Origin of the sequence: Latilactobacillus graminis DSM 20719, from assembly GCF_001436415.1 — a bacterium.
GTDB classification, from domain to species: Bacteria; Bacillota; Bacilli; order Lactobacillales; family Lactobacillaceae; genus Latilactobacillus; species Latilactobacillus graminis.
Genome location: NZ_AYZB01000066.1, coordinates 1 through 57,671 on the forward strand (window position 1 = coordinate 1; position 57,671 = coordinate 57,671).

52 protein-coding genes, 4 tRNA genes, 1 pseudogene and 1 riboswitch (1 of these 58 running past the window's edge) are annotated in these 57,671 nt (G+C 40.6%); of the genes and pseudogenes, 51 read left to right on the plus strand and 6 right to left on the minus strand.

The features are described 5' to 3' along the window. Positions 1-63 precede the first annotated feature (63 nt). From FC90_RS08535 to FC90_RS08550, 4 genes are all read left to right on the plus strand, one after another. Positions 64-153: transfer RNA gene (locus FC90_RS08535), tRNA-Ser, on the plus strand. Positions 154-171: 18 nt separating this feature from the next. Then, positions 172-243: transfer RNA gene (locus tag FC90_RS08540), tRNA-Glu, on the plus strand. Positions 244-247: 4 nt separating this feature from the next. Then, a tRNA-Val gene (locus tag FC90_RS08545) sits at positions 248-320 on the plus strand. Between the two features lie 3 nt (positions 321-323). Continuing rightward, positions 324-397 (plus strand) — tRNA-Asp (locus tag FC90_RS08550). Positions 398-454: 57 nt separating this feature from the next. Here the strand turns inward: FC90_RS08550 and FC90_RS08555 are convergent. Next, positions 455-1,165 (minus strand): hypothetical protein, encoded by a 711-nt coding sequence (locus FC90_RS08555; RefSeq protein ID WP_057908822.1) that lies wholly within the window; start codon positions 1,163-1,165, stop codon positions 455-457. 99 nt (positions 1,166-1,264) lie between these two features. Continuing rightward, positions 1,265-1,349, plus strand: a riboswitch (SMK box riboswitch). On the opposite strand from FC90_RS08555, the gene metK reads away from it, so the two are divergent. Together metK and FC90_RS08565 are read left to right on the plus strand one after the other, a co-directional pair. Then, a complete protein-coding gene (metK, locus tag FC90_RS08560; RefSeq protein ID WP_057908823.1) occupies positions 1,347-2,546 on the plus strand; it encodes a methionine adenosyltransferase in 1,200 nt (399 codons plus the stop codon). It overlaps the preceding riboswitch by 3 nt. 96 nt (positions 2,547-2,642) lie before the next feature. After that, positions 2,643-4,118 carry an MDR family MFS transporter gene (locus FC90_RS08565; RefSeq protein ID WP_057908824.1) on the plus strand — a complete coding sequence of 492 codons (1,476 nt, stop codon included), beginning with the start codon at positions 2,643-2,645 and terminating at the stop codon, positions 4,116-4,118. A gap of 21 nt (positions 4,119-4,139) precedes the next feature. Here FC90_RS08565 and FC90_RS08570 read toward each other — a convergent pair whose 3' ends face one another. Further along, complete coding sequence (locus tag FC90_RS08570; protein WP_057908825.1) at positions 4,140-5,165, minus strand: lactonase family protein; 1,026 nt, start codon at positions 5,163-5,165, stop codon at positions 4,140-4,142. 144 nt (positions 5,166-5,309) lie between these two features. Here FC90_RS08570 and FC90_RS08575 point away from each other — a divergent pair, with 144 nt between their 5' ends. Continuing rightward, positions 5,310-5,723, plus strand: a complete 414-nt coding sequence (locus tag FC90_RS08575) for a PTS glucitol/sorbitol transporter subunit IIA (RefSeq protein ID WP_226789460.1) — start codon at positions 5,310-5,312, stop codon at positions 5,721-5,723. Then, positions 5,720-6,865: an AI-2E family transporter gene (locus tag FC90_RS08580; protein ID WP_057908827.1), complete on the plus strand. Its 1,146-nt coding sequence runs from the start codon at positions 5,720-5,722 to the stop codon at positions 6,863-6,865. The genes FC90_RS08575 and FC90_RS08580 overlap by 4 nt, the downstream gene beginning before the upstream one ends. A gap of 449 nt (positions 6,866-7,314) precedes the next feature. On the opposite strand, the gene FC90_RS08585 is transcribed toward FC90_RS08580, so the two are convergent. The 3 genes and pseudogenes from FC90_RS08585 to FC90_RS08595 all read right to left on the minus strand — a co-directional run bounded on the left by FC90_RS08585 (position 7,315) and on the right by FC90_RS08595 (position 9,977). Beyond that, positions 7,315-7,746: a GNAT family N-acetyltransferase gene (locus tag FC90_RS08585; protein ID WP_057908828.1), complete on the minus strand. Its 432-nt coding sequence runs from the start codon at positions 7,744-7,746 to the stop codon at positions 7,315-7,317. A gap of 165 nt (positions 7,747-7,911) precedes the next feature. Further along, a pseudogene (locus FC90_RS08590) lies at positions 7,912-8,888 on the minus strand (GMP reductase). Positions 8,889-9,020: 132 nt separating this feature from the next. Further along, positions 9,021-9,977, minus strand: coding sequence for a magnesium transporter CorA family protein (locus FC90_RS08595; RefSeq protein ID WP_057908829.1), 957 nt, complete (start codon positions 9,975-9,977; stop codon positions 9,021-9,023). An 85-nt stretch (positions 9,978-10,062) separates the two neighbouring features. On the opposite strand from FC90_RS08595, the gene FC90_RS08600 reads away from it, so the two are divergent. The 13 genes from FC90_RS08600 to FC90_RS08660 all read left to right on the plus strand — a co-directional run bounded on the left by FC90_RS08600 (position 10,063) and on the right by FC90_RS08660 (position 24,920). After that, positions 10,063-10,896 (plus strand): methyltransferase domain-containing protein, encoded by an 834-nt coding sequence (locus FC90_RS08600; protein WP_057908830.1) that lies wholly within the window; start codon positions 10,063-10,065, stop codon positions 10,894-10,896. Between the two features lie 253 nt (positions 10,897-11,149). After that, complete coding sequence (trmL, locus tag FC90_RS08605; RefSeq protein WP_057908831.1) at positions 11,150-11,659, plus strand: tRNA (uridine(34)/cytosine(34)/5-carboxymethylaminomethyluridine(34)-2'-O)-methyltransferase TrmL; 510 nt, start codon at positions 11,150-11,152, stop codon at positions 11,657-11,659. A 12-nt stretch (positions 11,660-11,671) separates the two neighbouring features. After that, complete coding sequence (locus tag FC90_RS08610) at positions 11,672-12,073, plus strand: DUF1149 family protein (protein ID WP_057908832.1); 402 nt, start codon at positions 11,672-11,674, stop codon at positions 12,071-12,073. Between the two features lie 141 nt (positions 12,074-12,214). Next, entirely contained in the window at positions 12,215-14,551 is a 2,337-nt protein-coding gene (locus tag FC90_RS08615) for an FtsK/SpoIIIE family DNA translocase (protein ID WP_057908833.1), read from the plus strand. 148 nt (positions 14,552-14,699) lie between these two features. Continuing rightward, a complete protein-coding gene (yfmF, locus tag FC90_RS08620) occupies positions 14,700-15,971 on the plus strand; it encodes an EF-P 5-aminopentanol modification-associated protein YfmF (RefSeq protein WP_057908834.1) in 1,272 nt (423 codons plus the stop codon). Beyond that, positions 15,961-17,271: an EF-P 5-aminopentanol modification-associated protein YfmH gene (gene yfmH / locus FC90_RS08625; protein ID WP_057908835.1), complete on the plus strand. Its 1,311-nt coding sequence runs from the start codon at positions 15,961-15,963 to the stop codon at positions 17,269-17,271. The genes yfmF and yfmH overlap by 11 nt, the downstream gene beginning before the upstream one ends. Continuing rightward, positions 17,264-17,992: an elongation factor P 5-aminopentanone reductase gene (ymfI, locus tag FC90_RS08630; protein ID WP_057908836.1), complete on the plus strand. Its 729-nt coding sequence runs from the start codon at positions 17,264-17,266 to the stop codon at positions 17,990-17,992. The genes yfmH and ymfI overlap by 8 nt, the downstream gene beginning before the upstream one ends. An 82-nt stretch (positions 17,993-18,074) precedes the next feature. Beyond that, positions 18,075-18,998: a helix-turn-helix domain-containing protein gene (locus FC90_RS08635; RefSeq protein WP_057908837.1), complete on the plus strand. Its 924-nt coding sequence runs from the start codon at positions 18,075-18,077 to the stop codon at positions 18,996-18,998. A gap of 21 nt (positions 18,999-19,019) precedes the next feature. Next, positions 19,020-19,604 (plus strand): CDP-diacylglycerol--glycerol-3-phosphate 3-phosphatidyltransferase, encoded by a 585-nt coding sequence (gene pgsA, locus FC90_RS08640; RefSeq protein ID WP_057908838.1) that lies wholly within the window; start codon positions 19,020-19,022, stop codon positions 19,602-19,604. A 179-nt stretch (positions 19,605-19,783) separates the two neighbouring features. After that, a complete protein-coding gene (gene recA / locus FC90_RS08645; protein ID WP_057908839.1) occupies positions 19,784-20,842 on the plus strand; it encodes a recombinase RecA in 1,059 nt (352 codons plus the stop codon). Positions 20,843-21,084: 242 nt separating this feature from the next. Then, on the plus strand, positions 21,085-22,647 hold the full coding sequence (gene rny, locus FC90_RS08650; RefSeq protein WP_057908840.1) for a ribonuclease Y: 1,563 nt from the start codon (positions 21,085-21,087) through the stop codon (positions 22,645-22,647). A gap of 123 nt (positions 22,648-22,770) precedes the next feature. Continuing rightward, positions 22,771-23,712: a ferrochelatase gene (gene hemH / locus FC90_RS08655; RefSeq protein WP_057908841.1), complete on the plus strand. Its 942-nt coding sequence runs from the start codon at positions 22,771-22,773 to the stop codon at positions 23,710-23,712. A gap of 119 nt (positions 23,713-23,831) precedes the next feature. After that, positions 23,832-24,920 (plus strand): glycosyltransferase family 4 protein, encoded by a 1,089-nt coding sequence (locus tag FC90_RS08660; protein WP_057908880.1) that lies wholly within the window; start codon positions 23,832-23,834, stop codon positions 24,918-24,920. Between the two features lie 23 nt (positions 24,921-24,943). Here the strand turns inward: FC90_RS08660 and FC90_RS08665 are convergent, their stop codons facing one another. After that, entirely contained in the window at positions 24,944-25,606 is a 663-nt protein-coding gene (locus tag FC90_RS08665; protein WP_057908842.1) for a YigZ family protein, read from the minus strand. Between the two features lie 56 nt (positions 25,607-25,662). Between FC90_RS08665 and FC90_RS08670 the strand changes: the two genes are divergently transcribed. The 30 genes from FC90_RS08670 to uvrA all read left to right on the plus strand — a co-directional run. Beyond that, positions 25,663-27,015 carry an ATP-dependent helicase ComFA gene (locus FC90_RS08670; protein ID WP_057908843.1) on the plus strand — a complete coding sequence of 451 codons (1,353 nt, stop codon included), beginning with the start codon at positions 25,663-25,665 and terminating at the stop codon, positions 27,013-27,015. Positions 27,016-27,140: 125 nt separating this feature from the next. After that, positions 27,141-27,671 carry a ComF family protein gene (locus tag FC90_RS08675; RefSeq protein WP_151886756.1) on the plus strand — a complete coding sequence of 177 codons (531 nt, stop codon included), beginning with the start codon at positions 27,141-27,143 and terminating at the stop codon, positions 27,669-27,671. Positions 27,672-27,796: 125 nt separating this feature from the next. Next, a complete protein-coding gene (hpf, locus tag FC90_RS08680) occupies positions 27,797-28,342 on the plus strand; it encodes a ribosome hibernation-promoting factor, HPF/YfiA family (RefSeq protein WP_057908845.1) in 546 nt (181 codons plus the stop codon). 226 nt (positions 28,343-28,568) lie between these two features. After that, positions 28,569-30,932 (plus strand): preprotein translocase subunit SecA, encoded by a 2,364-nt coding sequence (secA, locus tag FC90_RS08685; RefSeq protein WP_057908846.1) that lies wholly within the window; start codon positions 28,569-28,571, stop codon positions 30,930-30,932. Positions 30,933-31,004: 72 nt separating this feature from the next. Further along, positions 31,005-32,121, plus strand: a protein-coding gene (gene prfB, locus FC90_RS08690; RefSeq protein ID WP_151886755.1) for a peptide chain release factor 2 whose coding sequence is annotated in 2 segments (ribosomal slippage) — positions 31,005-31,076 and positions 31,078-32,121 — 1,116 coding nt in all. Because the reading frame shifts where the segments join, the coding sequence is not laid out codon by codon here. Between the two features lie 138 nt (positions 32,122-32,259). Next, complete coding sequence (gene ftsE, locus FC90_RS08695) at positions 32,260-32,937, plus strand: cell division ATP-binding protein FtsE (RefSeq protein WP_404804637.1); 678 nt, start codon at positions 32,260-32,262, stop codon at positions 32,935-32,937. After that, the gene (gene ftsX, locus FC90_RS08700) at positions 32,927-33,814 is read left to right on the plus strand and encodes a permease-like cell division protein FtsX (protein ID WP_057908849.1); all 888 of its coding nucleotides are present in this window, start codon (positions 32,927-32,929) and stop codon (positions 33,812-33,814) included. Before ftsE ends, ftsX begins: the two co-directional genes overlap by 11 nt. Before the next feature lie 492 nt (positions 33,815-34,306). After that, complete coding sequence (locus FC90_RS08705) at positions 34,307-35,437, plus strand: PDZ domain-containing protein (RefSeq protein WP_226789494.1); 1,131 nt, start codon at positions 34,307-34,309, stop codon at positions 35,435-35,437. 19 nt (positions 35,438-35,456) lie between these two features. Beyond that, positions 35,457-36,170, plus strand: a complete 714-nt coding sequence (locus FC90_RS08710) for a response regulator transcription factor (RefSeq protein WP_057908851.1) — start codon at positions 35,457-35,459, stop codon at positions 36,168-36,170. Continuing rightward, positions 36,157-37,818 (plus strand): two-component system histidine kinase PnpS, encoded by a 1,662-nt coding sequence (pnpS, locus tag FC90_RS08715; RefSeq protein ID WP_057908852.1) that lies wholly within the window; start codon positions 36,157-36,159, stop codon positions 37,816-37,818. The genes FC90_RS08710 and pnpS overlap by 14 nt, the downstream gene beginning before the upstream one ends. Positions 37,819-37,912: 94 nt before the next feature. After that, the gene (locus tag FC90_RS08720) at positions 37,913-38,773 is read left to right on the plus strand and encodes a phosphate ABC transporter substrate-binding protein PstS family protein (RefSeq protein WP_057908853.1); all 861 of its coding nucleotides are present in this window, start codon (positions 37,913-37,915) and stop codon (positions 38,771-38,773) included. Positions 38,774-38,783: 10 nt separating this feature from the next. Beyond that, positions 38,784-39,707 (plus strand): phosphate ABC transporter permease subunit PstC, encoded by a 924-nt coding sequence (gene pstC, locus FC90_RS08725; protein WP_057908854.1) that lies wholly within the window; start codon positions 38,784-38,786, stop codon positions 39,705-39,707. After that, positions 39,707-40,591, plus strand: a complete 885-nt coding sequence (gene pstA / locus FC90_RS08730) for a phosphate ABC transporter permease PstA (protein WP_057908855.1) — start codon at positions 39,707-39,709, stop codon at positions 40,589-40,591. The genes pstC and pstA overlap by 1 nt, the downstream gene beginning before the upstream one ends. A gap of 9 nt (positions 40,592-40,600) precedes the next feature. Further along, positions 40,601-41,410 (plus strand): phosphate ABC transporter ATP-binding protein PstB, encoded by an 810-nt coding sequence (gene pstB / locus FC90_RS08735; RefSeq protein ID WP_057908856.1) that lies wholly within the window; start codon positions 40,601-40,603, stop codon positions 41,408-41,410. Positions 41,411-41,430: 20 nt separating this feature from the next. Then, entirely contained in the window at positions 41,431-42,189 is a 759-nt protein-coding gene (pstB, locus tag FC90_RS08740) for a phosphate ABC transporter ATP-binding protein PstB (RefSeq protein WP_057908857.1), read from the plus strand. Positions 42,190-42,204: 15 nt separating this feature from the next. After that, on the plus strand, positions 42,205-42,882 hold the full coding sequence (phoU, locus tag FC90_RS08745) for a phosphate signaling complex protein PhoU (protein WP_057908858.1): 678 nt from the start codon (positions 42,205-42,207) through the stop codon (positions 42,880-42,882). 64 nt (positions 42,883-42,946) lie between these two features. Continuing rightward, positions 42,947-43,417: a nucleoside 2-deoxyribosyltransferase gene (locus FC90_RS08750; RefSeq protein WP_057908859.1), complete on the plus strand. Its 471-nt coding sequence runs from the start codon at positions 42,947-42,949 to the stop codon at positions 43,415-43,417. A 182-nt stretch (positions 43,418-43,599) separates the two neighbouring features. Continuing rightward, positions 43,600-45,054 carry a daptomycin-sensing surface protein LiaX gene (gene liaX / locus FC90_RS08755; protein WP_057908860.1) on the plus strand — a complete coding sequence of 485 codons (1,455 nt, stop codon included), beginning with the start codon at positions 43,600-43,602 and terminating at the stop codon, positions 45,052-45,054. A gap of 27 nt (positions 45,055-45,081) precedes the next feature. Continuing rightward, the gene (locus FC90_RS08760) at positions 45,082-45,315 is read left to right on the plus strand and encodes a PspC domain-containing protein (protein ID WP_057908861.1); all 234 of its coding nucleotides are present in this window, start codon (positions 45,082-45,084) and stop codon (positions 45,313-45,315) included. Then, positions 45,315-45,581: a hypothetical protein gene (locus FC90_RS08765; protein ID WP_057908862.1), complete on the plus strand. Its 267-nt coding sequence runs from the start codon at positions 45,315-45,317 to the stop codon at positions 45,579-45,581. Before FC90_RS08760 ends, FC90_RS08765 begins: the two co-directional genes overlap by 1 nt. Then, positions 45,581-45,934 carry a phage holin family protein gene (locus FC90_RS08770; RefSeq protein ID WP_057908863.1) on the plus strand — a complete coding sequence of 118 codons (354 nt, stop codon included), beginning with the start codon at positions 45,581-45,583 and terminating at the stop codon, positions 45,932-45,934. Before FC90_RS08765 ends, FC90_RS08770 begins: the two co-directional genes overlap by 1 nt. Before the next feature lie 150 nt (positions 45,935-46,084). Further along, positions 46,085-47,038, plus strand: coding sequence for an HPr(Ser) kinase/phosphatase (gene hprK, locus FC90_RS08775; RefSeq protein WP_057908864.1), 954 nt, complete (start codon positions 46,085-46,087; stop codon positions 47,036-47,038). 105 nt (positions 47,039-47,143) lie between these two features. Then, positions 47,144-47,968, plus strand: coding sequence for a prolipoprotein diacylglyceryl transferase (lgt, locus tag FC90_RS08780; protein ID WP_057908865.1), 825 nt, complete (start codon positions 47,144-47,146; stop codon positions 47,966-47,968). A gap of 53 nt (positions 47,969-48,021) precedes the next feature. Continuing rightward, a complete protein-coding gene (locus tag FC90_RS08785) occupies positions 48,022-49,050 on the plus strand; it encodes an NAD(P)H-dependent glycerol-3-phosphate dehydrogenase (RefSeq protein ID WP_057908866.1) in 1,029 nt (342 codons plus the stop codon). A gap of 110 nt (positions 49,051-49,160) precedes the next feature. Continuing rightward, positions 49,161-49,568: a tetratricopeptide repeat protein gene (locus tag FC90_RS08790; protein WP_235804329.1), complete on the plus strand. Its 408-nt coding sequence runs from the start codon at positions 49,161-49,163 to the stop codon at positions 49,566-49,568. 89 nt (positions 49,569-49,657) lie between these two features. Further along, positions 49,658-50,578, plus strand: a complete 921-nt coding sequence (gene trxB / locus FC90_RS08795; RefSeq protein ID WP_057908867.1) for a thioredoxin-disulfide reductase — start codon at positions 49,658-49,660, stop codon at positions 50,576-50,578. Between the two features lie 226 nt (positions 50,579-50,804). Further along, a complete protein-coding gene (locus FC90_RS08800; protein ID WP_057908868.1) occupies positions 50,805-52,529 on the plus strand; it encodes a phospho-sugar mutase in 1,725 nt (574 codons plus the stop codon). 112 nt (positions 52,530-52,641) lie between these two features. After that, positions 52,642-53,274, plus strand: coding sequence for a YfbR-like 5'-deoxynucleotidase (locus tag FC90_RS08805; protein ID WP_057908869.1), 633 nt, complete (start codon positions 52,642-52,644; stop codon positions 53,272-53,274). A 168-nt stretch (positions 53,275-53,442) separates the two neighbouring features. Next, the gene (gene uvrB / locus FC90_RS08810) at positions 53,443-55,446 is read left to right on the plus strand and encodes an excinuclease ABC subunit UvrB (RefSeq protein ID WP_057908870.1); all 2,004 of its coding nucleotides are present in this window, start codon (positions 53,443-53,445) and stop codon (positions 55,444-55,446) included. A gap of 12 nt (positions 55,447-55,458) precedes the next feature. Next, a protein-coding gene (gene uvrA / locus FC90_RS08815) for an excinuclease ABC subunit UvrA (RefSeq protein WP_057908871.1) crosses the window boundary here: on the plus strand, positions 55,459-57,671 show its 5' portion. 637 nt of this gene lie beyond the right edge of the window; only the first 2,213 of its 2,850 coding nucleotides appear in the window; its start codon is at positions 55,459-55,461; its stop codon lies beyond the right edge, outside the window.

Here is a 57,671-nt window from a genome sequence, read left to right on the forward strand (position 1 = left end):
AGAGCGCATGACTGTTAATCATGATGTCGTCAGTTCGAGCCTGACAACCGGAGTCAATTATTTGGAGAGTTGTCCGAGCGGCCGAAGGAGCATGATTGGAAATCATGTAAATGGGTCTAACCTGTTTCGAGGGTTCGAATCCCTCACTCTCCGTTAAATAATAAATGATATGGCCCGTTGGTCAAGTGGTTAAGACACCGCCCTTTCACGGCGGTATCATGGGTTCAAATCCCGTACGGGTCATTTTGGAGGTTTAGCTCAGTTGGGAGAGCGTCTGCCTTACAAGCAGAGGGTCACAGGTTCGAGCCCTGTAACCTCCATTCGGTCGCATGGTCTAGCTGGTTAGGACGCCTGCCTGTCACGCAGGAGATCACGGGTTCGAGTCCCGTTGTGACCGTTCTAAAAAAGCGTAAGCATTTATTGCTTACGCTTTTTTGCTGTTGAAAAATACATTTTAGCTAAAAATACCAACGATTAGAAGTAGATAACCGACCTCCTGTAAATAGTAGCTGTGGTTAATAAATCCCAGTTGTAAAGTAATTAGTAATAATTGTCCACCTGCAAATAAGATTAAGTGCCCACCATGAATAAAATGTATTAAAATTATTGTAATAACCGTGATCGCCCAGAAACCATAACTGATAATTGTGATAGGCCAATTGCGAGCTGTTAGTTCAAATAAATAAATAATGACTAAGAACACACCGATTTCTACAAGCAAGTTTTCTGGTAGAAATTGAATAGTACTAAAAATCTGAGTGATTAAATAGAAAAAAGAAGTCAGTAACAATTGGAATGAAAGCCGCAAAATTTGATTGTTGAACTGGTTGGGATAGATAAGCGGTACTAAGGCGAAGATACCTGTAATACCTAACAATAAGCCAATTAGTGGTAACTCATGCCAACTGATAATGAGCGCAAGAATGAGGGCAAATAACAAAGTGACGGCTGCAATTAAGCGTTTGGGCTTGTACTGCGGTGATAAAACAAGCAGTACAGTTAATAGACCGCCTAAGAGCGCCGTTAGATAAAAGGAAAGCCCCAAATGTTTTGGAAAACCCCAAGTTGCTAAAAGAACAATTAAGCCAAGATTGAGATAGTTAAAAAAAATAAGTAACTGGGGTTGGATTGAAGTTTTTAGATGCGGTTGAGTGAGATAGAACAATAGTAGTCCTTCTTTCTAGAGAATATGTGTTTTATCTTAACTTTTTTTGAAAAGAAGGTCAACGACTTTTGAAATGAAGTGTTTTTTGTGCTAGTATAGTAAAGTTATAAGAAGTTCCCGATAGGATTCACACAACTGTGAATAGGCCTTGTAACCGACACATAAATAGGGGGAAACATAAATGCAAGAAAGACATTTATTTACTTCAGAATCAGTTTCTGAAGGCCATCCAGATAAGATTGCTGATCAAATTAGTGATGCCATCTTAGATGCGATGTTAGCGCAAGATCCACAAGCACGAGTTGCTTGCGAAACAACTGTAACAACTGGTTTAGTGTTAGTTGTTGGTGAGATATCAACCACTGCTTATGTTGATATTCAAAAAGTAGTCAGAGAGACGATTAAGGGTATCGGCTATCGCGATGGTCAATATGGGTTTGATGGGGATAATTGTGCGGTAATTGTAGCACTTGATGAGCAGTCACCCGATATTGCACAAGGGGTTGATGATTCAATTGAATCTCGTGCTAAAGACGAAGATCCATTGGATAAAATTGGTGCAGGTGATCAAGGCTTGATGTTTGGATTTGCTGTTGACCAAACACCTGATCTAATGCCACTACCAGTTGCTTTATCACACCGGTTGATGCGCAGAGTTGCAGAGTTAAGAAAGAGTGGTCAGCTCGCTTATTTAAGACCCGATGCTAAGGCACAAGTCACTGTTGAATATGACGAAAACGAACAACCGGTAAGGGTAGATACAGTCGTTATTAGTACGCAACATGATGAAGATGTTTCGTTAGAAACGATTCAAAAAGATATCTTTGAACAAGCTATTCAAAATATTATTCCAGCCAAGTATTTAGATGATCAAACGAAGTATTTTATCAATCCGACCGGTCGGTTTGTGATTGGTGGCCCACAAGGCGATTCAGGGTTAACTGGTCGTAAAATTATTGTTGATACTTATGGCGGTTATGCACGGCATGGTGGTGGTGCCTTCTCAGGTAAAGATGCTACTAAAGTTGATCGCTCAGCGAGTTACGCAGCTCGTTACATTGCAAAAAACATTGTTGCTGCTGGGTTAGCCCATAAGTGTGAAGTTCAACTTGCTTATGCAATTGGGGTAGCAAAACCAGTTTCTGTTTCAGTTAATACTTTTGAAACTGGGACAGTTAGTGAAGAAAAAATTCAAACTGCGATTCGTGAAAACTTTGATTTGCGACCAGCCGGAATTATTCAAATGTTAGATTTACAAAGACCTATATATAAGCAAACCGCTGCATATGGGCACTTTGGGCGTACAGATGTCGAATTTCCATGGGAGCGTTTAGATAAGGTAGATGCTTTAAAGGCAAGTCTTACCAAACTAAATGTTTAATGTAAATCTGACGAGTAAAAGAGGCGGCCTTTTCTTAACTTATTTAGGTTAAGAAAGGGCTCTTTTTATGCTCAAGAATAGGAGAGGGAGCTAAGAATGGAACAAAGTAAAGTAAGAAAAACTAATGTATTGCTAGTGACAATTGCGATTTTTGTAGCAACGTTTATGACAGCAATTGAGGGGACTATCGTTTCAACGGCGATGCCAACAATTATCAGTAGTCTTCACGGAATGAGATTAATGAATTGGGTCTTTTCAATTTATTTATTAACGAATGCGATGATGACACCGATTTATGGCAAAATGGCGGATCGAATTGGGCGGAAACCAATCTTTATTTTGGGATTAGCCCTGTTTGTGGTTGGCTCATCATTATGTGGTTTATCGAATCATATGGGGACCTTGATTATTTCCCGGGCAATTCAAGGACTGGGTGCTGGTGCAATCATGCCAGTCTCATTTACGATTATTGCGGATATTTATCCGATTGAGAAGCGAGCGAAAATCTTAGGCTTTAATGGTTCAGCTTGGGGGATTGCATCAATTATTGCGCCCCTTTTAGGTGGTTTTATCGTTGATAAATTAACCTGGCATTGGATTTTCTTTATTAATGTACCAATTGGAATCATCACAATTGGATTAATTTGGTATTTTTTACGCGAAGAGAAGAAGACAAGTAACGAACCTGTCGACTATTGGGGCAGTTTATGGTTGATGGTAGCATTGTTGAGCTTATTATACGGCTTCCAAGTAATGGGGGAGGCACAGCCATCGCTCTTAGTCTTAGGGGCAATGTTGGTGATTGCCGTTGGGACGTTTTATCTCTTTATTCGTGTTGAAAAGCATGCGCAAGATCCCATTATTTCATTGACGTTATTTAAGAATCGAACGTTTGTTGTGCAAAATGCAGTCGCAGCATTAGTTAGCGGCTTCTTAATTGGCTTTGAAGTCTACATGCCGATGTGGATGCAAGGCATATTAGGTCTAAAGGCTTCAATGGGCGGCTTTGTTGTGACACCTAGTTCCGTAATGTGGATTTTTGCATCATTATGGGCTGGTCAATTACTTGTCAAGCACGCGCCTAGATCAATTTTGATGGGTAGTCTATGTATTTTAATTGTGGGTAGCTCAATCTTAGCACTCGTACCACAAGTAACCCCTTTTTGGTTTTTCTTATTAGTGGCAGCTGGTCTGGGTGTTGGTTTTGGGCTAATTATTACAACGACAACTGTGACATCCCAAAGCGTTGCAGGTGCTGATAAAGTCGGAGTTGCAACATCTTTTAATACGTTGAGTCGAACATTGGGGCAAACGTTAATGGTTTCAGTTTATGGGATTATTTTGAATCGACAGTTGGCTAGCGGTATTAAAGGTGATAGTCGGTTAAATCAAAATATGTTGAATGAATTAATTAATCCGGAAACAGCAATTAATTTACCGGAACATTTATTGCCAACATTACGGCATATTCTATATAACGGCTTACATCATATTTATTTTGCTTCAATCGTTCTAATTGCCGTTGCAATGATTATTAATTTAACAGATCATAAAATAAATAAAAAAGATTGACCAGTCATTGGTCAATCTTTTTTAATGGAATAAGACGCAAACCCCTTCGGGAGTTGATAATCCTTTTTGACAAGCGCTCAATAAGCCGGTCACTGCATCACGGCGATAAAGGGTACCATTATCACTATTCTGGTTGACCGCTAATAAGAAGCTGTCATCTGCCGAGAGATTGAAATCTCGAGGAAATTCACCATCTGTTGACATTTGCTGAATTTCCCGTAAACGGCGACGATCTTCACTAATTGCGTAGACTACAATTGAATTATAACCACGATTAGAAGCGTAGAGAAAATTACCATCTTTTGAAACACGAATGGCAGCACCACCATTGGCTTTGTGCCAATCGTTTGGCAACATTGAGTAGGTATTAAGCGCAGTGAAAGAACCATCAGTTGCATGATACTCTAAAACCGTCACTTCACTAGATAATTCGCCTAGGAGGTAAGCTGTTTTATGGTTAGGATGGAAAACTAAATGCCGAGTACCAAAACCAGGCGTACTCTTATAAGTTGCAACTTGCGTTAATTGGCCCGTATCGTCAACTGAATAAGTGGTAAGCTCATCGGTCCCTAAATCACAGACAACTAGGCGTTTATCAGGGGTAAGATCTGTATAATGAACATGTGCACTTGCTTGTTCAGGTCGTGGGCCGTGGCCTTCATGGACAGTAGTACTGGCTAAGGCTAAACGACCATCAGCTTGAATACGGTAAACGAGAATTTCGCCCTTATGGTAATTGGCTGCATAGACCAACTGACGCTCTTCATCAATTGCGACGTAGGCTGGGGGGGCGCCGACCGCCAAAACGGCATTTAAAAAGGTAGGCGAATCTTGCGTTAAATCGTATGCTGCGATACCACCTTGCTCGCCATCTTTAATCACAGTATAGAGAATGTTACGCTTTGAAATAGCTAAATAAGATGCGTTATCCAGTTTGATATATGGTTGGATATCACTTACAGTTGCTGTTGTAGCGTCAAAAATACCGCGATAAATACCTTTACCAACGCGGCGGGTATAACCACCAATTAAAACTTGCTCTGTCATAATCAGACTCCCTTCATCAATACTATTTGAGTATAGCATATTCATCCGAAAACGGTTTAATTAATTGCTAAAAAGGATTGATTAGCTCTAAAAGTAATGGGGGAGTATGCTACAATGGTAACATCTTAAGTAAGAGGAGATCTCATGATGGAAACGCAAGCAGAGGTTATTGCAATTGGGAATGCCGCTATTGATAATCACTCACCAATCGTGATTTTATTTGACGAGCAGGCAACTCCCGCACTTCAAAATGTGGCATTGATTCAACGGTTTACAGATGAACAAGCTAAAGCACGATTAACGTTATCGATGACGTCGCAAGTCATGATTGATCATCAACCATACGCGATAACTTTCATAGGTGCATTAGTAAATACTAATCTTAATAGTATTGGGCATGTCGCCTTAATCTTTGGCCCCGTTCCGCAAACAGATCAATTACAAAGCGGGCTTTACTTAGTCCCAGCTGGCGTCAATATACCTGCGATGCCAGTGTTTAAAGTCGGGACTCAAATTCAGTATCAAGAAATTAGATTGAAAATAGGTGAATTGATGTGACGGAGAACAAAAGGCCACAATCAGAACATTCGTGGTTTTTCAAATGGTTTTTAAATAAAAAACTACCCATTATTTTATTAAATATTTTACTCATATTATTGATTATTTTATTATTAACAAAACTTGCTTGGCTGTTAAAACCAATTCAGTCGTTAATGTTAATTATTGGTCTTCCAATATTGATTGCGGCTGTTTTGTATTATCTAACTAATCCGTTAATTGATTGGCTAGAACGGCGATGGCATTTAAATCGCGTACTTTCGATTACACTCATTTTTATCCTAATTGTTGGTTTACTTGTTTGGGGGATCGTGACGTTAATTCCGATTATTCAATCGCAGACAACTAGTTTGATTGACCAATGGCCGTCATATTGGGCCAACATTCAGACTCAAACAATGAAATGGTTTAATGATCCAGCATTTAAATCGCTTCAAAAACAGTTAAATGATATTAATACCGACCTTTTTAGTAACATATCCGATAAAGTGAATAAGATGTTAACTTCGACCGTTAGCCATATCGGTACGGCTGTTGGAGTTGCGACAAATGTTGTAATCGCAATTGTAACGATGCCATTTATTCTCTTTTTTATGTTAAAAGATGGGCACCGTATGAAGGACTATTTACTACAGTTTTTCCCGGTTAAAATTCGGACGACGACTGGTATTGTTTTGGAAGAAATCAATACGCAAGTTAGTCAATATATTCGTGGGCAGCTGACGGTGGCTTTTTGGGTGGCAGTTATGTTTACAGTTGGTTATTGGATTGTCGGGATGAAATATGGTTTAACTCTCGGAATTTTAGCAGGGATTTTAAACTTAATTCCCTATCTTGGCTCATTTTTAGCCTTGGTCCCGTCAGTCATTATAGCAGCGTTCGTTTCACCATTAATGTTGGTGAAGGTGCTGATTGTGTTTGCCATTGAACAAACTCTTGAAGGACGCTTAATTTCACCGCTAGTTTTAGGCAGCAAGATGGCAATGTATCCCGTTACAACGATTATCGTGTTGCTGGCTTCAGGAAAACTCTTTGGGCTCATTGGAGTCATTCTCGGGATTCCAGGATATGCAATTATTAAGATTTTGATTAGCCATGGCTTTGAATGGTTCAAGTCGGTTTCGGGATTATATGAACATTAAAAAATTACGTATAAAAATAATTTTGTACTAAGCGCTGACTATAAAATGTAATGTGTTGCTAAACGGCCTTATTCCAGTCTTCATTTGGGGTAAGGCTATTTTTGTGTGTTGAATGATAACCATGATTAACAGATTTGGTTCCTACTTAAAACAATTTGATTGCCACTTGCTAGTTTTTGCCGGTGAATAAGGCATCGTCTAACGATACTTAAATTCGTCCCACCGACAATCGGTCGGTGGGGTGTCACTGCCTAGTGGCGACATACTGCTATTATTAATCAAGATAATGACTAAACGTTTTTGACGAGTATTAGTTTTCCAATCTTGAATACTTAGCTCCGGGCATACACAAAAAATCCCCCATGAGCATTGGTTGAAATTAAATAATTTCAGCTAATGTTCATGGGGGATTATTATAATTACATTTTATGTGTGCTTTTTTGGTATTTCTAGAGAGTTAATTTCATATAGTGGTGGGGAATACCGGCTTCCATTTCGCCATCGCTAGTTACAACAAATCCTAATTTTTCGTAGAAACCAATGGCATGGTCTTGGGCAAATAAAATAATGTAAGGCGTTGTAGTTCGTTTAGCGTCTTCAATGATGGCTTCGATTAATTGATATCCGAGACCTTGGCCACGGAAAGCTTTGATGGTCGCCACACGTTGAATTCTAAAACCGCCGTCTTTTAAGACGTGAACACGTGCGGTAACTGCGGGGTCTTGGCTGAGGTAACCTACATAGTGAATTGTGTGATCTTCGTGTGCATCAATTTCTTGTGTTTCCGGCATATTTTGTTCTCGGACAAACACCGTTCTTCTAATGTAAGTTGCATCACGAAAGATAACACTGTTATCTCCAAGTGTATGTTTAATTTCCATTTGTTTCACACCCTTTTCTGCTCAATGTAGACGCTAAATTTAAGCGACAAGGGTAATTATACAGTTGTTTGCAGTGGGATTCAACCATTTCAAAAAGGTTTTTAGGTACCTAACTAAAAATGCGACACCACTAATTAATTGGTAATGTAACACGTTAAATAATTTTTAAAATTGATCGCCGTTGAAAATGGAATGGCGGACAAGGACATAATCGACCTGTTTCAATGATGAGAGACGATTACCGCCAGCATAAGAAATCGATGACTGTAAGTCCTGTTGCATTTCGGCTAACGTCGCACTGATGCTGTCTTTATAAGGGACTAAAATGCGTTTTCCTTCAATGTTTTGATGTGTTCCTTTTTGGAATTCAGAAGCTGAGCCAAAGTAGGCTTTAAATGGCTGTCCATTTTCTTCGATTAGTTGCCCTGGAGATTCAGTATGACCAGCTAATAAAGAACCAATCATGACCATGCTAGCCCCAAAACGAATTGATTTTGCAATATCGCCATTAGTCCTCAGACCGCCGTCAGCAATGATTGGCTTGGTAGCAGCTTTGGCACACCAGCGGAGCGCGGCAAGCTGCCAACCGCCGGTGCCAAAGCCAGTTTTAATTTTAGTAATGCAGACCTTTCCCGGGCCGATACCCACTTTAGTGGCATCAGCGCCAGCTTGCTCTAAATCACGGACTGCCTCGGGAGTACCAACATTACCCGCGATGACAAAGGATTGTGGCAGCATTTTTTTATGTGGTGAATCATATCTATAACAACTTGTGAGTGACCATGAGCGATGTCAATCGTTATATACTCTGGGGTTAAAGCGGCTTGGGTTAATTGCGTGATAAAGTCGAATTCGGTGTCTTTAACACCAACGCTGATTGAGGCAAAGAGTCCGCGCTGGTGCATCATTTTAATGAATGCAGCACGTTTTTCAGGTTGAAAACGATGCATGACGTAAAAATAATGATTTTCAGCAAGCCAAATCGCAAGCGGTTCATCAATAATTGTCTGCATATTCGCGGGCACTACCGGTAGTTTAAATGTTTCGGGGCCAAATTGAATAGCGGTGGTAATTTCACTACGACTTTTAACGATACATTTATTGGGAATCAGTTGAACATCTTCATAATCAAATACGTCCATTAGTAGCTCTCCTTGAACACGAACGATTTATTTGAAATAACCGATTATAGTCCGTGTATAATGCATGTTAATAAATTTACTCAGGAAAGTCAATCAAAAAAACACATTCGAACCCAAATAATGGGGAATGTGTTATTTAATATAACGATTGCGCCAAAAACGGTAAACTAAGACGCCGCCGATTACTAAAGAAATTAATAACGTAATCAACCAACTATTTTTGAAGCCAGATAGCGGTAAAGCAACATTCATTCCGTAAAAACTAAAGACTAGTCCAGGAATCGTGAGAATAATTGAATAGGAGGTTAGAAATTTCATAACGCTATTCATGTTATTATTAATGATTGACGAATAAGTATCGGCCGTTTCGTTGATAATCGTATTTGAAATTTCGGCCATTTCGATGGCTTGCTGATTTTCAATCTGAATATCATCAAGGAATTCAATATCAGCGTCATTGAGATTTAACATATTGGTGCGCATCAAACTGGCCAAAACCATCTTATCGGTCTTTAATGACATCATGAAATAGACTAAGCCTCGTTGAATGGTCATCAGATCAAAAAGTTCCTCATTCTGCAGTGAATTTTGGAGGCGGGTCTCAATTGTCTCCCGTGAACGATTGATATCACGTAAATACTGTAAGTAAATTGTTGAAATTCGGAAAAGAATTTGAAGGACACTTCTGTGGTAGTCTTGCGGATTAAAACCCTTAATCTGCCCATCAATGAAGCTCTGTAAAAAAGAGACTGGCGTTTTATTGATGGTTAAGATGGCTGAATCTGTTACAATAATACCTAGAGGACTTGTTTTGTAAAGGTATTTATCTGGGTTTTTGCTGTCTTTTTCAAGAATTGGCATGTCAAAGATAATTAGCGTGGCATGATAATCAGGATCGTGTTCAGCACGGGCACTTTCATCAGCATCCAGACTATAGTAGATAAAGTCTGAGGGAATGTGCAGTTTCTTAGTGAGCAGATCAATTTCTGCAGTTGATGGATCGGTTACGTTAATCCAACTATTGGATTGGATTTTCGTATGTTTGGTGAGCTTTTTTTTAGCACTGTCGAAGCGATAGGTTTCGAGCATGGTGACACTTCCTTCATCAATAACTTACTGTTAAGTCTACTGGATATTTCAAGAATGTAAAGTGTGGTATAAGGAGAATCGTTATTTGAAAAAAATTGAGTTAGCCAAGCAGTTTTTAAAGTCAAACTTGGCCGTATTACAATGTCCAATTTGTGAGGACACATTTATAAGTGTGGCCGAGCACCAATTACTTTGTGTTAATGGCCATAGTTTTGATTTCGCTAAAAATGGGACGTTGTATTTTCTAGCGAAGCAAATGAAATCTGAATATACTAGGGAAATGCTGCAACATCGTCGGGCCTTTTTACAGGCCGGGTTCTTTCAACCATTTTTAAGTGAAATTGCATCGCGGATTGTGCCTGATAGTTTAGTCCTCGATGTCGGTTGTGGTGAGGGGACACCAGTGCAACAGCTTAACGCGCAAATTCCCGCACGCTATATTGGTTTTGATATTTCAAAACCTGCGATTCAATTAGCGAGTGATTACAATTCCGATGGGTGGTTTTGTGCGGCCGATTTGGCACGAATGCCATTTGCTGAACATCGTTTAGATACCATACTCAATATTTTCTCACCATCGCAATATCAAGAATTTAAACGTGTCTTGAAACCAGGGGGACAATTGATTAAGGTGATTCCCAATGCCGGATACTTACATGAACTACGGGAATTATTGTATCATGGTCAAGCTAAAGAAAGTTATGATCATGGACCAGTCCTTGCCTTATTTGCTCAACATTTCCCCGATTATCAAGAATTGCAGATACAAAAAACCCTGTCGTTGACGCCAGAAACATTGCGAGATCTGGTGGAAATGACGCCATTAACGTGGACGGCGTCTAAAGAGCAGTTAGCAGCAATTACGCTAGCAGTATTACCTGAAATTTCCTTGGATGTGACGATTCTTGTGGGAAAATGATGAGAAATTAAAAAAAGTTTAAGAAATCTGATTGCAACTCTAAAATAAGGGCGCTATAATAACTCTAAGGAATTTTTTCCCTAACTTTTATCAGAATTTATTTTGATAAAAGTTAGTGATGAAATGACACTAACGTAGTTTCTCGCCGTGAATAACCGAGGGACTACGTTTTTTTATTTAATAAGCAAGGTAGAGCTTTCGTGAAATATATTGTATAATTAATCTACTGAATCTTTTTAAGGAAGTTTAGACTGTGACTAATCATATTGTATTATACGAACCATTGATTCCTGCCAATACGGGTAACATTGCCCGGACTTGTGCGGGTACGAATACTGTTTTAGATTTAATCGAACCTTTAGGCTTTGAAACTGATGATAAACATTTGAAGCGGGCTGGCCTTGACTACTGGGATCAAGTCCAAATTAACTATCATAAAAATTTAGATGCCTTTTTAGCAACGGTGACTGATCGCAAACATTTATATTTAATTACGAAATTTGCTGAGCAAGCTTATTCTGATCGTGATGTATCTGATACAAATAGCGATCACTATTTTATGTTTGGTAAGGAAACAACCGGTCTACCAGAAACTTTTATGCGGGAAAATGAAGCACAATGTTTGCGAATTCCCATGTCCGATCATATTCGCGCATTGAATCTATCTAACTGTGCGGCATTGGTAATTTTTGAGGCATTACGGCAACAAGATTTTCCGGGCCTTGAAAAGAGTCATCTGTATGACAATGATAAATTGAAATAAGGAGTTTTTTTGATGCAAACGAAGAAAGATCCAATAACTGTTGATGCGTTTCATTATGATCGGGTTGCACCTGATATCGAACCGCAGCAAAATATTCAAGTGAGTTTAGTGACAATCGATGAAGAAGACCCATATTTACAAGCAGCTGATTTGAGTGCGGGAAAGATTTATCAAATTGTGACCCCCTTCCAAGTGGCACCCGAAAAAAGTGGGTTTGCAGTTTCTGGTCAAATCTCACAAGTTGTACAACTTTTAGATTTTTTTGGGGAACCAAATGAAATTGATCAAAAAGATATGATGAAACTTTCACGGCCATTAATTGAATATATCGAAACATTGACATATCAGGTGACGGCAGTTGCTTTAAATCGTGGTGTACAACTCCAATTTACGGCCCAAGCCAACGAAGATTAATTGTGAAAAGGTTGTGGCAATTCTTGTCGCAACCTTTTTTGGTACCATAGTTAGAACACGAAGATAGTATAATTTATGGCTTTAGTAGACCGATTGTTCGTGTATAATGGATAGTAGGATTCAAGGGTGAAGGAGATTTTCATGGCAACGCAAAAAAAGAAAAGAAAACCAGCAACACGGAAAAAGAAACAACAAACGGATTTCACAGTCAACATTATCGGATTTGTTTTCATTCTTATTAGCTTGTTTGCTGGGTTTAAATTAGGCTTTATCGGAGCATTATGCGCTAATGTGTTTCGCTTATTTGTTGGTGACACATTTATTATTGGGACTATTTTATTTGCGCTTTTAGGGATTTATTTGCTGATATACGGCAAGCAGCCTAGGTTATGGCACCAAAAAACACTTGGGTTTAGCGTTGCTTATCTTGGTATTTTGGTTTGGTTATCAGCATTTATCTTACATCATCAGGCGATTAATAATCATTTCTTGGCGGCTACGTGGCAACTGTTATTGGAAGATTTCCAGAAGATGGCAGTGACAACTGAAGTCGGAGGGGGCTTAATTGGGGCTGTATTGTACGGTGTTTTCCATTTTTTATTTGCACAGATGGGTACTTATCTTGTTGCCGGCTTAATTGTCATCGTTGGCGGATTTATTTTCTTAGATATTCCATTTAGTGTTGTTGTTCGGAGTATCCAACACTGCGTGCATGGTATTTTTAAAGTCGGTACTTATATGCAGGCAGGGGTACAGAAGGTTTCGCAAAAGGGTAAAGCACAGGTGAGTGCCTTAAAAGAGCAAACAAAACCCGCGAGACAACATGGAGATACGCTAACTGAGACTAACGTGAAAATAGATGACTCCACAGATGGTCTTGATAAGACGCCCAAACAGCAACTGGAACCTTTTAAAATCAATGGGCCTAAGGACCTCCCCCAACCAATTGCTACGCAAACAGTGGCGATAACACCGGAACCGAAAATTGATGAAGATGATCAAGTATCAGACGTGGCGGAGTTGGCGCCATTACTTAGCACGGATGATGACTACGAATTACCAACGCCGGAATTATTGACTCAAATTCCGGCTGCTGATCAAAGCGCGGAATATGCAGCCATCGAGAAGAATCAACAAATTTTAAAACAAACATTTGACTCGTTTGGAGTCGATGTGACGGTAAAAAGTGCTAGTTTGGGGCCGGCTGTAACAAAGTACGAAATTCAACCAGCTGTCGGTGTGAAGGTCTCTAAGATTGTTAATTTAGCAGATGATTTGGCCCTTGCACTAGCGGCTAAGGATATTCGGATTGAAGCTCCTATTCCGGGGAAACCATATGTCGGTATCGAAGTCCCTAATACAACCGTTTCAACTGTTTCATTTCGCGAAATGATTGAACAGGAACCGCCACATCCAGGGAAACCATTGGCAGTTCCTCTGGGAAAAGATATCTCGGGAAAAGTGATTATGTCTGATTTGACGAAAATGCCGCACCTTTTAATTGCTGGATCAACTGGGAGTGGCAAATCGGTGGCCATTAACGGAATTATTACAAGTATTTTAATGAGTGCGAAACCACACGAAGTTAAGTTGATGTTAATTGATCCGAAAATGGTGGAATTAAATGTCTATAACGGTGTGCCACATCTATTAATTCCCGTTGTGACGAATGCCAAAAAAGCGGCTAATGCCTTGAACAAGGTTGTTAAAGAAATGGAACGACGCTATCAATTATTTGCTGATACAGGTCAGCGGAATATGCTTGAATATAACCAGTATATTCAAGGCCACAATGAAGACGGTGAGATTAAGGGCGCACCACTGCCTTATATCGTGGTCATCGTTGATGAATTATCTGACTTGATGATGGTTGCTAGCAATGAGGTTGAAAGTGCGATTATTCGCTTAGCACAAATGGCGCGGGCGGCCGGGATCCATATGATTGTTGCTACCCAACGACCTTCCGTCGATGTCATTACGGGATTAATTAAAGCTAATATTCCATCGCGAATTGCGTTTGCTGTTTCCAGTGGGATTGATTCACGAACAATTTTAGATAGTAGTGGGGCTGAAAAGCTACTTGGTCGTGGTGATATGTTATACATGCCAATTGGAATGAGTAAACCTGTTCGGGTGCAAGGTGCTTTTATCTCAAGCCAAGATGTTGAAAATATTGTGTCATTCATCAAGCAACAGCGTACAGCCGAATATGATGAAGAAATGATTCCAACGACTGAACAGGAAAATCAATCAACTGAAGAACCAGAAGATGAATACTATCAAAAAGCTGTTGAATTAGTAGTTAAGCAGCAGACTGCTAGTGTTTCAATGCTCCAGCGTCGCTTTAGAGTGGGGTACAATCGAGCGGCACGCTTGGTCGATGAGATGGAAAGTCGTGGTGTGATTGGTCCTTCAGAAGGTAGCAAACCACGCAAAGTACTGTTACAAAATATTTCAGACGAATCAACTGAAAATTAGAATGGATTAAAAAGGACGGGATAAATGTGAATTTATCCTGCCCTTTTTGAGTTCGTTGGTCTTTTTTGGTATGATAAGTGCGTGCTACGAAAAAGGATAAGTTGAAAAGAGCCATTTTAACTGTTGAAACAGTGAGGAGTAATATAACGTGAATCAGAAAATAGCAGATGGCGTCGACCTAAATATTTTACAAACGAATCAATTTAAAACAATCAGACTAACGGTGCAATTAATCGCCCCAGTCACGACTGCAGGGCTGACCCGGCGTTCATTGTTAGCGAGTGTCTTAGGCGCCAGCAGTCAGAACTATCGTGACCAAGTGGCAATCGCTAATCAGTTACAAGCAATGTATGGGGCAGGATTTAATATGAATGCTTATCGTCAGGGAAACTTGGCGATATTTAGTATTTCGATGCGGATTGTAAGTCCACAGTATTTAAAGGATACAGTCGACTTGCAAGAACAAGCGATCGCGTTTATTGGACAATTACTATTGCATCCAGATGTGATTGATAACCAGTTCAACCCAGTCATTTTTAAACGTGAAAAAGAAAATTTGGTGCGGTATATCGAAAGTGTCGCCGATGATAAACAAGCATATGCGGCTACTGAACTACGCCAATTGTATTTCCAAGATACTACCCAACAAATGCCGACTTATGGAGATGTTACGGATTTAGCCACCATCACGCCCGTGGAACTCTATGCTTATTATCAATCAATGATTGCTAATGATTATGTTCAAATAACATTTGTTGGTAATATTAATGAAGCGAAAACTTTAACAGACTTGGCACACCTATCATTTGCCCCCCGGGCGGTAGTGCTACCTCAAATTTTCTACCAACAACCGCTCTATAACAAGATTCAGACCAAAACCGAAGTTCAAAATGTGCAACAAGGAAAGCTGAATATGGCTTATCAGATATCAGCTTATTTCTATCAAGAAGATTACTATGCAACACTAGTGATGAACGCTTTATTTGGTGGGACACCATTGTCGTTGCTCTTTACCAATGTTCGTGAAAAAGCAAGTTTAGCCTATTATGCTTCCAGTGCAATTGATGCATTTAGAGGGGTAATCACAGTGCAAACGGGGATTGAAAGCCGGCAAAAAGAGCGTGTTTTAACAATTATTGAAGCTCAACGACAACGAATTATCGCCGGCGATTTTGAGCAGGCCGTTTTTGAGCAAACGAAATTAGCATTGATTAACCAATTTAAATCAAGTTTGGACAGTGCGGCGTATTTAAGCCAACAACAATTTAATCAATCATTTGTGCCAGAAACTGAAATTGATGCGGAACAGTTTGCACAAGCCGTTTTAGCGGTTTCGAAACAAGCTGTCCAAGAACAAGCTGCTAAGATGCAACTGCAAGCTATTTACTTCCTGAAAGGGGTCGATACAGATGAAGCTTAGACAAAATCCCCGCTTAGGTGAGCGTCTTTACGAAACTAAATTAACCAATGGTTTGACCATTAAACTGTACCCTAAAAGTGGCTATCATAAGACATATGCAATTTTAACGACAAATTATGGTTCAATTGATAAGACATTTATCCCGGCTGGGGAAACAGATTATGTGACCGTACCGGATGGGATTGCCCATTTTTTAGAACATAAATTATTTGAGAAAAAAGACTACGATGCTTTTGAAAAGTTTGGTCGCTATGGCGCGAGTTCCAATGCGTTTACTAGCTTTACTCGGACGAGTTATTTATTTTCAACGACCAGCCATCTAAAAGAAAATTTGGATATTTTGTTAGATTTTGTACAAGAACCTTATTTTACAGCAGCAACGGTCGAAAAAGAAAAAGGCATCATTGGTCAAGAAATTCAGATGTATAATGACGAACCTGATTGGCGGTTATTTTATACAGTGATTGGTAATTTATATCCTAACCATCCGGTACGAACGGATATTGCGGGAACCGTCGATAGTATTGCACAAATTACACCTGAAGCTTTGTATCAAGCACATGCAACGTTCTACCAGCCTAGCAATATGAACCTCTTTATTGTTGGTCAAATAGAAGATCCGGACAAAGTAATTGATTGGGTGCAGGCTAATCAAGGACAGAAGACATTTGCACAACCAACTGAAATTGTGCGTTCGTTACCTGAAGAAGCCGATGATGGTCATGATATTATTCCGTATCGTTCACTTGAAATGCCAATTACTCGTGGTAAAAGTATGGTTGGCATTAAAGGGTTGACAGATTATGGTACAGGTCAAGTAGCACTTGAAACAAAAATTAAGATGAATTTATTGCTCGAAGTGTTATTTGGTGATTCATCAACGCAGGTACAACATTTATATGATGTGGGCACACTAGATGATAGCTTTGGTTATGAATTTGCGATCCAACGCAGCTTCAATTGTGTAACGTTGGGTGGTGACGCTGAAAATGCACAAGAATTATCGGATGCGATTATTGACGTTTTAGAACACGCCACCACGAGTCCTGATTTTTCAGAAGATAATTTAGCGCTTGTTAAAAAAGCTGCTATCGGTGAGTATCTGCAGGCCTTCAATTCATTGGAAGCTATTGCGAACCAATACAGTGACGAGTTCTTTACCGAAGTTAGTCCCTTTGATGTCTTAGGTTTGATTGAGCAAGTTACATTGGCTGATCTAAAACAAATGGCCACTGATTATTTTAAGATAGAAGCGATGACAGTGTGTCATATTTTGCCAGAGGAAGCTAATCATGCATAAAGCAGCCTTAATTATTGGAGCGTCTGGTGATATTGGAACGACGGTTGCGATGGAAATGGCGGCGGCTGGCTGGTCGCTTTATTTGCACTATAACCATAATCGCGAACGAGTCACAAAGGTGCAAGCCAAATTAACGCAAATGTATCCACAACAAGATATATTAACGATACAAGCCGATTTAACCCAGGCGCAAGCAGTTGCTAAAATCACGGGGCAACTTTTTCAAGTCGATGCCGTAATTTATGCTGCTGGGGAAACGACCTATGGCTTGTTACCAGAAATTAGTGAACAGTCACTAGAAGATTTATGGCAAATTCACGTCAAGGCCCTCATGTTGTTGATGCAACAGTTACAAGGAAAACTGGCCCAAAGTTCATTAGGACGAGTCGTTTTAATCGGTTCAATCTATGGAGGACGTGGCAGTGCAATGGAGGTGCCTTACAGTACGGTTAAGGGGGCCCAATCAGCTTTTGTGAATGCCTATGCGCAAGAAGTTGCTTCATTAGGCATAACTATTAATGTTGTCGCGCCTGGTGCAGTGGCGACCAAGATGAACAATCAATTTACCCTGGCAGAGCGGGCTGCTGTTGCAGCGGAAATTCCGGTTGGTGCTTTTGCAACGCCGACCCAGATTGCCTATTGGGTATTGAGTTTGATGGCACCAGCAGCCGACTACATGACGGGACAGACCTTGTACGTTAATGGTGGTTGGTTAAAATAAAGAAATCTTAATCATGCACATGAGTACCAATATGCTATAATTATGAATAATGATACTGGGATAATAGTGGGTGGAATTAATTATGAATGAAATTGGTCAAAAGTTACGGGAAGCACGTATCGAAAAGGGTTATACACTCGATGATTTGCAGCAAATCACAAAAATTCAAAAACGATATTTAATCGCCATTGAAGAAGGTAATTTTGATGCACTACCTGGCAGTTTTTATGTGCGTGCGTTCATCAAACAATATGCCCAGACGGTGGGTCTAGATAACGATGCGTTATTGGCAGAATACCAGGACACACTGCCAAATACGAAGCCAGAAGAATATGTTGAAAAATCAGTTGAAAATCAAACACGATTGACACGCGAAACGACCGATTCTAAGTGGTCAAAATGGCGTAATTTATTGCCCCAAATTACGATTGTCGCCATTGTGATTATTATCATCGCCGTTGTTTATGGGATTGCGCTCAGCAATCGTGGTAAGGACCGCGAAGCCTTAAACGAAACGAGTTCGTCAGTGACAGTCTCTGGCGATAAGCCAGCGGTTAAAAAAGCTAGCAGCAATAAGGATCAAACCGCTGAAAGTCGACAACAAGCAGCTTCTGAAAGTCGCGCACAGCAGGCAAGTAAACAAGCAGCTACAGAAAAAACGAAGAAACAAGACCTATCTGCTAAGATGACTAGCATCAACGGATCGCAACAAACGTTTGAAATTAAGAATTTACCCGCTAAAACTAATCAAATCACTTTCTCAGCTGAAAAATCGGCAGCTTGGGTAAGCTTAACAGCCAATGGGACACAGATTTGGCAAGGATCAGTCGCAGTTGGCGCGGAACAAACTGCTGAATTACCAGAAGGGGTAACACAATTTAGTATCCAAACTGGGAATGCACCTGCAACGAAGATGAAGATCAATGGTACCGATGTTAACCTTAATCCAAACAATGAAGCAACATTTGTACGGACGATTAATTTTACAGCAACACTGGCTAAATAAGGACATTAAGGAGTCTTCAACATGAATTTACCAAATAAATTAACGATGTTTCGGATTATTTTAATCCCAATTTTTACTTTAATTTTAGCATTGAATATCCCAGCGGCTGGCATCATAGTTGCCGGCACGGAGATTTCAGTGCGTGCCATCATTGCAACTATCATTTTTATTGTTGCGTCATTAACCGATTTACTGGATGGTAAAATTGCTAGATCACAACATTTGGTGACGAATTTCGGTAAGTTTGCTGATCCGTTAGCCGATAAACTGCTGGTGATGACGGCTTTTATTTTCTTAGTTGCTTTCAACCAAGCACCAGCGTGGGTGGTTGCGATTATTATTTGGCGTGAATTAGCCGTTACTGGTCTGCGTTTATTATTAAGTGCAGATGGCGAAGTGATGGCCGCAGCAATGCCTGGCAAGATTAAGACGACAACCCAGATGTTGGCGATTATTTTATTACTGCTTAATAATGTTTTCTTTAACAATATTGGGGTTCCTTTAGCACAAATTATGTTATATATCTGTTTGTTTTTCACAGTTTATTCTGGGACTGATTATTTCATAAAAAACAGAGGCGTGTTTAAAGATTCATTTTCTAAATAAACTACAACTGACGGGGTAAAAGACGTCAGTTTTTTTAATCAAAAAAAGCGCGATAATTTGGGTATATTAGAGTAGGTAAAAAAATAAAGAACGTTTGTTCGATTTGTGCTTGCTTTTAGTTAAGCAAATCGTTAAACTAAGAGAGTACTGAAAAGGACTCTTTTGAGGAGGACACTTAATTGGCTAAAAATGAAAGAGAAGCAGCCTTAGATGCTGCATTAAAGAAAATTGAAAAGAATTTCGGTAAGGGTTCAATCATGCGCATGGGTGAAAAAGTTGATACACAAGTTTCAACTGTTTCATCTGGGTCGCTTGCGTTAGATGAAGCACTTGGTGTCGGTGGCTATCCACGTGGTCGAATTGTTGAAATTTATGGACCTGAAAGTTCAGGTAAAACTACGGTTGCTTTACACGCAGTAGCTGAAGTGCAAAAGCAAGGCGGGACTGCAGCTTATATCGATGCTGAAAATGCGATGGATCCTAAGTATGCGACTGCTCTTGGGGTTAACATTGATGATTTGCTTCTGTCACAACCAGATACTGGCGAACAAGGCTTGGAAATTGCTGATGCTTTAGTTTCGAGTGGTGCTGTTGATATTTTAGTTGTCGATTCAGTTGCAGCCTTAGTACCGCGGGCTGAAATCGAAGGCGAAATGGGCGATGCACATGTCGGTTTACAGGCGCGTTTAATGTCGCAAGCTTTACGGAAGTTATCTGGGACGATTAATAAAACTAAGACAATCGCCTTATTTATTAACCAAATTCGTGAGAAAGTCGGCGTGATGTTTGGTAATCCTGAAATTACCCCTGGCGGGCGGGCCTTGAAGTTTTACTCAACTGTCCGGCTTGAGGTTCGGCGGGCTGAGACAATTAAAAATGGGACTGATATGATTGGTAATCGCGCTCGGATTAAGGTAGTCAAGAATAAAGTTGCACCGCCATTTAAAGTTGCTGAAGTTGATATTATGTATGGTCATGGGATTTCACAAACTGGTGAATTGGTCGATATGGCCGTTGAAAAGGATATTATTAATAAGAGTGGCTCATGGTATTCATATGGTGATGAACGGATCGGTCAAGGGCGTGAAAACGCAAAGAACTATCTTGCAGATCATCCAGAAGTTCAAGATGAGGTTCGACTTAAAGTTCGGGAAGCTTATGGTATTTCAGATGTCAAATCTGATGATGGGGATGCCACACAACTTGATATTATTTCTGATGATGATTCAAACGAATAATCAGCATCAAGCTAGGACAAAAGTAATTTAGTCCTAGCTTTTTTATTGGTTAATACAAGGATTCTGATGAGCGATTTGATGGATTAAACTCGAAAACGGTTGCAATGCTGATAGTTTAAGTTGACAGGCGGTTTATGAAACTATAAAATAACTATGTGTTGAAAAATTAAACATAATACCATCTTTAAAAATTTGTAGCGAAAGTTACACTTCAAAATTTTTGATGATGCGGAGGTGAAACAATGAACTTAGCTTTTCCATTAATCCTCGCAGTCATCATGTTAATCGTTGGTTTACTAGTTGGTTCCGTTCTACAAAAGAAGGCGCACGAACGTGAAATTGATGGTGCAAATAAGACTGCCACAGGAATAATCGCAGCAGCTGAAAAAGAAGCCGCAACGCGGAAGAAAGAAATTCTCTTGGAAGCAAGAGATGAAAATCACCGCTATCGCTCTGAAATTGAAGATGAATTGAAAGATCGACGCAGTGAGGTACAAAAGCAAGAGAATCGGTTGATTCAAAGAGAAGAAACAATGGATCGTAAAGATGCAACGTTGGATAAAAAAGAACGTTCATTGGAGCAACGCGAGAATCATTTAACAAACGAAGCGCAAGCACTTAGTGAAAAGCAGGTTGTCGCTGATAATTTGGTTGAGCAACAAAGAGCGAAATTGCAAGAAATTGCTGAGTTATCGCATGATGAAGCGCAAAAAATCATTTTAGATGAAACAAAACAAAGTCTCGAGCACGAACGAGCTGTTTTGATCAAAGAAAGTGAAGAATCAGCTAAAGAACATGCCGACCGGACTGCACGGACATTAGTTGCCGAGGCCATTCAACGGAGTGCAGCAGACATGGTTGCTGAAACCACAGTGACGGTCGTTACCTTGCCAAATGATGATATGAAGGGGCGGATTATCGGTCGTGAGGGCCGTAATATTCGGACTTTGGAGACGTTGACCGGGATTGATCTGATTATTGATGATACGCCAGAAGCAGTTGTATTAAGTGGCTTTGATCCGATTCGTCGTGAAATTGCGCGCATGACGTTAGAAAAGTTGATTCAAGATGGCCGGATTCATCCAGCTCGGATTGAAGAAATGGTTGACAAGTCACGAAAGGAAATGGACGAACAGATTCGACAGATTGGTGAACAAGCAATCTTTGATGTTGGTGTGCATACGATGCATCCTGATTTAATCAAGACAATTGGCCGCTTACACTTCAGAACCAGTTATGGTCAAAATGTCTTGAACCATTCAATTGAAGTGGCGAAATTAGCGGGCATTTTAGCGGCTGAATTAGGTGAAGATGTGACACTCGCTAAACGAGCTGGCTTGCTACATGACATCGGTAAGGCCCTCGACCATGAGGTTGATGGCTCTCACGTTGAAATTGGCGTGGAACTGGCAACGCGTTATAAGGAACCGGCGACGGTTGTCAATGCGATTGGTTCACATCACGGCGACACTGAAGCAACATCGATTATTTCAGTCTTAGTCGCAGCAGCCGATGCAATTTCTGCAGCACGCCCGGGGGCCCGTTCTGAATCACTCGAAAATTACATTCATCGTCTTGAAAAACTTGAAAGTATTACGAATAGTTTTAAAGGCGTTGATCATAGTTTTGCGATTCAGGCTGGTCGTGAGGTGCGGGTGATTGTTAAACCTGAACAAGTTACAGATGACCAAGCAACAGTTTTAGCGCGCGATGTAAAAAATCAAATTGAAAATCAACTCGAGTATCCTGGCCATATTAAGGTGACTGTGATTCGTGAAACAAGAACGGTTGAATACGCGAAGTAAGCAACGATGCTGATCGACTGATAATTAGAGCGGGGAACAAAAGTTATTTTGTTCCCCGCTTTTTTTCGCTCATTTTTTAAACAGCAGTACCGCTCAAATAATATTGTGGAGGACGACAGCATTATGAAAAAAGGAGTACTATTAGTTAATCTTGGAACACCGGACAAACCAGAAGTAAAAGAAATTCGGCATTTTTTAAAGTATTTCTTAGCTGATCAACGAGTGGTTGCGATACCCAAGGCGGTTTGGTTACCCATTTTATATGGTCCGATTTTAATGACTCGGCCTAAAAAAGTCCGTGCAGCCTATCGGGAAATTTGGACTGCTGCCGGGTCGCCATTAAAAGTGTACATGCAACAGCAAGTCGCACAATTGCAGGCCCAATTACCCGATTATCAAGTTTTTGAAGCAATGTCATATAGTCAACCGTTTTTAACGGATGTTCTGGGTGCTATTCAAGAAACAGGCATTGATGATTTAACCATTGTGCCAATGTATCCACAATATTCAACCACCACGACCATGTCGATTTATGACGTGGTGGCAAAGTTTTACTTAAAGCAGTCGAATATGCCAACCATCCATTTTGTGAAGGACTTCTATCGGGAAACAGGCTACATTGACTTGCTGGTCACAGCAATTGAACAGCGGCTACAAGACCAAACCTATGACGAAATCATTGTATCGTATCATGGTATTCCACGGTCATATGTGTTGAAAGGGGATCCGTATCAAAATCAATGTGAAACCACCACGGCGTTATTGCAGGCACGTTTACCTGAACAGGTTTTCCGAACGACCTATCAATCTAAGTTTGGCCCCAATGAATGGTTGACACCTGCCACCAGTGCAACGATGAAGACTTTAGCACAAGAAGGGATTAAAAAGATTCTCGTAATCACCCCTGGCTTTGTAGCAGATTGTTTGGAGACGATTGAAGAAATTGATGTCGAAAATCGGGCTTATTTTATGAATAATCACGGTGAACAATTTGATTATATTCGTCCGTTCAATGATGATCCGCGATTTACGGCCTTGTTAGCACAGATTGTACGTCAAAGGTAGTGCTATAAAACAAACTTGTTTTGCTTTTGATTAAGAAACTAAGTCATTGTTGTGTTTAATTAGTTTGCTTTGTATAATAAAGAGAATGTAAGAGAAAGTGGGCAAGTTGAATGCAACCTATGTTTAAAATTATAGTTGGGCTATTTGCGACAATGCTCGTATCGGCCGCGATTACGCCTTTAGTTCGTCGATTAGCCTTTGTTTTGGGTGCAGTTGATAAACCAAATGCACGTCGGGTTAATAAGAAGGCAATGCCCGCGATGGGTGGTTTAGCGATCTTTATTGCGTTTACGTTTGGAACCTTCGTGTTATTGCGGGGACAATTTCAAACGCATGAACTATTTAGTATTTTCTTGGCAGAATGCATTATTATTATCACCGGGGTCATTGATGATATTAAAGAATTGAATCCCAAGGAAAAAATGTTTGGGATTTTATTAGCAGCATTGGTGATCTATTTCTTAGCCGGGGTACGGATGGATATTTTAACGATTCCGTTTTTAGGGACCTTTGAACTCGGATGGTTAAGTTTTCCAATTACTGTTTTTTGGATTTTGGCAATTACGAATGCTGTTAATTTGATTGATGGTTTAGATGGCTTGGCAACGGGGGTCTCAATCATTGCATTATTTACGATGGGAGTGATTGCTTATTTTTTCCTATCAATTACCAATGTTAGTGTTTCAATCATGATTTTCTGTTTAGTTGCTGCGCTGCTTGGTTTCTTACCGCATAATTTTCATCCTGCAAAGATTTTCTTGGGTGATACTGGCGCTTTATTCATTGGTTTCATGATTGCAGTATTATCGCTCAAGGGATTAAAAAATGTAACCTTTATTACGTTGTTGATTCCCGTTATGATCCTGGGAGTACCTATTACGGATACCATTTATGCCATGTTACGGCGGATTTTAAATAAAAAGCCAATCTCACAAGCAGATAAATACCATTTACACCATCGATTAATGCAGCTTGGTCTATCACATCGGCAAACTGTTTTAGTAATCTATGCGCTTGCATTGGTATTTTCGTTGATTTCGTTGTTATATCCCATATCGACATTATGGGGCAGTTTAGCGATGACGGTCGCGGTCTTAATCGGTCTAGAATTATTTGTTGAATCGATCGGGTTACTTGGTGATAATCGTCGACCATTACTAATGTTCTTAAAACGGTTGTTAAAGCCGAATAATGAAGAAAAGGATTAGCCACTGGCTAATCCTTTTTTGTATTATTGATATCGAATTTGATGTAATGCTTGAACACTAATGGGGACTTCGTTGAATTGCTGTCGGCCAAGGGTTATCTGCACTTGACCATTGAGCTGGTCTGTCAATTGCTGTTGTAAATCAGATGCCGCGGTGGTGGCAATCCAAACCGTCATTTGAATATTAGTTGTATATTGAATATTTTCAGCCGTCAGGTCTAATTGTTCAAGTAGCTTTTGGACGGTGTCAAATTGAGCGTAGTCAATTGTAAGATGACAGGCTATTTGTTCAATTCCTTGGACAATCCCGAGATGTTCGATAGCAGTGGAAGTTGCATGACTGTATGCACGAATGAGACCACCAGTACCAAGTTTGATACCGCCAAAATAACGGGTAACTACCACACAAAGATTGGTTAGCTGCATTTGACGTAAGACTGATAGTATCGGCACACCAGCTGTCCCACTTGGCTCACCATCATCACTTTGTTTTTGAATATTCATATTCAGGCCTAATTGATAGGCAAAACAGTTATGGTTGGCTTTGGGATGCTCTTTACGGGTTTGTGTAATAAATGCTTGAGCAGCACGCTCGTCTGTGACGCGAGCAATCCGACTGATAAATCGTGATTTTTTAATTTCGAGTTCAAATTCGCCATTGTTTTGAACGGTAAAATAACGTTGCATACCGGTCTCCTTAAAAAAATAAACTAGATTTAACGTAACTATGGGTGGGAGGTGAGATGATCGAAAAACAACTTGCTTGTGGCCGTCAGTGGAGTGCCACCCAGTTTAGTTCAGTTATGAATAATTATAGTTTACCACAGATTAAACAGCGACCAGCTTTTCAAAAGATTGATCAGCAATTAGTTTGTCAACGGTGTCACCAAGTAGTTAGTGAACAAACTTGTTTACCTGATGGTCGGTATTATTGCGCGGCGTGTTTGATGTTTGGTCGATTGGTTGAAGGCGATCAGCTTGTCTATATACCAGAAGAGAACCAATTTGCCACAGTTGAGCAACCATTAACATGGTCGGGAACGTTAACGGCGTTTCAAGCACAAGCAGCAGAAAAGATTGTCACCGTGGTCACTAATAAGCAACAGCATGTTCTAACGGCAGTTACCGGCGCTGGAAAAACGGAAATGTTATTCAGCGGGATTGCTACTGCTTTGGCCCGCGGTCAACGCGTATGTGTTGCTGCACCACGGGTAGCTGTTTGCTTGGAACTTTATCCACGATTACAAACTGCATTTGCTAAAACGCCATCGATGCTAATGTATGGCACACAGACGGCACCGTATATGTACACGCCATTAGTTGTTTGTACCACGCATCAGTTATTTAAATTTTATCATGCTTTCGATACGGTAATTGTTGATGAGGTTGACGCATTCCCTTATGTGAACAATCCGCTATTAGCAACAGCCGTTAAGCAAGCGTGTAAGCCGCATTGTGCACTAATCTATCTAACCGCTACCCCGACTGCTAAGTTACGCCATGCAATCAATATAGGGCAGTTAACTGAAAGTGAATTACCAATTCGATTTCACGGTCATTTGTTACCAGAACCGCATTGTCGGCCAATATTTCGGTGGCGGCAAACGATTAAGCGCCATAAATTGCCGCGTGTATTACAAGCTTTAATTCAAGATTGTTTGAAAACACAACGTTTGTTGTTGTTTGTGCCGCAAGTACACGACCTAGAACAAGTACGTAGAAGCATTGTCAAGACGTTGCCGAAGGTTGCAGTTGCCACTGTGCACGCCAGTGATCCGGATCAGTTGGCTAAAATCGCAGCGTTTAGATCCGGTACAGGGGATATTTTAATAACAACCACTGTTTTAGAACGAGGTGTCACGCTTAAAAATGTAGCCGTTTTTGTGTTAGGTGCAGAACACATTGTGTTTAATGAGGCGGTTCTCGTCCAAATTGCGGGACGTGCAGGGCGAGACAAGGCCTATGCGGCTAATCTGGTCTATTTTTTCTATACAGATTATACGCTTGCCATTAAACGGGCGTGCCAACAAATTAAATATCAAAACCAAAAAGGACGGCGATTACAATCAACTGTCAGATCTGTGCAGCGACCATAATTGAACAGCCCCCGATGGCATTTTTATTTTCGTTACAACCCTATTTTCCAACAAGCATTTGTGCACACTGTATGGCCAAGTTTGAACGAATCGGTCCGCTGCGTTGTCCAATATGTGGTGGGTCAATGCCCAAAATAGCCGAGTGTTCAGACTGCATACGGTGGCAACAACAGTATCCGCAACAAGGCTTTATTAATCGGGCATTATTTGTTTATAATGAGCCGATGCAACAGTATTTCCAGCAATATAAAGGCCATGGTGATTATCGCTTACGACAGGTTTTTCGAGGGGTGATTCGTAAAAACTGTCCTGTGAAACGGCAAACGATGTATGTACCGATTCCAACTGATCCGGCACATTTACAAAGCCGAGGGTTTAATCCAGTGATCGGGTTGTATCAAGATTGTTTTCCATTAACACCATTACTAACAAAATTACCAACTGAAAAAAACCAAGCACAGAAAAATCGAGTTGAACGGCTGGCAACCCCGCAATTTTTTGAATACAATTTGCAAAGCCGCTTGCCGATGAACATTCGGCAAATAATTCTATTAGATGATATCTATACAACCGGACGAACATTGTGGCATGCGCAACAATGCTTACGTCAGCAATTCCCAATGGTATCGATTCACGCCATAACGTTAGTTCATTAAAGGGCTTATTAATTGTTTGTTATGTATGAATTATATATAATGAAGTTAGTCATAAAGTCTCGGAAATGAATCGAGTTTCGAGCGACAAATGCCCATAGTGGGATTTGTGAAAGGGGAGAATGCATATGCTAAGTTTTAATGTTCGTGGTGAAAATATTGAGGTGACTGATGCAATTCGGAATTATGCTGAAAAAAAAATCAGCAAGCTTGAGAAGTATTTCGATGATTCAGCAACCGCAACTGCCCACGTTAATTTGAAGGTGTACTCCGATAAGACCGCCAAAGTAGAAGTTACAATTCCATTACCCTATCTGGTATTAAGAGCAGAAGAAACTTCTCCCGATATGTATGGTAGTGTTGATCTTGTGACCGATAAATTAGAAAGACAAATTCGCAAGTATAAAACTAGAATTAACCGTAAATCACGTGAACGCGGGATTAAAGGGCTAGAATTAACTGTACCGGAAACAGAAGCATTGCCAGAAGAATCAATGCAAGTTGTTCGGACTAAACGAGTTTCGTTAAAACCAATGGATAGCGAAGAAGCTATTTTACAAATGAACATGCTTGGACATCAATTTTTTATCTTTGAAGATTCAGAGACTAATGGGACGAGTATTGTGTATAAACGACAAGATGGACGTTATGGATTGATTGAAACTGATGAATAATTAAATGGTGTCAAGGGCTGGGACAACGTTCAGTTGCTCACAGCCTTTTTTTGTATTACTATAGATAATAGGGTTAATTTTTTATGGAACTGAGCTCGTTGTTTACTCTGACGGGGTTTAATTTGATTGTAATAAATGGTAAAATGAATTATTAGTAATCATATTGATTAAAAAAGAAATCACTAAATAAGAACGCAAACGTATTTCTAGAGGAGAATTAACGCAGATGGCAAACTTTCTAAAAACATGGGTAGAAAGCGATAAACGTGAAGTAGCGCGGATGGGCAAAATTGCTGATCAAGTACAGAGCTACGAAGATGAATACAGTAATTTATCGGATGAAGCGTTACAAGCTAAGACCCCAGAATTCAAAACAAGATTGGCAAATGGTGAAACTTTGGATGATATTTTACCAGAAGCATTTGCAGTTGCCCGTGAAGGTGCTAAACGGGTTTTAGGTTTATTTCCGTTCCGCGTACAAATTATTGGAGGGATTACCTTGCATGAAGGTAATATCGCTGAAATGAAGACCGGTGAAGGGAAAACTTTGACGGCCACCATGCCGGTTTATTTGAATGCACTGGCTGGTCAAGGGGTGCATGTCGTGACCGTTAATGAATACCTTTCAAGTCGTGATGCAACGGAAATGGGCGAGTTATATAATTGGCTCGGGCTTTCAGTTGGTTTAAACTTAAATGCCAAAACGCCAGAGGAAAAACGGGATGCATACAACTCAGATATCACATATTCCACAAATAGTGAACTTGGGTTTGATTATTTGCGCGATAACATGGTTGTTTATAAAGAAGAAATGGTGCAACGGCCATTGAACTTTGCGATTGTCGATGAAGTGGATTCAATTTTAATTGATGAAGCGCGAACCCCATTAATTATTTCTGGACAAGCAGAAAAATCGACTGCTCTTTATATCCGAGCTGATCGGTTTGTTAAAACCTTAAAAGAAGAAACCGATTATAAAATTGATTGGCCTACCAAAACAATCAGTTTAACGGAAACAGGAATTGAAAAAGCCGAAGCTAATTTTGGCTTGGATAATCTATATGACACTGAGAATACGGCGTTAACACATCATCTGGATGAGTCATTGCGGGCCAATTATATCATGTTAAAAGACATTGATTATGTGGTTCAAGAAGGCGAAGTTTTAATTGTCGATCAATTTACTGGGCGGGTAATGGAAGGCCGGCGCTATTCCGATGGATTACATCAAGCAATCGAAGCCAAAGAAGCCGTTGAAATTCAAGATGAAACCAAAACTATGGCCAATATTACGTATCAAAACTATTTCAGAATGTATAATAAATTATCTGGGATGACAGGGACGGCTAAAACGGAAGAAGAAGAATTCCGTGAAATTTACAATATGGAAGTTATTTCAATCCCAACCAATCGACCGATTGCCCGAATTGATAAACCAGATGTTCTCTATCCGACATTGGAGAGCAAGTTTAAGGCGGTTGTCGAAGATATCAAAGAACGATATGCCAAGGGCCAACCGGTCTTAGTCGGGACTGTGGCGGTTGAATCTTCAGAAGTATTATCGCGCTTATTGGATGAAAACAATGTACCACATGCCGTCTTAAATGCTAAGAATCATTTTAAAGAAGCCGAAATTATTATGAATGCCGGTCAACGTGGTGCAGTGACGATTGCGACCAACATGGCTGGTCGTGGGACCGATATTAAATTGGGACCGGGTGTGACTGATTTAGGTGGTTTGGCCGTTATTGGGACAGAACGTCATGAATCACGCCGAATTGATAACCAACTTCGAGGCCGTGCTGGTCGTCAAGGGGATCCGGGTGTGACACAATTTTACATGTCGTTGGAAGATGACTTGATGAAACGTTTCGGTTCGGAACGGATTAAAGCTTTCTTAGACCGGATGAAGATTTCAGACGACGATGCGGTAATCCAAAGTAAAATGATTACGCGTCAAGTTGAAGCGGCACAAAAACGAGTTGAAGGGAATAACTACGATACGCGTAAACAAACCCTTCAGTATGATGATGTAATGCGTGAACAACGTGAGGTTATTTATAAACAACGGATGCAAGTAATTATGGCAGAAGATAACTTGAAAGAGGTTATTATGCCAATGATTTCTAGGACCGTTAAACGGATTGTGCAGTTGCATACACAAGGTGAAATGGACAACTGGGAATTAGAAGCCATCCATGCGTTTGCAACGACTTCGATGGTGAGTGAAGAAATTTTATCAATTGAAAAGTTGCAAGGCAAAACTGCTGAAGAAATCGAAGCGTTGTTGATGTCACTTGCAGAAGAGAATTACGCAACAAAACAAAAACAATTAGCAGATGCTGATCAAATGCTTGAATTTGAAAAAGTGGTTATTCTTCGTGTGGTGGATGAACGTTGGACAGACCATATTGATGCAATGGATCAACTACGGAATTCAATCGGACTACGTGGTTATGGTCAAATGAATCCATTGGTCGAATATCAAGAAGAAGGGTACCGGATGTTTGAAGAAATGATCAGCGACATTGATTACGATACAACCCGGCTTTTCATGAAGGCTGAAATTCGTCAAAATATTCGACGCTAATGCGTAAAAATGGCTGAGGCATTTGACTTGGCCATTTTTTTAATGGCAAAAAATAATGGAGGGACAAAAAGTATGGAATTAAGTGTAGCAAAACATCTTTTAGAAGCAATTGAAACTAAAATTACGCAATTTAGGGGGTCACTTTGACTTAGATGGCCTCCAAGAAAACATTGCGCAAAATGAAGCACAAATGGCAGAGCCTGACTTTTGGACCGATCAAAAAGCAGCCCAAAAGTTAATTGATCAAAATAATACCTTAAAGGCAAAATACGATTCCTATATGCAACTCCAAGCGCAATCAGAGGAGCTACAAGTGACATTAGAGTTATTACAAGAAGAACCCGATGCTGAACTCCAGACGAGTTTTGAAGCTGATTTGACAGCTGTCCAAGCTCAGATGCAACAATATGAACTCGGACAATTACTATCGGGCGACTATGATCACAATAATGCGATTGTCGAATTACATCCCGGTGCTGGTGGTACGGAATCTCAGGATTGGGGTTCAATGCTTTTACGGATGTACTTACGTTGGGCGGACGCCCACGGGTTTACTGTGGAAACGGAAGATTATCAAGCTGGGGAAGAAGCGGGGATTAAGAGTGTTACTTTGATGATTAAAGGCCACAACGCTTATGGAATGTTGCGTTCGGAAAAAGGGGTTCATCGACTAGTTCGAATTTCACCATTTGATTCAGCTGGTCGGCGCCACACCTCATTTTGTTCAGTCGATGTCATGCCAGAGTTGGATGATTCGATTGATATCGAAGTACGGACTGAAGATTTAAGAATTGATGTTTTTCGTTCTAGTGGTGCTGGTGGTCAACATATCAATAAAACATCATCAGCTGTACGGTTGACGCATTTACCAACCGGGATTGTTGTTTCATCACAGGCCCAACGATCACAACTCCAAAACCGAGAAACTGCGATGAATATGTTGAAAGCGAAGCTCTATCAACGGGAACAAGCAGAGCAAGCCAAAAAAGCAGCTGCAATTAAAGGCGAACAACTCGAAATAGGTTGGGGTTCACAGATTCGTTCGTACGTGTTCCATCCCTATACAATGGTCAAAGATCACCGGACTGATTATGAAACGGGGAATGGCCAGGCCGTGATGGACGGGGATTTGGATCCATTTATTTATGCCTATTTACAATGGCGATTAAGTCAGCAGAATCCAGATTAACTGCAAAGAAATTGAAATATAAATGTAATCCAATTGTGATTATGTGAATCGATAGCATGCTATAATATAAAGGATTGCGGTTTTCATTGACAAGTGATAAATGATAACGACAAAAGGAGTGTTTCCCAATTGATTCGAATGACAAATGTGTCAAAAAAGTATCCCAATGGGGTAACGGCAATTAAGGATCTTTCATTGACGATTGAATCTGGCGAGTTTGCTTATATTGTTGGGCCCAGCGGTGCTGGTAAATCAACATTCATCAAGATGTTATACCATCAATTAAGAGCTACGAGTGGTAAAATCGAAGTTGCCGGTTTTGATTTAATCGGTATGAAAGATCGCGATGTACCTTACTTGCGGCGTAAAATTGGGGTCGTCTTCCAAGATTTCAAACTTTTACCGCGGTTAACGGTTTTCGAAAATGTCGCGTATGCGATGGAAGTTATTGAAGCACAACCACAAGCGATTAAGGATCGTGTACTAGAAGTGCTTGAATTAGTTGGTTTAAAGGGCGAAATTCGCCGTTTTCCTAATGAACTTTCTGGTGGAGAGCAACAACGGGTAGCAGTAGCGCGGGCGATTGTCAATCAGCCGGAGGTATTAATTGCCGATGAACCAACTGGGAACTTGGACCCTGAAACGTCAGATGGTATTATGGATATTCTAGAAGCAATTAACCAACGGGGGACGATTGTCTTAATGGCAACCCACAATAAACAAATGGTGAACGAGCGAACCCATCGTGTGTTAGCGATTGAAGATGGTCGCTTAGTTCGTGACGAAAAAGAAGGTGACTACGGCTATGAAGACTAGAACATTGAAGCGCCACCTCAACGATAGTTTTAAGAGTTTAAAACGGAATGGCTGGATGTCCGTCGCGGCTGTTAGCGCAGTGACTGTTACGCTATTATTAGTCGGCATTTTCTTTGCGATGATTTTTAACTTTAACAAAATCTCACAGGATATTGAAAATGATGTGCACGTACGGGTCATGATTGAACGGGGCACAACTAGTAAGCAAAAAGATCAACTCCAAAAGAAACTCGAAAAAATTGCGGCCGTCAAAGACGTCACCTATTCGAGTCGTAAAAAAGAATTAAACAAAGTTGTCGGTAGCTATGGGCAATCATTTAAGATGTTTACTGGTGATGACAATCCACTGTATGATGTCTATACTGTAAGCACGACAAAACCTAGTCAAACCATTAAAGTTGCTAAACACGCTAAGCAATTGAAGTATGTTTATGATGCAACTTATGGGGGCAACAACGCTAAGAAATTGTTCAAGGTGATGAGTAGTGTTCGTAAATGGGGGATTGGCTTTACCTTATTACTCCTTTTTGTCGCTGTTTTCTTAATTTCAAATACCATTCGAATCACAATTTTATCGCGGCGCGACGAAATCGGAATCATGCGTTTAGTTGGGGCAACTAACGCGTATATTCGTTGGCCATTTCTATTTGAAGGGGCTTGGGTTGGTTTATTAGGAGTCATTATACCTATCATTATTATTGATGTTGGTTATGGTTGGGTGTACCGACATATGGCACTTAGTATGGCATCAGCCGGCTATTCAATGTTGAAGCCCGGGATTTTCTTATTCCAACTAGATTTAACGATGGCTGTCATTGGGATTGTCATTGGGGCTTTAGGCTCTGTCATCTCAATGCGGCGCTTTCTTAGAATTTAAGCAAAACCAAAAAAGAGTATTGACGAAGTGCCCTTAAATATTGAGCGTAACTTTAAGCAGCTTTCTAGGGTGTAATGCTCAAAAAAATAATCATCATTTACTCAAACCGATATTTCTGAAACTCATTAACGTTTCATAGGTATCGGTTTTTTTGATAGAAATTTGTGGCCTGCAGAATATGAAAAAAGCGCCATCGCTACAGTATTTAAACAGAGGACTTTGCGCGCCATACTTTGAACAATATGATGCTCTTTGAAGATGTGAATTCAATCGTGATATTAAAATTTTGAGTCTAAGTAAACTGTTAACTGGTATTTAAATTCTCAGGTTTTTCTTAGCAGCTTGTTTAGGACTCTTTTTTAGTGTACGTCTAGGCAGTTAATGGGGCAAAATGCTATACTAATGTGGATAACTGCGAAATACTGCAGCTGGATAAAATGCAGTGATATTATTACAGCGCTGCGAATGTTTTGGAGGTTTAACGAATTGACGATGATAATTGATATGTTGCAGCCATTTTTCACGGCCCCACTATTATGGTTAGCAGTGATATATGCGGTCTGGTTAGCTCAAAAGCGAGTTAGACGGGAACGAAAAACCTTCCGCATCGCGATTAATCCACGGTGGGTAGAAGTGGGTCATTTTGTTGGGCATGGCTTGTTAGCTGGCTTTATATTGAGTTGTTGTACTTTAGTTTTAGGCAGTATGGTGAATATGGAATGGTGGTTGATTTATGAAATAATTGCCATTTTGAGTTTGCTAGTGGCGGCTAAATGGCAAAATACATCGGCGACTTTCTTAATCAGTGCGCTAGTGTACTTGGGTGCCACCCAAATTTGGCCACAGTATCAAGTTGCTCATCAAAATAGTCTCTTAGCAGAATTGCTCGTAACTATTGGCTTGGTGACCATTAGTAATAGTGCCTTACAGCGTTGGGATGCTAAAGCAACTGTGACACCAAACGTGGTAACAAGTAAACGTGGCCGCGCAACGGCCTTCTTTACGAGTCGACAAATTTATATTGCGCCTGTTTTTTTCTTAGTTCCAGGAGCAATTGATTTACCAAAGTTAGGTTTTTGGCCAATTCTAAATATTGGTCATCAATCTTATAGCCTGGTGATTTTACCCCTGTTGTTAGGTTATTCTTTAAAAGCAGTTAAAGGATTGATGAAGGCGGTCATTGTTAAGCACGCGAATAGCTACTTAATTTTTGGTTTTTTATTAGTCGGCGCAGGGCTAATCACGGTCGTATTGCCTAATATAATTATTGAAGTTTTAATTGTTGCGTTAGGGTTAAGTTTTGCCGTACAATGGCGCCTAAATAGGCGGAGTATACGTGAAGAACAAATACATTTTACCAAACCGTACAATGGGGTTTTTATTTTAGGGATTTTACGCGCGACGCCAGCTGCCAAAATGGGGTTAATGGTCGGTGATACCATTATTGAATGTAACGGCCAAGCAGTTTCAACGAATGATAATTTTTATCAAGCAATCCAGAGTCAACCCACGTATTGTCATCTAAAAGTTCAAGACTTAAATGGCGAGTTTCGAATGGCAGAGGGGGCAATTTTTGCGGATGCACCACACGAGTTAGGTGTTGTCTTATTTCCAGAGAATTAATTAGAAAAGGGTGGCATGAATGAAAACAATCTTAGTGGTAGATGACGAACCAGCAATTTTGACCTTATTACGCTATAACCTTGAGCAGGAACATTTTAAAGTACGGACGGCAACCGATGGAGCCCAAGCAGTGACGATGGTCTTACAACAGCCGTTTGATTTTATTATATTAGATTTGATGCTGCCTAAATTAGACGGCATTGCTGTAACTAAGAAAATCCGGGAGGCAAAATTAAAAACACCAATCATGATTCTAACTGCTAAAGATAGCGAAACTGATAAAATTGTTGGTCTCGAAGTGGGGGCAGACGATTACGTCACCAAACCGTTTAGTCCGCGCGAAATCATTGCCCGTATTCGGGCAATTGAACGGCGGACTGTGCATCCCGTCGGTGAAAGTGAAACGCATCTAGATGAAATCGTACAAGTGGGGGAATTATCGGTCGATGAAGGTGAGGTTGTGGCTAAAAAAGGTACCCGCAAACTGCATTTAACGCCTAAAGAGTTCGAACTATTAGTCTACTTCATGCATCGAATCAATAAAGTTCAAAGCCGTGAGAAATTATTGAATGCGGTTTGGGGCTTTGACTATCCGGCGGAAACACGCATGGTTGATATCCAAGTCAGTCATTTACGGGAAAAGATCGAAACTGATCCCCGTCATCCAAGCTACTTAAAAACGGTGCGCGGCTTTGGCTATCAATTGGAGGATCCCACCCATGACCAAGCATGATCAATTTAGATTTTATAAGTTAGCCACTATTTTAGTGGCTATTTACATTGCTTTAATGATTTTAGTGAACTTAGTCATTGTCCAACAGCAAGCGGCAATGTTAAAAGAACGGGGGGCCGATTATGCATTAATCATTAAGCAACCCCATTTTGATCGACAAAAGTGGTTGCGTCAAAATAAACTCCAGGTTCTAATGCCGCAATCACCGAATAGAACAAAGTTGCAAAAAGCGGTAACCGACATTATTGATCGCAATCATTCGGCGACTAATTTTAGTACACGGCAAACCGTGAATAAGCAGCCATATTTGTTTTATGCGCATCAAACTGACCAGCCTAATTTCGTGTTGGCTGTGCCCCAGCAGCGATTCTGGCATACCTTACCGAAAATTGCACTTTTTGTGACAATTATCTATCTGATGGGAAGTTGTCTTTTTTTGTACGAGTTTTGGCGGCAACGACATCATTTTTTCGATCATTTAAAAGTTTTGGTGGCTAATATCCATCATATTCGCCATAAGGAAGTACCTGAACCGATTATTTTCAAAAAAGACGCATCACTGTATGTATTAGCGCAAGAAATTAATAAATTGAATGGCGATATGCGCTTTATGCGGCAGAAAATCGCTATGCAACAGGGGAGCTTCGATCGTTTAATTGACCATTTACCAGTCGGGGTGATGGTGATTAATGAAAATCGTGAGGTTGTCTTACATAATGAGGCAATGGGGACCTTGTTAGAAACTAAGATTGCAGCTGATAAACACCCATATATTGATGATATTAAAACTTATGAATTAACCCGGATGATTGAACATACCTTTCGATATCGCAAGAGCCATCATCAAGAAATCCAATTAATCCAAAAACAGGAACGGTTCGTTGATGCCAACGTAGTACAGTTAAATACTGTTAAATCAAAATTTCAAGCATTGGTAATTCTGTATGACTTAACAGAAGGACGCCGAGTTGAACGGATGCAATTGGATTTTGTGCGAAATGTGAGTCATGAGTTAAAGACTCCGGTTACCGCAATTACCGGTTTTGCTGAAACATTGTTGGCTGGTGCGGCTGAAGAGCCAGCTACGCAAAAACAATTCTTACAAATCATTTACGATGAAAGTACCCGCTTGACAGCCCTAATTCAAGATATCCTCGCGTTGTCTCATTTGGATCGAAAGGACCAGTCCCAAGACCAGCTAGTTAATGTTTATGAGTTAGTCCAAGCTAATTTAGAACTGATGCAACAAAAAATAAGACAAAAGCAATTACATGTTTCTGTTGATATTTCAAAGACTTTACAAATCAAAATATCAAAAATGAAATTTAATCAAATTTTGAAAAATCTCATTGCAAATGGCATCACATATAATAAATCAAACGGCTCATTAGTGATTACCGCACAGGTTGAAAAAGAGCAAATTAGGATGCATATCGTTGATTCTGGTTTGGGGATTCCGAGTGATTTACAGTCGCGCATTTTCGAACGCTTTTATCGGGTTGACCAAGCACGGGCGACACATAAGAGTGGTACCGGTCTGGGACTAGCAATTGCTAGCGAACTGACAGTTAGTTTAGAAGGAGAATTGACAGTGGATAGTCAATTAGGCGTTGGTAGTGAATTTATTTTAAAACTACCAATTGTCTAATTTACACAAAATTTACATTTGATGGGCTTAGTTTTTACAACCTTTTTTTATAATAGAACCTATGAGGTCTAAATGGAATTTGTGGAGGATTAACATGCGCAAACGTAATGTTATTAGCTTATTAGTCACATTCAGTTTATTACTGTTGGCTGGCTGCCAGTCTAAACAAAACGGTCAGTCGGTAACAGCGGTTGGTTCGTCAGCACTCCAACCTTTAATCGAAGCCTTAGCCGAGCAATACAGCGCTGAACATCGTGGTCAGTTTATCAACGTCCAAGGTGGTGGTTCTGGGACTGGCTTGAGTCAGATCCAATCTGGCGCAGTTCAAATGGGGAATTCTGATTTATTTGCCGAAGAAAAAGCAGGGATTAAAGCAGATGAGTTAGTTGACCATCGAGTCGCTGTGGTCGGGATTACCCCCATTATTAATAAAAAGGTGGGCGTTAAAAATTTGACACTGGGGCAACTTGCCCAAATTTTTAGTGGTGAAATTGATAATTGGCAAGCCGTTGGTGGCCCGGACCAACCAGTCGTGCTAGTTAACCGAGCGCAGGGAAGTGGGACCCGGACTACGTTTGAACAATGGGTCATGAAGTCACGTAAGACGAAACCTGCGCAAGAACAAGATTCAACAGGGATGGTCCGTTCGATTGTTGCTAACACACCAGGGGCCATTAGTTATTTAGCTTTTTCATATGTAGATCATTCAGTGGCGACTGTTAATTTAGACGGGGTAGCACCAACAGATGCAAACGTCATGACCAATGATTGGCCAATTTGGTCATATGAGCATGTGTACACTAAAGGGAAGCCAACTGGGTTAACGAAACGCTTTTTGGCATATGTTTTGTCCGCTGATGTGCAACATCAGCAAGTGGGATCAATGGGTTACATTCCTGTTGCCAAAATGACAGTTGAACGATCAGTAGATGGTCAAATAACAAAGGTTAATTAGGAGGCCAATTATGGATCCAATCAAAGCAAGTTTACTTAAAAAATCACGCGCGGCCAAAAGCGAAACGCGTGGTAAATTAATTAGTTTAGTATGTATTAGTTTAATTGTCTTCATCGTACTGGCAATTTTTTATTTTGTCGCTTCAAGAGGGTTGGCAACTTTTTTCAAAGATAAGGTTAGCATCGGCCGCTTTTTAACCCAGTCTACTTGGAACCCTAGCTTGAAAGATAGCCACGGCCACCCAGAAGTCGGCGCATTACCAATGATTATGGGGTCGTTTGGCGTAACCTTTTTAGCGGCCCTGTTAGCGACGCCGTTTGCCATCGGCGCTGGGATTTTTATGACTGAGATTTCACCTAAGCGGGGTGAAAAATTGCTCCAACCGGTCATGGAATTACTTGTTGGAATTCCTTCTGTGGTTTACGGATTTATTGGATTATCCGTGATTGTTCCAGCTGTCCGACATTTATTTGGTGGTAGTGGCTTTGGAATTCTTGCTGGAACCTGTGTTTTGTTCGTTATGATACTACCAACGGTTACTTCGATGACCGTCGATGCTCTTAAAAGCGTGCCACGACATTATCGTGAGGCATCTTTAGCTTTGGGAGCAACACGTTGGCAGACGACTTGGAAGGTCGTTTTAAAAGCTGCCACACCTGGCATTTTAACTGGGGTGGTCTTTGGGATGGCGCGGGCATTTGGTGAGGCCCTGGCAGTCCAAATGGTTATCGGTAATGCCGCCTTATTACCCCATAACTTAATAACCCCGGCATCAACTTTAACAAGTGTGTTGACGATGGGAATGGGCAACACCGTTATGGGATCTTTAGCCAATAATGCCTTATGGTCGTTGGCATTACTCTTATTACTGATGTCATTACTATTTAACTTATTAGTTCGTTTAATTGGTCGGAAGGGAGCAATGAATCGCTAATGAATGCAAAAAAATGGGATAAAGTTGCTACGGCTGTTTTAACCGGCATCGCGGGATTAATCGTCTTATTACTAGCTTGTTTACTTGGGTATATTTTAGTGCGGGGATTACCGCATGTAACTTGGCAGTTCTTAACGAAACCTGCACAAACCTTTACCAAAGGTGGCGGGATTGGTGTACAGCTTTTCAATTCATTCTACTTATTAATTTTAGCCATGGTGATTTCGATTCCGTTATCGATTGGTGCTGGGATTTATTTAGCAGAATATGCACCTAAAAATTGGGTGACCAATGTTGTTCGGACTGCCATCGAAGTTTTAAGCTCTCTGCCTTCCGTGGTGGTTGGTCTGTTTGGTTTCTTAGTTTTTGTGATTCAGTTTAAGCTGGGCTTTTCAATCTTAGCTGGTGCTTTAGTTTTGACAGTCTTTAACCTACCTTTATTGACCCGTAACGTTGAAGATGCCTTGAAATCAATTCATTTTACACAACGTGAAGCTGGCTTAGCACTTGGTTTGTCACGTTATGAAACAGTTAAACATGTTGTGATTCCCGAAGCGCTTCCCAATATTATTACCGGAATGATATTAGGGGCCGGGCGAGTCTTTGGAGAAGCCGCTGCGTTGATTTATACCGCTGGTCAGAGTGCACCTTCACTTGATTTTACCAACTGGAACCCAATGTATATTGCAAGTCCGCTGAATCCCATGCGACCGGCTGAAACTTTAGCAGTGCATATTTGGAAAATTAATTCAGAAGGTATTATGCCAGATGCCACAGCGGTTTCAGCAGGGGCTTCAGCAGTTTTAATTATTGCCGTCTTGCTATTTAATTGGCTAGCGCGGGTAATTGGCAAGCGGGTCTACCGTAAAATGACAGCAGCATAGGAGAAAATAATGGCAGATTATGATTTAACGCAAACACACATTATACATTTAGATGAACCAAAACATGAAATTGCGTTGTCGACGGAAAAATTAAACGTCTATTACGGTGAAAATCGGGCAATGCATGATGCTTCGTTACAGTTTGAACGTTACCGGATTACCGCGTTAATCGGGGCTTCTGGTTCAGGAAAATCAACTTATTTGCGAAGTTTAAACCGCATGAATGATAATATTGCAAATAGTCGAGTTACTGGCAAAATTATGTACCGTGACTTAAATATCAACAGCGATGAGATTGACGTGTATAAGATGCGTGAACATATTGGCATGGTGTTCCAACGGCCCAACCCGTTTGCTAAATCCATTTATGACAACATCACTTTTGCGTTAAAACGACACGGTCAAAAGGATAAAAAATATCTTGATGAAGTGGTCGAAACATCACTTAAACAAGCGGCGTTATGGGACCAAGTGAAAGATTCACTCGGTAAGAGTGCCTTGGCCTTATCTGGTGGTCAACAACAACGGTTATGTATTGCCCGGGCAATTGCGATGAAACCCGATATTTTATTACTGGACGAACCTGCTTCAGCACTTGATCCCATTTCAACGAATACGGTTGAAGAAACCTTGATTCGCTTAAAAGAAGAATTTACAATTGTGATTGTAACCCATAACATGCAACAAGCAGCGCGGATTAGTGATTATACCGCTTTTTTTCATTCAGGACGCGCACTGGAATTCGATGAAACACGTAAGTTATTCACCCGACCGAAGATTAAAGCGGCCGAAGATTATGTTTCTGGTCACTTTGGCTAGGACGCAAGGAGGTTTGCCCCGTGGCAAATAAGATTATTGAATCCGCAGATGTGCATTTATTCTATGGTAAGAATGAAGCCTTAAAAGGAATAAATATGGATTTTGTTGAAAATGAAATTACGGCGTTGATCGGGCCGTCTGGTTGTGGAAAATCAACCTACTTGCGCTGTTTGAATCGAATGAATGATTTAATCGACTCGGCAAAGGTGACTGGTAAATTCTTATTGAATGGCCAAGATATTTATGCACCTGAAATGGACACTGTTAAGTTACGAAAAGAAGTTGGGATGGTGTTCCAACAACCGAACCCATTTCCTTTTTCAATTTATGATAATGTGATTTATGGTCTGCGCTTATCTGGTATTAAAGATCACCGGGTCTTAGATGAAGCCGTAGAAAGTAGTTTGAAACAAGCGGCCGTTTGGGACGATGTGAAAGATAAGCTACACGAAAGTGCACTGTCACTTTCTGGTGGGCAACAACAACGGGTCTGCATTGCCCGCGTATTGGCCGTTAAACCGCAAGTAATCCTGATGGATGAACCCACCTCGGCTTTAGATCCTATTTCAAGTGCTAAAATTGAAAATATGTTGCTAGAATTGCGTCAACAGTATACCATTATTATGGTGACACATAATATGCATCAAGCTTCGCGTATTTCGGATAAGACAGCATTCTTCTTGCAAGGTGAGTTAATCGAATATGCACCAACAAAGAAGATTTTCTTGAATCCGACTGAAAAAGAAACAGAAGATTATATCAGTGGCCGGTTTGGCTAAGAAAGAAGGGAAAAAATGAGACGACTTTTTGAAGATGAATTAAATGACCTGCATGTGCGTTTCTCTGAGATGGGAATGATGGTCAATGAAGCCATTTATAAATCGGTAAAGGCTTTTATTAATCATGATAAGCAACTTGCACGTGAGGTGATCGCTGACGATCATAAGATTAATGAGCGTGAAACTGATTTGGAAAGTAAAAGTTTTGAATTAATCGCCTTGCAACAACCAGTATCGACAGATTTACGCGTCATTGTGACGATTATGAAAGCTAGTTCTGATTTGGAACGGATGGGGGACCATGCTGTTTCAATTGCCAAATCAACAATTCGGGTGAAGGGCAATACCCGCGTGCCAGATATCGAAAAGGATATCGCGGATATGGCAGATAAGGTTAAACAAATGGTCGAAGAGGTACTAGATGCCTACGTCAAAGAAGACCGTAAAAAGGCGCTGGCAATTGCTAGCGAAGATGCAGCCATTAACGCTTACTCTGAGAACATTTATGACGATTGCATTAAAGAAATGCAACGTGATTCGGAAACGGTGATTGGTAGTATGGACTATATGTTAGTTGCCAGTTATCTCGAACGAATTGGCGATTACGTGATGAACATCTGTGAATGGATTGTTTATCTTAGAACTGGTAAGGTCGTTGAATTAAATTCGAACGCTCAAGAAGATAAATTTTAAATTAAAATCAAAAAGCGATGGCAAGGTCGACTTGAACGTCGCTTTTTTAGTGGGGAGCATAATGATGCAAAAACAAATTTACTTAGCTGGTGGGTGGTTTACACCCAAACAAGCCGCATTAGTGAAGCGGGCAGTAACCGCCTTACAAAAAAATCCAACAATTGGTTATATTCATAGTCCACAAGAACATCAATACAAAGGGGTCACAGAAGGCCATGATCCAGAAGGCCTGTTTGGTGGCTATGAATGGGCTAATCAAACGTATCAAAATGACATTACTGCTATGGATTTAGCGGATATGGCAGTTGTATTGTGGGATATGACTGATGAAGATACCGGGACGGCCTTTGAAATAGGTTATTTGAATGCTATTCATAAGCCAATTGTCTTTGTGTGTGAAGACGATTTACAAATTAATCCAATCAATTTAATGCTAGCCAAGGGCATTACACAATGTTTAACAAGTGTAGATGAATTGGCCATGTTCGATTTTCAATTTGTTGCAGGAGAACCTTATCCAGGTCTGATTGTTTAATCCTTAAAGCTAAAATCGCCAACGGGGCAGCCAAGTTAATTTGGTTGTCCCGTTTTTGGTCTCACTCTTGGTACCTAAATAAAAATCAACCTTTGGACCTATGACAAGCTACATAAAAATCGGCATAATAGAGTCATAGTCAAATGCACCAGTACAACGAATACCTAATGGAGGTCAAAACAATGAATGAACGTCAACGAATTTTAGACTTGGTGAACCAAGGCATTTTAACTTCAGAAGAAGCATTGGTCCTACTAGAAAATTTAGCCAAAGATGATCAAGATGTAAAACCAGTGGCCACTGAAGCGACGACTGATCAGACTGAACAACAAACGGCTGATAAAAGTGCTATGGAAGAAAAAGCCCATGCGTTGACTGTCAACCTATCTGGAGTTAATCGGCAATTACAAACTTTAAAACAACAAATGCGCGCTGATCAAGAACAAGTAACCGTACTTGATACAATGGAGGATTTGGATAGTTTAACTAGTGAAAAAGCTACTGAACGGCAAACGTTAAAGGCCAGCTTACTGCAAAAGCAAGCTACGGTGGATGAATTAGAAAATAAGCGTCAAACCTTAACTGAAGCATTGAACCAAATTGAAAAAGAGCGCCGTCAATTAACGAAGAACCAATGGTCTGAAAAATTAGGCTTATCAGACGACTGGAAAGAAAATGCTAGTGAAACATTTGATGAACTCAGTGATAAGTTAGGTGAAGCTAGTTCGCACTTTAGTAAATTTGTGAAAAATACTGCCAAGACCGTCATGGATAACGTAGATTGGAAAGAGGTCAACTTCAAGGTACCTGGTTTGGCAACTGAGAAATTCACGCATGATTTTATCTATGCTGATGTCACACCGAACATGCTTAATGTTAAAGTAGCTAACGGTAGTGTCCACTTCCAAATTTGGGATCAACCAGACATCAAAGTCGCTGCTCAAGTGAAATTATATGGTAAAATGACGGAAGAAACACCACTGGCTGCTTTTGAAGCGCGGAGTACAATTGATGTAACTGCAGCTGATTTGGTATTCCAAGTCCCTAATAAGCGGATTCAAGCAGATTTAACCTTTTACTTACCAGCCAATAATTATTCACAAACTAATGTAAAATTATTAAACGGAGATGTTGAATTAGAGGGGTTTACCGGTCATGATATCTACTTGAAGACGACTAACGGTGAGTTGACGTTGCGGAGTACTAACGCCACAATGGTGGAGGCTGAAAATGTTAACGGAGGGATTACTTTTGATCAAGGTCGCTATGCCGATTTGCTCGCAACAACCGTGAATGGCAACCTAGTGATTCAGGCTCAAGCGTTAAATTCAAGCGTTTCAACGGTTAATGGTGACATTAAACATACTTTAATGTCGACTGACTTACACCATTTAAAGGCCAAATCAGTTAATGGGACGATTAAGGCAGCATTAGCACAAGATTTGGCCATGACAGTTGATGCCCGCACACGTTTTGGGATGATTAAAAATCGGCTTGCTGACACGCAAACTATCGAACAACGTCAAAGTACGGGTAATCAAATGTTACAACTCAGCCGCAATGATAATGAACAGGCAGCTCGTTTAACATTAAGTACAACAACTGGTAATATTTTATTAAAAGATAACGATAACTAAAAATTTAAGGAATGGTAGGTTTTAACAATGGGGAAAAGACTATATAAATCGACAAATAACCGGATGATTTCAGGTGTTATGGGTGGAATTGCTGAGTATTTCAATATTGATCCAACTCTTGTACGAATCTTGTACGTAGTGTTCTCAACATTTTCAGCAGCATTTCCTGGAATTGTGGTGTATATCATTTTAGCGATGGTAATACCAGAACGGCCACGACAATCAAAACATGATTCTGAGAGTGAATGGAGTGAATTTTAATGCCCTTTTTAATAATTTTATTGGTCATTATCGCTGTTGTGGCAGCAGTCGGTGTGTTTAGTCTCTTAATTGGTTCGTTACTATTACTATTGAAATTTGCACTACCACTGCTCATGTTGGGAGTACTGATTAGTATCATCTATCGGGCAATTACGGGGCCTAAAAAACAAACGCAACATGCTTATTCAAATCCTACGTCAGGTAGTCATCAACGAAAAGAAGCCCGTGACGTCAAGGTTGATGACGATGACTGGAGTGATTTTTAATGCGCTATTGGGTACGGGTATTTGTGGATACACTGTTATTCATCGCGATTTCCGGGTTATTACCGAACTTATTTTATGTTGAAAACATTTGGATCGCATTGGTGGCCAGCATTGTACTTTCTGTTTTGAATGTCTTAATCAAGCCCCTATTGAGCTTACTGTCATTTCCGATTACTTTTTTAACGTTTGGTTTATTCAGTGTTGTGATTAACGGTATTATGCTCGAATTGACCGCCGTCTTTGTTGGAGCTGATTTTAGTTTCACAAGTTTCGGGGCAGCAGTGATAGTGGCAATTATCTTATCAATTGCAAATACAATTATCACTAACCAGTTCGTTAAAGAACGATATTAATTATTAGTCTAGCAGCACTGTTGTCAATTATGATTGGCGACAGTGCTGGTTTTTTATGATCAATGAAAGAAAACGCCTACATTTAAGTTGAAAAATTGGCTTAAAAGCAATATGATAGAGGATATAAGTGAAAATGAAGGACGGGTAACCATGGCTGATAGTGTTTCAATTCAAAAACTAGTCACTGATTTAAAATTACAAGTATATGCAGGACAAGCATATTTAAAAAACAAAGTAGTGACGGTGAGTGATATTTCACGTCCGGGGCTCGAGTTAACAGGTTATTTTAACTACTATCCTTACGAGCGCGTCCAGTTGTTTGGCCGGACAGAAGTCTCATTTACGCAGAATATGATGCCGGAAGAACGCTTGATGATCATGCGCCGCATGGCTTCTGAAGATACCCCGTGTTTTCTTGTGTCACGGCAATTAGAGCCACCGATGGAAATGCTCAAAGCTGCTGAAGAGGCGGGGATTCCAGTGCTGGGATCAAATTTGTCGACAACGCGGTTATCGAGTCTGGTGACGGATTATTTGGAAGGCCAGTTAGCTGAACGACGGTCAATGCACGGCGTTTTAGTTGATATTTATGGTTTGGGCGTTTTAATTACTGGGGATTCTGGCGTTGGGAAAAGCGAAACCGCATTAGAATTGGTTAAACGGGGGCATCGCTTAATTGCAGACGATCGTGTTGATGTTTATCAACAAGATGAACAAACGGTCGTTGGTGAAGCACCTGCAATTTTACGACATTTACTTGAAATTCGGGGAATTGGCATTATCGATGTGATGAATCTTTTTGGCGCTGGCGCCGTTCGGGCTGAAACTTCAATTTCTTTGATTGTCCACTTACAAAATTGGTCGCAAGACAAGCAATATGATCGTTTAGGATCCGATACTGAAGCGCAAATGATTTTCGACGTACCAGTTCCGAAAATGACGGTTCCCGTTAAAGTCGGGCGTAATTTGGCGATTATCATCGAAGTCGCTGCTATGAACTTCCGGGCAAAATCGATGGGCTATGATGCAACTAAGACCTTCGAAGCTAATTTGGGTAAGTTAATTGAATCCAATTCTGACGAAGAGGAATCAGAAAAAATCTAAAAAGTTCGTTAATATGGTAGGTCTAATGATTAGTTTGAGCTATACTGTTAGAAAGACAGTTGTGCAAGCTAGTCTTTTTTTAATGGATAGTGAGGAGCGAATAATTTGAATTTACTATTAGGCACCCTAGATCCAATCGCACTTCGATTCGGTGGTCTGGAGATTCACTGGTATGGCGTCATTATTGCCACTGGCGTCGTATTAGCCGTCGCTTTATCTCTGCGAGAGGCTAAACGACGTCATGTTAGTGAAGATGATATTTTAAATTTAATTTTATGGGCATTACCATTTGCCTTGATTGGTGCGCGGCTATACTATGTGATTTTTGAATGGTCGTACTATCAGGCAAATCCTGGTGAGATCATTAAGATTTGGCATGGCGGGATTGCGATTTACGGTGGATTGATTGCCGCTGCAATAGTCTTTATCATTTATTGCTACCGTCACGCATTATCAGCATGGTTAGTACTCGATATTGCTGCGCCAACTGTGATGCTTGCCCAAGCAATTGGCCGTTGGGGTAATTTTATGAACCAAGAGGCATATGGGGCACCCACCACCTTACATTTTTTGCAGTCCCTACACTTACCGAATTGGGTGATTCAACAAATGTTAATTGATGGGGCTTATCGGCAACCGACTTTCTTATATGAGTCTGCTTGGAATGTTTTAGGTTTCATAATTATTATGAGTATTCGTCACCGGACTGGGTGGTTTAAACAGGGCGAAATTCTATTTAGTTATTTAATTTGGTATGCGTTTGGTCGCTTTTTCATTGAAGGAATGCGTACAGACAGTTTATTCATTGGACCATTGCGAGTTTCACAAATTGTGTCGCTTGTCTTGTTCTGCGGTGCAATTGGTCTATGGATATGGCGCCGCAAACACAGTCAGCTACCAGATTACTTAGCTGGTAATCAAACATCATAAAATCAGTAAAGATATCCCTTTAGTGGATATTGGGTGAAAAGGAGAATTTGTAGATGTCAGTTAAAATTGCAGTTTTAGGGGCCGGTTCATGGGGCACAATCTTGGCCAATTTATTGGTTGAGAATGGTCATCAGGTTGAACTGTGGGGTAATGATCCTCAAAAAGTTACTGAAATCAATGAACGCCATACGAATACACATTATTTACCAGAATTTAGAATCGCACCAAAATTACACGCAACGGTTGATTTAGATGAAGCCATTAATCAAGTTGACGTCATCTTGTTTGTCATCCCAACACAAGCAATTCGGAGTGTCGCTGAGCAGATCGTACCAGTGATGGTTGCTAAAAAAGTGAAACCCGTTATTGTGACAGCTTCAAAAGGGCTCGAACAAGGTACCCATAAACGAATTTCGGAAGTCTTAGTTGAAACCATTCCAGAAGCCAGTCGTAACGGCATCGTTGTCTTATCGGGCCCCAGTCACGCTGAAGATGTTGCTCAAAAAGATATTACGACGTTAACCGCCGCATCGAGTGATTTGATTCAAGCGCAATGGATTCAAGAAATTTTCATGAATAATTATTTTCGACTATATACTAACCCAGACGTGATTGGTGTCGAGATGGGGGCTGCTTTAAAAAACGTGATTGCATTAGGTGCGGGGGCCCTGAATGGCCTTGGCTACGGTGATAATACGAAGGCCGCATTAATGACGCGTGGATTGGCAGAAATTTCTCGTTTAGGGGTTGCGATGGGCGCGAATCCATTGACCTTTATTGGTCTGTCTGGAGTTGGTGATTTAATCGTTACCGGCACCAGTGTCCATTCTAGAAACTGGCGTGCTGGTAATGCATTAGGCCAAGGCCAAAAATTAGCTGACGTTCTTAAAAATATGGGCATGGTGGTCGAGGGGGTAGCTACTTGCAAGGCAGCCTATGAATTGGCCCAACAGCGGTCAGTAGATATGCCAATTACACGCGCAATTTATAATGTGTTGTATAAAGATTGTGATATTAAAGCTGAAATTGCTGATTTAATGCATCGTTCCGGGAAACCAGAAATCGATTTTGAAGAAGTCTAAAAATCTTTAACTAATAAAGCGGCATCATTACTAATCAGTATCGCACCTACCAACAGAGTGTGTTATGATAATAACGTTGAGAAAAAGACTAAAGGAGAACCGATTACTTTATGGGCGATTTGGTATCTGTAAGACCAACTTGTGAGTTTTATTTTGACAGAGGGATGCAGGCATTTGAACGGTTCCAATATGCGCGCGCGTTGACGTGTTTGCAACGGGCAAAGTCGTTAGCTAGGACTAAAGATGATTACATCTTTGTGGTATGCCAATTGGCGATTTGTTTAGAGTCAGTTGGTGACTATCATGGCGCGACTGCTGTTTTGGAAGAAATTCCAACGGCTAACTATCAGAGCCATCCTGAATTACAATATTTTTTAGCAACGGCGTATGCTTTTTTAAATCGGACCCAGGCAAGCTATGAACTGGCGACTGCTTATTTAAAAAGTGACGATTCAGATTTTGATATCGAAGCCACTGAATTATTACAAGAATTAAAACAAACAAGTCCATCAAACTGACAAACAGTTTGATAGACTTTTTTTTACATAACGGGTAAGATACATTCTATGGACAATGAGCACTTTTTAAAAGTAAGGGGATAATAGACATGACTAAAAGTTATGATGTAATTGTGATCGGTGCAGGACCTGGTGGAATGACGGCTGCGTTATACGCCTCTCGTGCAAATCTATCGGTATTAATGTTAGACCGTGGTATTTATGGAGGTCAAATGAATAATACAGCAGAAGTCGAAAATTATCCCGGTTTTAAATCAATCCTTGGTCCTGAACTTGGTGAAAAAATGTATGCTAGTGCGACACAATTTGGCGCAGAGTATGGCTATGGAACCGTGAATGATATTGAAGATCGTGGTGCGATAAAGATTGTGCATACCGATGAAGGTGATTTCGAGGCTCGTTCAATTATTATTGCAACTGGTTCAGAGCATAAGAAAATTGGAGTTCCGGGTGAAGATGAATTTAGCGGCCGGGGTGTTTCATACTGTGCTGTCTGTGATGGGGCTTTCTTTAAAAACAAAGCAGTAGTTGTGATTGGTGGCGGTGATTCAGCAATTGAAGAGGGGCTTTATTTGACGCAATTAGCAAGTAAAGTGACAGTCATTCATCGCCGTGATACGCTACGGGCCCAAAAAATATTGCAAGATCGGGCTTTTGCCAGTGATAAGATGGACTTCATCTGGAATGCACAAGTGACAACCATTGAAGGCGATGATAAAAAAGTGACTGGCGTTTCATATATCGATAAAGTAACTGGAAAAGCACAAGTGGTTCCGGCAAGTGGGGTCTTCATTTATGTCGGGATTGATCCAATGACGAGTGCTTTTAAAAATCTTGGGATACTAAACGATGTTGGTTGGATTAAAACAGATGATCACATGGCAACCAGCATTCCTGGGATTTTTGCAATCGGTGATGTTCGCGAAAAAGACCTTCGTCAAATTACAACCGCAGTTGGTGATGGCGGTATTGCTGGTCAAGAAGTTTTTAAATATTTACAAAATATATAATGATATTGGTAAATGGGACTACAGGTAGCCCCTAATATTAGATAAAAAGCTTAATCAATATTTGACTTATGGTCGACTAACTTTGTTGTGTTAGTCGGCCTTTTTTGTGGGGCAATGTAAATTATTGTTAGCCGTACGGTGATGCTGAATAAGACGGACTTTAGGAAAGCGGTTGATTATGCTATACTTAGAACTAGTTTTTAGACTAAAATGTGGGGGTTACACAATGAGCTGGCAAGATAATTATGCAATTTGGAATAATCAAACAGAAATGGATGTACCTTTAAAAAAAACACTGCGCGAAATGGCTAACGACCACGCTGCGCTTGAAAAAGCGTTTAGTACACCAATGGAATTTGGTACAGCAGGGATGCGAGGCCTTTTAGGTCCTGGGATTAACTGTATGAACATCTATACGGTGCGTCAAGCAACAGAAGGACTGGCCCAATTTATGGAAACCTTACCAGCAGCAACGAAACAACGCGGTGTGGCCATCAGTTTTGATTCACGCTATCAATCTGAAACGTTTGCCCATGAAGCAGCCCGTGTTTTGGGTCAACATCAAATTCCTTCATTTGTATTCGATGCTTTGCGACCAACACCAGAATTATCGTTTACGGTACGGCACTTACAGGCTTATGCCGGTATTATGATCACGGCTAGCCACAATCCGAAACAATATAATGGTTACAAGATCTATGGGGAAGATGGTGCTCAAATGCCACCTAAGGAATCCGATTTAATTACTAGCTATATTCGGAAAGTGACTGACTTATTTGCCATTGAAGTAGCTGATGAAAGTACACTACGCGAAACGGGCTTGATGACTTTAATTGGTGAGAACGTAGATCAAGCTTATTTAGCAGAAGTTAAGCAAGTAACAATTAACCAAGAATTAGTTGATACAGTCGGGAAGACAATGTCGTTGATTTATACACCGCTGCATGGAACGGGAAAGGTGTTAGGTGAACGGGCATTACGTCAAGCTGGATTTGAGCAATTCACGACGGTAGCCGAACAAGCAATTGCTGACCCTGAATTTACAACCACACCATTTCCAAATCCTGAATTTCCACAAACTTTTGATATGGCAATTGAACTTGGAAAAGCACAAAAAGCTGATTTATTGATTGCGACTGATCCAGATGCCGATCGGTTAGGTGCAGCGGTTCGGCAACCAGATGGTAGTTATCAGTTGATGACGGGAAATCAGATCGCATCTGTTTTACTCCGGTATATTTTACAAGCAAGTAAAGATGCTGGGACATTACCAGCCAACGCAGCTGCGGTGAAGTCAATCGTTTCAACTGAATTAGCAACTAAAATTGCGGCTAGTTACCATGTTAAAATGATTAATGTCTTAACGGGGTTTAAGTTCATTGCTGAACAGATTCAACATTTTGAAGATACGGACCAGAATACATTTATGTTTGGCTTTGAAGAAAGCTATGGCTACTTAGTCAAACCTTTTGCACGTGATAAAGATGCGATTCAAACGTTAGTCTTATTGGCCGAGGTAGCGGCTTATTATAAATCAAATGGGAAGACTTTGTATGACGGGATTCAAGAATTATATGCTGAATATGGCTATTTCGCTGAACAAACAACGGCGGTAGATTTCGAAGGTGTGAACGGACCGCAGGAAATGGCCGATTTGATGATAAAATGTCGTCAAGAACGTCCAACTGAATTTTCAGGAATTAGGGTTGTTTCAGCTGAAGATTTCCAAACACAAGTGCAAACCTTTGTAGATGGTCATACAGAAGCAATTAAGCTACCAACATCAAACGTTTTGAAATATCACTTAGAGGACGGAACGTGGATTGCAATTCGCCCTAGTGGAACTGAACCAAAAGTGAAATTCTATGTTGGTACATCAGCAGATGATGCAGCAACTGCAAATTTGAAGTTAGCTAACTTCGAAAAGGCCATTCATGCGTTAGTAAAATAAACAATGTTTTTATTTTACATTTGAGGATAACTTACCTATAATGAGGAACAGCAAATAGACGGACTACAATGTGAGTCGGTCTATTTTTGTAAGAAAAGGGAGGCTATTTGGAATGGGTATGCATCAATATTTGCAAGGTTTAAATAATTTGGAGACACTAAATCGGGCACCGGGTTTGTTTAAATATCAGGAGCACTCTGTTGCGGCGCACTCTTTCAAAGTAGCAGAGATTGCTCAATTACTAGGCGATATTGAAGAAGAAAACGGGCAAACAATTGACTGGCAAGGATTGTATGAACGTGCCCTCAACCATGATTATACGGAACGTTTTATCGGTGATATTAAGACACCAGTGAAATATGCAACGCATGAATTACGGACGATGTTAGCTAGTGTCGAAAGTTCACTGACGGCCAATTTTATTAAAAATGAAATCCCAACTTTTTTACAAGAACGATACCAGCGTCGATTGAGTGAGGGAAAAGATGAGACATTAGAAGGTAAACTATTAGCTGTGGCAGACAAGATTGATTTATTATACGAATCATTTGGTGAAATTGAAAAAGGTAATCCAGAGAATGCCTTTTTGGAAATTTTCGCAGAAAGCTTGAAAACTATTATGCGCTACCAAGAATTGGCCTGTGCGCGGTATTTTATCCAAGAAATCTTACCTGATTTACTTAGTGAGGACTTTGCTGATCGAGGAAAGTTGACCCAATTAGTACGTCAAACGCTGTCGGAATAATCAAAAACACGACTGTGGCGAAAATATGTTCGGTGTGGTAAAATAGTGAATGACTTAAAGGACAGTGAACATTATTCTTTATAAAATGGATAAGTAGACGTTATGGTGGAAGGCAACTTCTACCCGGCGTCTTCTTTTATCGCAAGTAAATGGCAATGGAGGCCTTTGATGATTGAACGACAGAATGACAACCAATTTGATTTAGTGGCACCGTATGCACCAGCTGGAGACCAACCAGCAGCAATTGAGACGTTGACGAAGAATTTTGAAGCTGGTGCGAAGGCCCAGGTCTTGATGGGTGCAACCGGGACTGGGAAGACCTTCACGATGTCCAACGTTATCAAGAATTTAAATAAACCAACTTTAATCATTTCGCATAATAAAACTTTAGCAGGCCAACTCTATGCTGAATTCAAACAATTTTTCCCCAATAATGCAGTCGAATATTTTGTCAGTTACTATGATTATTACCAACCAGAAGCTTATGTGCCTTCAAGTGATACCTATATTGAAAAGGACTCGAGTATTAATGACGAGATTGATAAATTACGGCATTCAGCGACGAGTGCGCTGTTAGAGCGCAATGATGTGATTGTTGTCGCTTCCGTTTCTTGTATCTTTGGTTTGGGTGACCCCCAAGAATATCAAGATCACGTCCTTTCGTTACGTCCAGGAATGACGATTGAGCGTAATGACTTATTAAGACAACTGGTTGATATTCAATTTGAACGCAACGACATTGATTTTCAACGGGGGCGTTTCCGGGTTCGTGGCGATGTAGTCGAGATTTTTCCGGCTTCACGTGACGATCATGCGTTGCGAGTTGAATTTTTTGGTGATGAAATTGACCGGATTGTTGAAGTGGATGCCTTAACTGGTGAAGTGATTGGTGAACGCGAACATGTTGCAATTTTCCCTGCCACCCATTTCATGACAAGTGAAGAAAAGATGGCCAAAGCCATCAAGAGTATTAAGGCTGAATTAGCGGAGCGTTTAGCCGAACTGAAAGCCGATGGTAAATTATTAGAGGCACAACGGCTAGAACAACGAACAAACTATGATCTTGAAATGATGGAAGAAATGGGCTATTGCTCTGGGATTGAGAATTATTCACGCCACATGGAAGATCGCGCTGCTGGTGAACCGCCGTATACTTTGCTTGATTTCTTTCCCAAAGACGCAATTATGATGATTGATGAATCGCATGTAACGATGCCGCAGATTCGTGGGATGTATAATGGTGATCGTGCTCGGAAACAAATGTTGATTGATTACGGATTTCGATTGCCAAGTGCCTTAGATAACCGACCGTTAACGTTACCGGAATTTGAGCAACATGTGAATAAAATTATGTATGTTTCTGCGACTCCAGGACCGTACGAAGCTGATCAAACTGATTTACAAGTTGATCAGATTATTCGGCCAACCGGCTTACTAGATCCGAATATCGAAGTCCGACCGATTATGGGGCAGATCGATGACTTAGTTGGTGAAATTAACGACCGAATCGAAAAGAATGAGCGCGTCTTTATCACCACATTAACTAAGAAGATGGCAGAAGATTTAACTGATTATCTAAAGGAGTTGGGGATTAAAGTCCGCTACCTGCACAGTGATATCAAAACACTAGAACGTTCTGAGATTATTCGCGATTTAAGGCTCGGTAGGTTTGATGTTTTAATTGGAATTAACTTGTTACGGGAAGGGATTGATGTTCCCGAAGTTTCGTTAGTTGCGATTTTAGATGCTGATAAAGAAGGCTTCTTACGTAGTGAACGTTCACTAATTCAAACAATTGGGCGTGCGTCGCGGAATCAAAACGGCCAAGTCCTATTATATGCCGATAAGATTACCGATTCGATGCGGAATGCAATGGATGAAACCAAGCGACGCCGATCGATTCAAGAAGCTTATAATACCGAACATAGTATCACGCCCAAGACGATTATTAAGCCAGTACGTGATGCGATTTCAGTCGTCCAATCGGTGGAACATCCTGAAGAAATTAAGATGTCCAATGAAATCGACTTTGATAATATGTCTAAGGCTGAAAAGCTTGAAATGGTGGAACGCTTGTCTGAACAGATGCGGACGGCAGCCAAAAAATTGGATTTTGAACAGGCTGCAACATTACGGGATACTATTCTAGAGATTAAGAGTGAAATTGATTAAAAGAGGTAAAATATGGCAAATGACAAGATCGTAATTCATGGCGCACGTGCGCATAATTTGAAGAATATTGACGTCACAATTCCTCGAGACAAACTAGTGGTTGTGACCGGTTTATCAGGTTCTGGGAAAAGTTCGTTAGCATTTGACACGCTATACGCGGAAGGCCAACGTCGTTACGTTGAGAGCCTGTCTGCCTATGCGCGACAATTTTTGGGACAGATGGATAAACCAGATGTTGATTCAATTGATGGTTTAAGTCCGGCGATTTCGATTGACCAGAAAACAACATCTAAAAATCCGCGTTCAACTGTTGGGACGGTTACGGAAATTAATGATTATCTGCGTTTGTTGTGGGCCCGCGTTGGGCATCCAATTTGTCCCAATGATGGAACTGAAATCAGCAGTCAATCTGTCGAACAAATGGTTAATCGAGTACTCGCATTACCAGAAAAGACTAAGCTACAGGTTATGTCACCGATTATTCGTGGCAAAAAAGGTCAACATAAAAAAACATTGGCAAAGATTCAACGCGAGGGGTATGTCCGTGTTCAAGTTGATGGTGAAATTATGGATGTGAGTGCTGATATTGAATTAGATAAGAATAAAAAACATGATATTAATATTGTTGTGGATCGGATTGTCGTTAAAGATGGCGTGCGTTCACGATTATTTGATTCATTTGAAGCTGCACTTCGTTTATCAGATGGTTATGCAACAGCTGATGTGATTGGAGGCGAACAACTCCTTTTCTCAGAACATTATGCTTGTCCAATCTGTGGATTTACCGTTGGCGTATTAGAACCGCGGCTATTTTCCTTTAACGCGCCATTTGGGGCATGTCCAGATTGTGATGGACTCGGTGTTAAGTTAGAAGTTGATATGGATCTTGTAGTTCCAGATACTAGCAAGACGTTACGCGAAGGGGCCTTGGCACCGTGGAACCCAATTAGTTCACAATACTATCCTCAAATGCTTGAACAAGCTTGCAAGACATTTAAAATTGACATGGATCGGCCGTTCAGTAAATTAACACCGCGGCAAAAAGATATTATTTTAAATGGGTCACAAGGTAAGAACTTCCACTTCCATTATGAGAATGATTTCGGTGGTGTGCGGGATGTTGATGTACCTTTTGAAGGGGTGTTAACCAACGTTGATCGGCGTTATCGTGAGACAAATAGTGACTTCACGCGGACGCAAATGCGGACTTACATGACGGAGTTAACCTGTCAAACGTGTCATGGAGCGCGGTTAAACCGCCAAGCTTTGGCGGTTAAGGTGGGCGGCCAAGATATTGCGGCTGTTTCGGATAATGCAATCAAAGAAGCGTTACCATTTTTCGAACAACTTGAACTTTCTGAAAAAGATAGTGTAATTGCTAAACCAATCTTGAAGGAAGTCCATGATCGACTAACGTTCCTGATTAACGTCGGGTTGGAGTATCTAACACTCAGTCGTTCGGCTGGTACATTGTCTGGTGGGGAAGCTCAGCGGATTCGATTGGCTACACAGATTGGTTCGAATTTATCAGGGGTACTCTATATTCTAGATGAACCATCAATTGGTTTGCATCAACGCGATAATGATCGCCTAATTGGTTCATTAAAGAAAATGCGCGATTTAGGAAATACGTTAATCGTCGTTGAGCATGATGAAGATACGATGCGAGCAGCTGATTATTTAATCGATATCGGGCCTGGTGCTGGTGAGCTTGGTGGCGAAGTGATGGCCGCTGGTACGCCAGATGAGGTGGAACATAATCCACAATCATTAACCGGACGCTATCTAGCTGGTTCAGAGTATATTCCGGTCCCCCTTGAACGCCGTAAGGGAAACGGGAAGAAAATCCGGGTGATCGGTGCGGCCGAGAATAACCTGAAGGATCTAACCGTTGATTTCCCATTAGGTGAATTTGTGGCGGTCACTGGCGTTTCTGGTTCTGGGAAATCTACTTTAGTCAACACCATCTTAAAAAAGGCATTGGCTCAAAAGATGAATCGCAATTCGGCAAAGCCCGGGCAATATAAAACGATTACTGGTTATCAGAACTTGGAAAAATTAATTAATATCGATCAGAGCCCGATTGGCCGTACACCACGGAGTAATCCGGCAACCTATACTGGTGTTTTTGATAATATTCGTGATTTATTCGCCCAAACGAACGAAGCAAAACTACGTGGGTATAAAAAAGGTCGGTTTAGTTTTAACGTTAAAGGTGGCCGGTG

Bases quoted from the DNA above. Each gene is read 5' to 3' on its own strand.
- metK (WP_057908823.1), top strand. From the start codon at position 1,347: ATGCAAGAAAGACATTTATTTACTTCAGAATCAGTTTCTGAAGGCCAT.
- FC90_RS08565 (WP_057908824.1), top strand. From the start codon at position 2,643: ATGGAACAAAGTAAAGTAAGAAAAACTAATGTATTGCTAGTGACAATT.
- FC90_RS08570 (WP_057908825.1), bottom strand. From the start codon at position 5,165: ATGACAGAGCAAGTTTTAATTGGTGGTTATACCCGCCGCGTTGGTAAA.
- FC90_RS08575 (WP_226789460.1), top strand. From the start codon at position 5,310: ATGATGGAAACGCAAGCAGAGGTTATTGCAATTGGGAATGCCGCTATT.
- FC90_RS08585 (WP_057908828.1), bottom strand. From the start codon at position 7,746: ATGGAAATTAAACATACACTTGGAGATAACAGTGTTATCTTTCGTGAT.
- FC90_RS08595 (WP_057908829.1), bottom strand. From the start codon at position 9,977: ATGCTCGAAACCTATCGCTTCGACAGTGCTAAAAAAAAGCTCACCAAA.
- FC90_RS08610 (WP_057908832.1), top strand. From the start codon at position 11,672: ATGCAAACGAAGAAAGATCCAATAACTGTTGATGCGTTTCATTATGAT.
- FC90_RS08615 (WP_057908833.1), top strand. From the start codon at position 12,215: ATGGCAACGCAAAAAAAGAAAAGAAAACCAGCAACACGGAAAAAGAAA.
- yfmH (WP_057908835.1), top strand. From the start codon at position 15,961: ATGAAGCTTAGACAAAATCCCCGCTTAGGTGAGCGTCTTTACGAAACT.
- ymfI (WP_057908836.1), top strand. From the start codon at position 17,264: ATGCATAAAGCAGCCTTAATTATTGGAGCGTCTGGTGATATTGGAACG.
- FC90_RS08635 (WP_057908837.1), top strand. From the start codon at position 18,075: ATGAATGAAATTGGTCAAAAGTTACGGGAAGCACGTATCGAAAAGGGT.
- pgsA (WP_057908838.1), top strand. From the start codon at position 19,020: ATGAATTTACCAAATAAATTAACGATGTTTCGGATTATTTTAATCCCA.
- rny (WP_057908840.1), top strand. From the start codon at position 21,085: ATGAACTTAGCTTTTCCATTAATCCTCGCAGTCATCATGTTAATCGTT.
- hemH (WP_057908841.1), top strand. From the start codon at position 22,771: ATGAAAAAAGGAGTACTATTAGTTAATCTTGGAACACCGGACAAACCA.
- FC90_RS08660 (WP_057908880.1), top strand. From the start codon at position 23,832: ATGTTTAAAATTATAGTTGGGCTATTTGCGACAATGCTCGTATCGGCC.
- FC90_RS08665 (WP_057908842.1), bottom strand. From the start codon at position 25,606: ATGCAACGTTATTTTACCGTTCAAAACAATGGCGAATTTGAACTCGAA.
- FC90_RS08670 (WP_057908843.1), top strand. From the start codon at position 25,663: ATGATCGAAAAACAACTTGCTTGTGGCCGTCAGTGGAGTGCCACCCAG.
- FC90_RS08675 (WP_151886756.1), top strand. From the start codon at position 27,141: ATGCCCAAAATAGCCGAGTGTTCAGACTGCATACGGTGGCAACAACAG.
- hpf (WP_057908845.1), top strand. From the start codon at position 27,797: ATGCTAAGTTTTAATGTTCGTGGTGAAAATATTGAGGTGACTGATGCA.
- secA (WP_057908846.1), top strand. From the start codon at position 28,569: ATGGCAAACTTTCTAAAAACATGGGTAGAAAGCGATAAACGTGAAGTA.
- ftsE (WP_404804637.1), top strand. From the start codon at position 32,260: ATGACAAATGTGTCAAAAAAGTATCCCAATGGGGTAACGGCAATTAAG.
- ftsX (WP_057908849.1), top strand. From the start codon at position 32,927: ATGAAGACTAGAACATTGAAGCGCCACCTCAACGATAGTTTTAAGAGT.
- FC90_RS08705 (WP_226789494.1), top strand. From the start codon at position 34,307: ATGATAATTGATATGTTGCAGCCATTTTTCACGGCCCCACTATTATGG.
- FC90_RS08710 (WP_057908851.1), top strand. From the start codon at position 35,457: ATGAAAACAATCTTAGTGGTAGATGACGAACCAGCAATTTTGACCTTA.
- pnpS (WP_057908852.1), top strand. From the start codon at position 36,157: ATGACCAAGCATGATCAATTTAGATTTTATAAGTTAGCCACTATTTTA.
- FC90_RS08720 (WP_057908853.1), top strand. From the start codon at position 37,913: ATGCGCAAACGTAATGTTATTAGCTTATTAGTCACATTCAGTTTATTA.
- pstC (WP_057908854.1), top strand. From the start codon at position 38,784: ATGGATCCAATCAAAGCAAGTTTACTTAAAAAATCACGCGCGGCCAAA.
- pstA (WP_057908855.1), top strand. From the start codon at position 39,707: ATGAATGCAAAAAAATGGGATAAAGTTGCTACGGCTGTTTTAACCGGC.
- pstB (WP_057908856.1), top strand. From the start codon at position 40,601: ATGGCAGATTATGATTTAACGCAAACACACATTATACATTTAGATGAA.
- phoU (WP_057908858.1), top strand. From the start codon at position 42,205: ATGAGACGACTTTTTGAAGATGAATTAAATGACCTGCATGTGCGTTTC.
- FC90_RS08750 (WP_057908859.1), top strand. From the start codon at position 42,947: ATGCAAAAACAAATTTACTTAGCTGGTGGGTGGTTTACACCCAAACAA.
- liaX (WP_057908860.1), top strand. From the start codon at position 43,600: ATGAATGAACGTCAACGAATTTTAGACTTGGTGAACCAAGGCATTTTA.
- FC90_RS08760 (WP_057908861.1), top strand. From the start codon at position 45,082: ATGGGGAAAAGACTATATAAATCGACAAATAACCGGATGATTTCAGGT.
- FC90_RS08765 (WP_057908862.1), top strand. From the start codon at position 45,315: ATGCCCTTTTTAATAATTTTATTGGTCATTATCGCTGTTGTGGCAGCA.
- FC90_RS08770 (WP_057908863.1), top strand. From the start codon at position 45,581: ATGCGCTATTGGGTACGGGTATTTGTGGATACACTGTTATTCATCGCG.
- hprK (WP_057908864.1), top strand. From the start codon at position 46,085: ATGGCTGATAGTGTTTCAATTCAAAAACTAGTCACTGATTTAAAATTA.
- FC90_RS08785 (WP_057908866.1), top strand. From the start codon at position 48,022: ATGTCAGTTAAAATTGCAGTTTTAGGGGCCGGTTCATGGGGCACAATC.
- FC90_RS08790 (WP_235804329.1), top strand. From the start codon at position 49,161: ATGGGCGATTTGGTATCTGTAAGACCAACTTGTGAGTTTTATTTTGAC.
- trxB (WP_057908867.1), top strand. From the start codon at position 49,658: ATGACTAAAAGTTATGATGTAATTGTGATCGGTGCAGGACCTGGTGGA.
- FC90_RS08800 (WP_057908868.1), top strand. From the start codon at position 50,805: ATGAGCTGGCAAGATAATTATGCAATTTGGAATAATCAAACAGAAATG.
- FC90_RS08805 (WP_057908869.1), top strand. From the start codon at position 52,642: ATGGGTATGCATCAATATTTGCAAGGTTTAAATAATTTGGAGACACTA.
- uvrB (WP_057908870.1), top strand. From the start codon at position 53,443: ATGATTGAACGACAGAATGACAACCAATTTGATTTAGTGGCACCGTAT.